This is a genomic window from Fusibacter sp. QWL-12 (genome assembly GCF_058683495.1).
The window spans coordinates 1,554,001-1,611,671 of sequence record NZ_CM178745.1; the positions used below are offsets into that span (position 1 = coordinate 1,554,001).

General features: G+C 37.5%; 47 protein-coding genes, 7 rRNA genes and 2 other annotated features (1 of these 56 running past the window's edge). Of the genes, 10 read left to right on the top strand and 44 right to left on the bottom strand.

Annotated features, from left to right (window positions below; genetic code table 11):
• The gene (locus AC4PID_RS07810) at positions 1 to 846 is read left to right on the top strand and encodes a zinc dependent phospholipase C family protein (protein WP_492135014.1); all 846 of its coding nucleotides are present in this window, start codon (positions 1 to 3) and stop codon (positions 844 to 846) included.
• A gap of 1 nt (position 847) precedes the next feature.
• Positions 848 to 2,233, top strand: a complete 1,386-nt coding sequence (gene pepV / locus AC4PID_RS07815) for a dipeptidase PepV (RefSeq protein WP_492135015.1) — start codon at positions 848 to 850, stop codon at positions 2,231 to 2,233.
• Positions 2,234 to 2,399: 166 nt separating this feature from the next.
• Here the strand turns inward: pepV and galU are convergent, their stop codons facing one another.
• From galU to metG, 13 genes are all read right to left on the bottom strand, one after another.
• Positions 2,400 to 3,260, bottom strand: a complete 861-nt coding sequence (galU, locus tag AC4PID_RS07820) for a UTP--glucose-1-phosphate uridylyltransferase GalU (protein ID WP_492135016.1) — start codon at positions 3,258 to 3,260, stop codon at positions 2,400 to 2,402.
• On the bottom strand, positions 3,257 to 5,644 hold the full coding sequence (locus tag AC4PID_RS07825) for an ATP-dependent DNA helicase (protein ID WP_492135017.1): 2,388 nt from the start codon (positions 5,642 to 5,644) through the stop codon (positions 3,257 to 3,259). Before AC4PID_RS07825 ends, galU begins: the two co-directional genes overlap by 4 nt.
• A gap of 123 nt (positions 5,645 to 5,767) precedes the next feature.
• A complete protein-coding gene (locus AC4PID_RS07830; protein ID WP_492135018.1) occupies positions 5,768 to 6,517 on the bottom strand; it encodes a transglycosylase SLT domain-containing protein in 750 nt (249 codons plus the stop codon).
• 348 nt (positions 6,518 to 6,865) lie between these two features.
• On the bottom strand, positions 6,866 to 7,327 hold the full coding sequence (locus AC4PID_RS07835; protein WP_492135019.1) for a hypothetical protein: 462 nt from the start codon (positions 7,325 to 7,327) through the stop codon (positions 6,866 to 6,868).
• Positions 7,324 to 8,091 carry a hypothetical protein gene (locus tag AC4PID_RS07840; RefSeq protein ID WP_492135020.1) on the bottom strand — a complete coding sequence of 256 codons (768 nt, stop codon included), beginning with the start codon at positions 8,089 to 8,091 and terminating at the stop codon, positions 7,324 to 7,326. The genes AC4PID_RS07835 and AC4PID_RS07840 overlap by 4 nt, the downstream gene beginning before the upstream one ends.
• Positions 8,092 to 8,217: 126 nt before the next feature.
• Positions 8,218 to 9,465 carry a tyrosine--tRNA ligase gene (tyrS, locus tag AC4PID_RS07845; protein ID WP_492135021.1) on the bottom strand — a complete coding sequence of 416 codons (1,248 nt, stop codon included), beginning with the start codon at positions 9,463 to 9,465 and terminating at the stop codon, positions 8,218 to 8,220.
• A 102-nt stretch (positions 9,466 to 9,567) separates the two neighbouring features.
• Positions 9,568 to 9,772: a binding site (T-box leader), on the bottom strand.
• A 72-nt stretch (positions 9,773 to 9,844) separates the two neighbouring features.
• Positions 9,845 to 11,044, bottom strand: coding sequence for an HD-GYP domain-containing protein (locus tag AC4PID_RS07850; RefSeq protein WP_492135022.1), 1,200 nt, complete (start codon positions 11,042 to 11,044; stop codon positions 9,845 to 9,847).
• A 34-nt stretch (positions 11,045 to 11,078) separates the two neighbouring features.
• Positions 11,079 to 11,936, bottom strand: coding sequence for a DegV family protein (locus AC4PID_RS07855; protein ID WP_492135023.1), 858 nt, complete (start codon positions 11,934 to 11,936; stop codon positions 11,079 to 11,081).
• 12 nt (positions 11,937 to 11,948) lie between these two features.
• Positions 11,949 to 12,509, bottom strand: coding sequence for a GNAT family N-acetyltransferase (locus tag AC4PID_RS07860; protein WP_492135024.1), 561 nt, complete (start codon positions 12,507 to 12,509; stop codon positions 11,949 to 11,951).
• Positions 12,490 to 13,380, bottom strand: coding sequence for a 16S rRNA (adenine(1518)-N(6)/adenine(1519)-N(6))-dimethyltransferase RsmA (rsmA, locus tag AC4PID_RS07865; protein ID WP_492135025.1), 891 nt, complete (start codon positions 13,378 to 13,380; stop codon positions 12,490 to 12,492). Before rsmA ends, AC4PID_RS07860 begins: the two co-directional genes overlap by 20 nt.
• Before the next feature lie 6 nt (positions 13,381 to 13,386).
• Entirely contained in the window at positions 13,387 to 13,932 is a 546-nt protein-coding gene (gene rnmV, locus AC4PID_RS07870) for a ribonuclease M5 (RefSeq protein WP_492135026.1), read from the bottom strand.
• Positions 13,933 to 13,957: 25 nt separating this feature from the next.
• Positions 13,958 to 14,728 (bottom strand): TatD family hydrolase, encoded by a 771-nt coding sequence (locus AC4PID_RS07875; RefSeq protein WP_492135027.1) that lies wholly within the window; start codon positions 14,726 to 14,728, stop codon positions 13,958 to 13,960.
• A 271-nt stretch (positions 14,729 to 14,999) separates the two neighbouring features.
• On the bottom strand, positions 15,000 to 16,961 hold the full coding sequence (metG, locus tag AC4PID_RS07880; protein ID WP_492135028.1) for a methionine--tRNA ligase: 1,962 nt from the start codon (positions 16,959 to 16,961) through the stop codon (positions 15,000 to 15,002).
• Positions 16,962 to 17,135: 174 nt separating this feature from the next.
• Positions 17,136 to 17,368 (bottom strand) — a binding site (T-box leader).
• A 143-nt stretch (positions 17,369 to 17,511) separates the two neighbouring features.
• Here metG and AC4PID_RS07885 point away from each other — a divergent pair.
• From AC4PID_RS07885 to AC4PID_RS07895, 3 genes are all read left to right on the top strand, one after another.
• Positions 17,512 to 17,904 (top strand): YxiG family protein, encoded by a 393-nt coding sequence (locus AC4PID_RS07885; protein WP_492135029.1) that lies wholly within the window; start codon positions 17,512 to 17,514, stop codon positions 17,902 to 17,904.
• A gap of 112 nt (positions 17,905 to 18,016) precedes the next feature.
• Entirely contained in the window at positions 18,017 to 18,499 is a 483-nt protein-coding gene (locus AC4PID_RS07890) for a hypothetical protein (protein ID WP_492135030.1), read from the top strand.
• 119 nt (positions 18,500 to 18,618) lie between these two features.
• Entirely contained in the window at positions 18,619 to 18,861 is a 243-nt protein-coding gene (locus AC4PID_RS07895; protein ID WP_492135031.1) for an AbrB/MazE/SpoVT family DNA-binding domain-containing protein, read from the top strand.
• Positions 18,862 to 19,055: 194 nt separating this feature from the next.
• Here AC4PID_RS07895 and rsmI read toward each other — a convergent pair whose 3' ends face one another.
• From rsmI to AC4PID_RS07930, 7 genes are all read right to left on the bottom strand, one after another.
• The gene (gene rsmI / locus AC4PID_RS07900) at positions 19,056 to 19,886 is read right to left on the bottom strand and encodes a 16S rRNA (cytidine(1402)-2'-O)-methyltransferase (protein ID WP_492135032.1); all 831 of its coding nucleotides are present in this window, start codon (positions 19,884 to 19,886) and stop codon (positions 19,056 to 19,058) included.
• Entirely contained in the window at positions 19,883 to 20,671 is a 789-nt protein-coding gene (locus tag AC4PID_RS07905) for a tRNA1(Val) (adenine(37)-N6)-methyltransferase (RefSeq protein ID WP_492135033.1), read from the bottom strand. The genes rsmI and AC4PID_RS07905 overlap by 4 nt, the downstream gene beginning before the upstream one ends.
• A gap of 114 nt (positions 20,672 to 20,785) precedes the next feature.
• On the bottom strand, positions 20,786 to 21,694 hold the full coding sequence (locus tag AC4PID_RS07910) for a PSP1 domain-containing protein (RefSeq protein WP_492135034.1): 909 nt from the start codon (positions 21,692 to 21,694) through the stop codon (positions 20,786 to 20,788).
• Positions 21,695 to 22,546 carry a DNA polymerase III subunit gene (locus AC4PID_RS07915; protein WP_492135035.1) on the bottom strand — a complete coding sequence of 284 codons (852 nt, stop codon included), beginning with the start codon at positions 22,544 to 22,546 and terminating at the stop codon, positions 21,695 to 21,697.
• Positions 22,547 to 22,555: 9 nt separating this feature from the next.
• On the bottom strand, positions 22,556 to 22,879 hold the full coding sequence (locus AC4PID_RS07920) for a cyclic-di-AMP receptor (RefSeq protein ID WP_492135036.1): 324 nt from the start codon (positions 22,877 to 22,879) through the stop codon (positions 22,556 to 22,558).
• 55 nt (positions 22,880 to 22,934) lie between these two features.
• Positions 22,935 to 23,495, bottom strand: coding sequence for a signal peptidase I (gene lepB, locus AC4PID_RS07925; protein WP_492135037.1), 561 nt, complete (start codon positions 23,493 to 23,495; stop codon positions 22,935 to 22,937).
• A gap of 144 nt (positions 23,496 to 23,639) precedes the next feature.
• On the bottom strand, positions 23,640 to 25,163 hold the full coding sequence (locus AC4PID_RS07930) for an aminotransferase class I/II-fold pyridoxal phosphate-dependent enzyme (RefSeq protein ID WP_492135038.1): 1,524 nt from the start codon (positions 25,161 to 25,163) through the stop codon (positions 23,640 to 23,642).
• Between the two features lie 239 nt (positions 25,164 to 25,402).
• Between AC4PID_RS07930 and AC4PID_RS07935 the strand changes: the two genes are divergently transcribed.
• Positions 25,403 to 26,593 (top strand): pyridoxal phosphate-dependent aminotransferase, encoded by a 1,191-nt coding sequence (locus AC4PID_RS07935; protein ID WP_492135039.1) that lies wholly within the window; start codon positions 25,403 to 25,405, stop codon positions 26,591 to 26,593.
• A 181-nt stretch (positions 26,594 to 26,774) separates the two neighbouring features.
• Here the strand turns inward: AC4PID_RS07935 and AC4PID_RS07940 are convergent, their stop codons facing one another.
• Together AC4PID_RS07940 and murI are read right to left on the bottom strand one after the other, a co-directional pair.
• On the bottom strand, positions 26,775 to 27,044 hold the full coding sequence (locus AC4PID_RS07940) for a hypothetical protein (protein WP_492135040.1): 270 nt from the start codon (positions 27,042 to 27,044) through the stop codon (positions 26,775 to 26,777).
• Between the two features lies 1 nt (position 27,045).
• The gene (gene murI / locus AC4PID_RS07945; RefSeq protein ID WP_492135041.1) at positions 27,046 to 27,831 is read right to left on the bottom strand and encodes a glutamate racemase; all 786 of its coding nucleotides are present in this window, start codon (positions 27,829 to 27,831) and stop codon (positions 27,046 to 27,048) included.
• 189 nt (positions 27,832 to 28,020) lie between these two features.
• Between murI and AC4PID_RS07950 the strand changes: the two genes are divergently transcribed.
• The gene (locus AC4PID_RS07950) at positions 28,021 to 28,152 is read left to right on the top strand and encodes a hypothetical protein (protein ID WP_492135042.1); all 132 of its coding nucleotides are present in this window, start codon (positions 28,021 to 28,023) and stop codon (positions 28,150 to 28,152) included.
• 60 nt (positions 28,153 to 28,212) lie between these two features.
• Here the strand turns inward: AC4PID_RS07950 and AC4PID_RS07955 are convergent, their stop codons facing one another.
• The 7 genes from AC4PID_RS07955 to AC4PID_RS07985 form a co-directional block, all read right to left on the bottom strand.
• Entirely contained in the window at positions 28,213 to 29,238 is a 1,026-nt protein-coding gene (locus AC4PID_RS07955) for a PTS sugar transporter subunit IIC (RefSeq protein ID WP_492135043.1), read from the bottom strand.
• 304 nt (positions 29,239 to 29,542) lie between these two features.
• Complete coding sequence (locus AC4PID_RS07960) at positions 29,543 to 30,055, bottom strand: transcription repressor NadR (protein WP_492135044.1); 513 nt, start codon at positions 30,053 to 30,055, stop codon at positions 29,543 to 29,545.
• Between the two features lie 33 nt (positions 30,056 to 30,088).
• Entirely contained in the window at positions 30,089 to 30,778 is a 690-nt protein-coding gene (locus AC4PID_RS07965; protein WP_492135045.1) for a GntR family transcriptional regulator, read from the bottom strand.
• A gap of 159 nt (positions 30,779 to 30,937) precedes the next feature.
• A 5S ribosomal RNA gene (rrf, locus tag AC4PID_RS07970) occupies positions 30,938 to 31,054 on the bottom strand.
• 155 nt (positions 31,055 to 31,209) lie between these two features.
• Positions 31,210 to 34,127, bottom strand: a 23S ribosomal RNA gene (locus tag AC4PID_RS07975).
• A gap of 294 nt (positions 34,128 to 34,421) precedes the next feature.
• A 16S ribosomal RNA gene (locus AC4PID_RS07980) occupies positions 34,422 to 35,953 on the bottom strand.
• The 16S, 23S and 5S rRNA genes sit together here, the layout of an rRNA operon.
• Positions 35,954 to 36,339: 386 nt before the next feature.
• Complete coding sequence (locus AC4PID_RS07985) at positions 36,340 to 37,320, bottom strand: 1-aminocyclopropane-1-carboxylate deaminase/D-cysteine desulfhydrase (protein ID WP_492135046.1); 981 nt, start codon at positions 37,318 to 37,320, stop codon at positions 36,340 to 36,342.
• Positions 37,321 to 37,421: 101 nt separating this feature from the next.
• Here AC4PID_RS07985 and AC4PID_RS07990 point away from each other — a divergent pair, with 101 nt between their 5' ends.
• A complete protein-coding gene (locus AC4PID_RS07990) occupies positions 37,422 to 39,059 on the top strand; it encodes a methyl-accepting chemotaxis protein (RefSeq protein WP_492135047.1) in 1,638 nt (545 codons plus the stop codon).
• 69 nt (positions 39,060 to 39,128) lie between these two features.
• On the opposite strand, the gene AC4PID_RS07995 is transcribed toward AC4PID_RS07990, so the two are convergent.
• From AC4PID_RS07995 to AC4PID_RS08020, 6 genes are all read right to left on the bottom strand, one after another.
• Positions 39,129 to 39,362, bottom strand: coding sequence for a hypothetical protein (locus AC4PID_RS07995; RefSeq protein ID WP_492135048.1), 234 nt, complete (start codon positions 39,360 to 39,362; stop codon positions 39,129 to 39,131).
• Positions 39,363 to 39,485: 123 nt separating this feature from the next.
• Positions 39,486 to 39,602 (bottom strand): 5S ribosomal RNA (gene rrf, locus AC4PID_RS08000).
• 14 nt (positions 39,603 to 39,616) lie between these two features.
• Positions 39,617 to 39,733, bottom strand: a 5S ribosomal RNA gene (gene rrf, locus AC4PID_RS08005).
• A gap of 202 nt (positions 39,734 to 39,935) precedes the next feature.
• A 23S ribosomal RNA gene (locus AC4PID_RS08010) occupies positions 39,936 to 42,853 on the bottom strand.
• 334 nt (positions 42,854 to 43,187) lie between these two features.
• Positions 43,188 to 44,719: ribosomal RNA gene (locus AC4PID_RS08015) — 16S ribosomal RNA — on the bottom strand.
• A gap of 33 nt (positions 44,720 to 44,752) precedes the next feature.
• Entirely contained in the window at positions 44,753 to 44,887 is a 135-nt protein-coding gene (locus AC4PID_RS08020; RefSeq protein ID WP_492132559.1) for a hypothetical protein, read from the bottom strand.
• A 443-nt stretch (positions 44,888 to 45,330) separates the two neighbouring features.
• Here AC4PID_RS08020 and trpS point away from each other — a divergent pair, with 443 nt between their 5' ends.
• Together trpS and AC4PID_RS08030 are read left to right on the top strand one after the other, a co-directional pair.
• Positions 45,331 to 46,317 carry a tryptophan--tRNA ligase gene (trpS, locus tag AC4PID_RS08025; protein WP_492135049.1) on the top strand — a complete coding sequence of 329 codons (987 nt, stop codon included), beginning with the start codon at positions 45,331 to 45,333 and terminating at the stop codon, positions 46,315 to 46,317.
• A gap of 154 nt (positions 46,318 to 46,471) precedes the next feature.
• The gene (locus AC4PID_RS08030; protein WP_492135050.1) at positions 46,472 to 46,930 is read left to right on the top strand and encodes a YdeI/OmpD-associated family protein; all 459 of its coding nucleotides are present in this window, start codon (positions 46,472 to 46,474) and stop codon (positions 46,928 to 46,930) included.
• Between the two features lie 111 nt (positions 46,931 to 47,041).
• On the opposite strand, the gene AC4PID_RS08035 is transcribed toward AC4PID_RS08030, so the two are convergent.
• From AC4PID_RS08035 to dnaN, 9 genes are all read right to left on the bottom strand, one after another.
• Positions 47,042 to 49,843: an EAL domain-containing protein gene (locus AC4PID_RS08035; protein ID WP_492135051.1), complete on the bottom strand. Its 2,802-nt coding sequence runs from the start codon at positions 49,841 to 49,843 to the stop codon at positions 47,042 to 47,044.
• Positions 49,844 to 49,854: 11 nt separating this feature from the next.
• Complete coding sequence (locus AC4PID_RS08040; protein ID WP_492135052.1) at positions 49,855 to 50,658, bottom strand: SigB/SigF/SigG family RNA polymerase sigma factor; 804 nt, start codon at positions 50,656 to 50,658, stop codon at positions 49,855 to 49,857.
• A 29-nt stretch (positions 50,659 to 50,687) separates the two neighbouring features.
• Positions 50,688 to 51,086: an ATP-binding protein gene (locus AC4PID_RS08045; RefSeq protein ID WP_492135053.1), complete on the bottom strand. Its 399-nt coding sequence runs from the start codon at positions 51,084 to 51,086 to the stop codon at positions 50,688 to 50,690.
• A 20-nt stretch (positions 51,087 to 51,106) separates the two neighbouring features.
• Positions 51,107 to 51,424, bottom strand: a complete 318-nt coding sequence (locus AC4PID_RS08050) for an STAS domain-containing protein (RefSeq protein ID WP_492135054.1) — start codon at positions 51,422 to 51,424, stop codon at positions 51,107 to 51,109.
• A 179-nt stretch (positions 51,425 to 51,603) separates the two neighbouring features.
• A complete protein-coding gene (gyrA, locus tag AC4PID_RS08055; RefSeq protein WP_492135370.1) occupies positions 51,604 to 54,123 on the bottom strand; it encodes a DNA gyrase subunit A in 2,520 nt (839 codons plus the stop codon).
• 54 nt (positions 54,124 to 54,177) lie between these two features.
• The gene (gyrB, locus tag AC4PID_RS08060) at positions 54,178 to 56,094 is read right to left on the bottom strand and encodes a DNA topoisomerase (ATP-hydrolyzing) subunit B (protein WP_492135055.1); all 1,917 of its coding nucleotides are present in this window, start codon (positions 56,092 to 56,094) and stop codon (positions 54,178 to 54,180) included.
• Between the two features lie 10 nt (positions 56,095 to 56,104).
• Complete coding sequence (gene recF, locus AC4PID_RS08065) at positions 56,105 to 57,214, bottom strand: DNA replication/repair protein RecF (protein WP_492135056.1); 1,110 nt, start codon at positions 57,212 to 57,214, stop codon at positions 56,105 to 56,107.
• Between the two features lie 6 nt (positions 57,215 to 57,220).
• Positions 57,221 to 57,460 carry an RNA-binding S4 domain-containing protein gene (locus AC4PID_RS08070; RefSeq protein ID WP_492135057.1) on the bottom strand — a complete coding sequence of 80 codons (240 nt, stop codon included), beginning with the start codon at positions 57,458 to 57,460 and terminating at the stop codon, positions 57,221 to 57,223.
• Positions 57,461 to 57,471: 11 nt separating this feature from the next.
• A protein-coding gene (gene dnaN, locus AC4PID_RS08075) for a DNA polymerase III subunit beta (protein WP_492135058.1) crosses the window boundary here: on the bottom strand, positions 57,472 to 57,671 show its end. 907 nt of this gene lie beyond the right edge of the window; 200 of the gene's 1,107 nt are visible here — the last part of the coding sequence; the start codon falls outside the window, past its right edge; it ends in the stop codon at positions 57,472 to 57,474.

Consider the following 57,671-nt stretch of genomic DNA (forward strand, 5'->3'; position numbering starts at 1 on the left):
ATGCCTGATTTTTGGAGCCATCACTTAGCTGCTGATGCCGCACTAAAAACCATTCGAGATAGAGGTCCGGTTTGGGATGATACACATGATAATTTATATTATCTTGGTGCGCAAGGACCCGATTTCTTTTACTACATTAACAAGCTTCATTTCTTAACCAAAACCAACTACAAAGAAGTTGGCAATCTCATACATGATAAAAGAAGAAACACCCTTTTTGAAAATATTTTAAATCTATACAGCAAAACACAAGCACCAGAAGTGATGAGTTATCTTGCAGGCTTTATTACACATTATCTACTCGATGTTACTTGCCATCCCCTGATCTGCCAGTTAGGTCCTGAGGAGGATACCCACAAACGTGTAGAAATGGATTTTGATGCGCTCATCCTTAATAAATATTGGAAGCGCAATCCCAAACATCTAAACCCAAAGCAGTTCATGTGCTCAGACACACAATTAAATATCGGATTTACACCTATATGGGAAAAGCTACTTTGGTCAACTTTTGCCGTCAAAGTACCTGCTGATTCAATGAAATCTGGCCATTTTGAGATGATACGCATCGAATCCTTACTCATAAGCGGTTTTATAGATAGGCTTCCTTTTAAAAGCCAAATTAGCAAATGGATTCATTATGATTTATCCACACTCACTTTACCTGATGTCTCTGATCCAAAACTTTCAATTGAAAGGCAATATGAAACATTTGAGAGTGCCTACATTAGTGGGATCAGCTTAATTACTCAGGCACTTTTCGACCTTGAAAAACTCCGAAAACAAGAAATGAGTATTCCAGAGTTTATGGCGCGTTATATAAAATATGATTTTTTAGGGGAGGCATAACATGTATTCTGACAAACTAGTAGCATCCAAAAATGAAATGGTATCCGCACTACAAGAACTTATCCAAATCAAAAGTGTTAAAGAAGAGCCAAGTGGCGAAAGTCCTTTTGGACTGGGTATTCAAAATGCACTAGATCATATCCTTAAACTTGGAGATGAGATGGGTTTTAAAACAAAGAATGTAGATAACTATGCTGGCTATATTGAGTTCGGTGAAGGTAAAGAACTACTTGGCATCTTGTGTCACCTTGACGTTGTGCCAGAAGGCGAGGATTGGACACATGCGCCCTATGGTGCTGAAATCATCGATGGTAAAATGTATGGTCGTGGAACACTCGATAACAAAGGACCTGCAATTGCATCTCTTTACGCTATGAAAGCACTCAAGGATTCAGGGTTTAAACCAAATAAAAGAATTAGACTGATCTTAGGAACAAATGAAGAAAGCGGCAGCGCTTGTATGGCTTATTACCTAAAACATGAAGAAAAACCTACGGTTGCCTTTAGCCCTGATGCAGACTTCCCGGTTATTCATGGTGAGATGGGCATCGTAGTTTTTGCACTAGAACGAGATTTCGTAGACGCTGATCCCGATGGTGGCATCGAAATTCTATCATTAAAAGGTGGCAATGCACCGAATATGGTTCCCGATTACGCAGAAGCAAAGTTATTGGAAACAAAACCGATACAAGATATTGTTAAAGCATTTAATCAAACGCGCGGCTCTAATATTGAGTATGTTAAGGAAGGCGAATTCACTTACCTTAAATCTCATGGCGTTTCGGCACATGGTTCCACGCCTGAAAAAGGGGTTAACGCTATTTCTCAACTGGTCTGTCTCTTGGATTTAATTGATATTCAAATAGGAGATCAGTCTAATTTTATCCGATTTATGGCAAGCCATATTGGTATGGAAACCGATGGCAAGTCCATGGGTGTGGGCTTTGATGATGCCTACAATCATCTCGTTTTAAACCTTGGAATGATTGATTTAGACCAAAGTCATGGAAAAGCAGTCATTAACATCCGTTACCCAATTACCATGAAAGAGCTCAAAATTAAAACCTCTTTGGACAGTACGGTGAGAGGATCAGGAATTGATATTACAGGTTTTAGGGGTTCAGATCCTCTATTCTTCCCACCTTCACATCCACTGGTAAAGACCTTGATGGATGTTTATAGAGAAAAAACAGGAGATCTTGATGCAAAACCGATTACCATAGGTGGTGGTACGTATGCGCGTGCCATTCCGAATGCGGTCGCATTTGGTGCTCTATTCCCTGGTGCTGATGATACAATGCACCAAAGAGATGAAGCCATTGTCCTTGATGACCTTTATAAAATGAGTGATATATTTGCACTTGCGATTCAACGCCTAGCTGAATAACACACTGTTAGATCGAATCGTTACAAACTAAAATAAGGCGCTTTTCAAGCTATACATTCTAGCCTGAAAAGCGCCTTCATTACTTCATTTGAAAAAGATACCTATTAGTGACACAATAACCGAATTAATAAAAACACCTCATTAAGCGGTCGATAATAAATACTCACTAAAAAAGATTCTTTAAATATGCCTTAAAGTCATCAGAGAGTTCTTCATTTCTAAGCGCATACTCAACCGTAGCGATAAGGTAACCTAGCTTGTCACCGGTATCATATCGTTTGCCTTCAAACTCATAGGCATATATTTCTTTTTGCTCATTGAGCATTTTAAGTGCATCGGTTAACTGTATTTCATTCCCTTTACCTGGTTTGGTCTGTTCAATCATATCGAAAATATCGGGTGTAAGAATATATCGACCCATAATTGCAATATTAGATGGCGCTTCTTCGATGGACGGCTTTTCTACCAAATCCTTCACTTCAAAGAGACGCTCTCCAACCTTTATACCATCGACGATACCGTATTTATTGACTTGGCTCTCATCCACGGATTGTACACCGATAATGGTACTCTCATATTGATCATACATCTCAGCCAATTGCTTGATACACGGTGTTGATGAGTAGACCAAATCATCACCTAGCAAGAGTGCAAAAGGTTCATCACCAACAAAGGTTTTGGCACAAAGAACTGCATGTCCCAGGCCCCTAGCGTCCTTTTGTCTTACATAATGTATGTTTGCCATATTTGAAATGCGTTCTGTTAAATCATATAATTCTTCTTTACCATTTTCTTTTAAGAAAAGTTCCAATTCTGGAGATCGGTCAAAGTAATTTGCTATTTCTTCTTTGTTACGTCCGATGATAATTAAAATGTCTTCAATACCTGCTTCAATTAGCTCCTCTACATTGTAGTGGATTGCAGGACGATCAACTATGGTTAACATTTCTTTTGGCGTCGATTTTGTCGCCGGTAAAAATCTCGTTCCGAATCCAGCTGCCGGTATGACGGCCTTTTTTACTTTCATCTGTGCTCCTCCCAAAAATCGTCAAGTTGTCGCTTAAGAGTGTCAAGATTGGTTGTTTCTTTACCCCATCTTGGCGGTAAAATTCTTTGATAAGTGAGCGATTGAAATCTTTGATCGATTAAAATGATCACACCGGTATCCGTTTCCCCTCTAATGACCCGTCCGGCACTTTGCATGACTTTTCCTATCCCCGGAAACTGATAAGCAAATTCATAGCCTGCATCCATTTCATAATCAAAGAAATTTTTGATTAAGTCATTCTCAAAACTAATCATTGGTAGACCCACGCCTACGACAATTACGCCTATTAGTCGATCTCCCTTTAAGTCGATTCCCTCCGCAAAATGACCACCCAAGACGGCAAATCCAATTAATGATTTATCACTCAGTGTTATGGCATCTGCATCAAAGGTCTGGAGAAAATCCTCTTTGTCTGATTCTGACAAATCTCTGCTCTGTATAATTATATCATACTTATCCTTATATAGACTTTCAAATAACTCCGTCACCTGTCTCAAATAAGCATATGAAGGGAAAAACACTAAATAATTGCCCTTTTTAGCGGACGCCATCGTGTCTATATATTGACACAAACTCATAACAGATGCTTCGCGATCCTTGTACTTAACCGAAACATCTGTAGCAAATAATAGCTTTCGCTTTTCTGTATCAAATGGCGAAGGTAATGAAAGTGCATCTGGCTCTAAATCACCTGTTAGTAGTGTTGAATAATATGCCAGTGGTGTTAATGTTGCAGAGAAAAATACTGTGGCAACCGAGTTATCAATAAATCGCTTTAACTGAGAGGCGGGATTGATATTAAAAAGCTTATACTTTGTTGTACTCTTATCCCCATCAGTGATATAGAACAAATAGCCAGAATCATACAATTCACTGATTCTCATATAGCTGATTATTTCAAAATAAAGATCGAGCACATCTTGATAAAAGGGTGCAAGATGATTTTCAGAAAGCCACTTTTCAATTGTGCCAGAACGTCTTTTTAACTGCTCATAAATATCTTGTTTTTCATCTGCACTGATGTAAAGTCCTCTATCGTCACAAGATTTTCTAACCTCTAATAATGCTTTATTAATGCCCTCTATCGCCTTAGATAAGCCTTTATCCACTTGTCCTAACTGTTTTTTTACACTTAAAAACTTTTCTTTGTGTAACTCAGCTGAATACATCGTTCTAGCCCGATCCACAAGATTGTGTGCTTCATCGACTAGAAAAACATACTTTTCTGTTGGAAACTCAAAAAAACGTCTCAAATAAACCCTTGGATCAAACGCGTAGTTATAGTCACAAATGATTAAATCTGAAAATAAGGCTACGTCTAACGAAAACTCATATGGGCAGACTTTATGCTTTTGTGCATAATAAATGACGGTATCCTTATCAAAGGTCCTCTCATTGCTAACAATATCCCAAAGTGCATCTAAGCTTCTGTCAAAATAACCATCTGCATAGGGGCATTTTTCAGGATAACAGGTTACCTCTTCATTTAAACAAATCTTATCTTTAGCCGTTAAGGTTAACGACTTTAATTTTAATGTTTTTTCTGAGTCCTCGTAAAGTCTGTTTACCGCTTCTTCAGCGACAACCTTGGTAATCGTCTTTGCAGATAGATAAAATATCCGGTCGACAAGACCCTGAGACATCGCCTTTAAACTTGGAAAAAGGGTTGACATCGTCTTACCAATTCCAGTGGGTGCTTCTGCGAATAATGTGCCGCCAGTTTTTATTTTATTATAGATAGAAACTGCTAATTTTCTCTGACCTGGACGATAATTTGCAAATGGAAATACAATGCTTTCCAAACTCGTATTGCGTTCGTGACGCCATCTATTCTTTAAGAACAGCCATTTTTTATATCGATCTACCGTTGTCATAAAAAAAGCTTCTAATTCGTCAACGGTATAAACCTTACGAAGACGTTTCACCTCATTGCTCTCAAAATTGGCATAGGTCAATTGGATGGTCATCTGATCCAGATTTTTATCTCTTCCATAGATCGCGCCATAAATTTTCGCTTGTGCCCAGTGTACAGGAAAGGTATCTATCTCAATCGACTCTAAAAAAATCGATGTCCCCTTTATTTCATCAATCGTCGTTTCACCCTCTATTTCAATTATACCATCAGCTCTTCCAGATACGAGCAAAACTGCTTGAGTCCCCTCTTCCCAAACTTCAATTTGCTTAGAGAGTGTCACTTCAGATCGATAAGCAATGCCTTGGGATTTCTGAATTTTTTGATGCAGTTTAATGCCATCTTGTAATTTTGACTTTCCTTGAAATCTAAGGTCTAATGAGCCTGAGCGATAGACAAACTCTACAAGTTCACGCACTGAAATTTGAAAAGCAGTACCGGAATCTGACATGATATCTCCTAATTTGGCAACAATTGAACGTATGTTCGACTTCTCTATTTTAACAAAAAAACAGAAAAAGAGCCAGTAAAAGCTCTTTTAACTCGATTTCTATGTTTGGTTGTCATGCTAATGTTATTGATTCAGTGCAACATAAAGCGTTTCATTACTCAATACTTTTCTCGAATAAGATGTGCTATAAGTTTTATATGCAGAATAGTACTTTGATAAGTTACCAGCGCCTCGATTGTAGACGGATAAAATTCTCTCGTAATCTGCACCGTAATCGTTCATAAGAACATCCAAAAATTTTATGCCAAGTGCAAGATTATACTCTGGTTCAAAAATACGATTTGGATCATAGGTAAGCCCTAGCTCATCGCCAAATGTTGTCGCTAGATATTTTTCGGTTACAGGTATAATTTGCATGTAACCTCGATCTTGAGACATGCCGACCAAGTCTTTTTCAAAATTACTTTCTACATCAATAATCGAAAGTACCAATGAATACGGGATGTCATAAATATCAGCGTATTTAACTAGTGCGACTGCACTTTCATAATCAAGGGGTGTCGCATCTGAAATTTCTTGTGCTTTTTCTAACTGTGTTAAATCCATCGAATCAAAATCGACAAATTTAGACAACTCTTTGTACTCCTCTACCAAGGGCTGTTGACGTTCAATTGTTTCATTAGCTTTTTCAAGTTCAGTTGATAGACTATCTATCGTTTCTTCTTGTGTATTTATCTTTTGAGTTAATTCCAAATTTGCAGTTTCATAACTTTCTAGTTTTTTATTCGTCTGAACTTGGTTTGTAATAAAGATCCCAACAACCAATAAAAGGATCGTCACCGTACCCAAAATAACGAATGATTTCTTTTTCATGATCTCAACCTTTCTAAAATAATATGAACATAGCAAACGCGCTATGTTCCATCATGACTTTCAAATTATAACCACAGGTTGAGTCAATGTCAATTAAGAAAATGTAACTTATGTTGTTAACCACTAAACAACTATGAGAATTGGCTTTTATTTCCACCTTTGAAACTCTTGTAAATGCCCATTTAGAACATATGGTCACTCGAGTGTATCTAATTGTTTTGTAATTTTTATACAAACGAAGTCCCATTTTTTTACTTTTCAAGCTGTAACCCAATAAAATAGCGAGCTTCAATTGTGTCTGAGGCTCGCTTTTTTTAAGTGTGAATTTTGATTAAAATGCCTTATATTCTATTGATTTTTAAGAAAAGTTACCTCATATAATACAATAAGGTCATATAATGCGGTCCGAGAGGTATTATTAAAAAGGGTTTCCACATCATTAGGACCATAATTTGGATTATAATCGCTAAGAATGGTCTCAATTCTTGTATAAAAGTAACTATCCATTCTTGTTTTCACGATATTTTCAACCGCAATTTTTAAATCGTCCTCAGAAAGCCCCTTGTCTAATTTCGAAATTTCTTCCATTAAAGCTTCATGATGTTCTTCAACATCAAATACACGCATCTCATCTTTAACCAATTCAAGGACAATGGCCATTTCTTCAGATGGCGTTTCCTCATAATACTGTGTTTCAGAAGTTTCTTCAGTGTTAAGGGTCTTGCTTACCACTATTTCCGAACGACTACAGGCTGTAACTGTAAACAGGATAAGAAGTAACATTACTGCCGCTAGTAGTTTTATCCTCATGGTTTAAACCTGCTGTTTTGATATGCTTGCATCTTCATGAGTCTACTGGTGTTAATTTGCGTATTATCTGCTTGCTTATCCTCTGCTTTAATGACTGGTCCTTCTTTCTTTTGAAGCTCATTTATAAGAACACTAATTGTATCAGAAACTTGAGATTGTTTTGCAATTGCATATTTCTTTTTTATTCGCTCGATGTCATTTGATGCAAAAGCCAATATTATATTTGCTTCTTTATAGCTTATTTTTTCTTCTATTAAGTCAATGACTTGATCGACCAAACTATTCGTCTCTTTTTTGCTTACAAAGGATTTTGGCGTTTCATCTGAATCTGATAGAAGATAAGCTGCAAGTTGTCTTCTCCGTTCTGCTTCAGAATCTATTTCGCTTTCTCTACTATTATTGTGAGCATCGAAGACTTCTACATCGCTTTCGTTTGACTTAAAAAAGCCTGGTTGAAACTCCTCTGTTTCTACTTCTACTGTACGTGTAATCTCTATAGCATCTTCATCACGAACGACATTACTATGTCTTCTGATCGCAGGATGCTTATGGTAGTCATTTGAAAGATAGCCTTTAATTCGAAGGGAATCAAATGCCCTTTTCGCTGTTACAGGGGAACACCCCATTGCACTACCCAGCTCATCTGAACTGAGGTGTGCCTCCTCTTCATCAAGGCTCATCAGCACAATTAGACACATTTTTTCATAAATATCCAAATTCTCATTATTGAATATTTCACTTCTTATGGTTTCCCAAATAGACATATACGCCTCCAAACGCTTTTGAGTTAACACTTTACAAAAATATCACTGAGTAGTTACAAACAAATATCAGCAGCCATGAAAATCTAATAAATCTCAACATAAATTGAATATTCTTACAATTATAGTTTAATCGATTAACTGTATTCTGTGAAAGACTTTTTTACCCTTTTTAATCATTAACTGATTATCCGTAAATGAAGATAAATCTATCATCAGATTAGCATCAGTAACGACTGACTCTTGAACGCTCACACCGTTTTGTCCGATTAAGCGTCTGCCCTCACCCTTAGATGGTATTAAACCCAACTCAACCATCAAGTCTAGTAGCTGCACTGATTCAGCAAACTTTTCTTTTGAGAACTCAGTTGTCGGTACATTTTCAAGATTATTTCCGCCACCGAAAAGTGCCTTAGCTGCATCTAATGCTTTTCTTGCTTCTTCTTCACCATGGACGATCTTTGTAAATTCAAATGCTAAAATTTCTTTTGCTTTATTGATTTCTGATCCTTCAAGTGCACTTAATCTAAGTACTTCCTCCATTGGTAAAAACGTTAACAGTCTGAGGCAATTTTCAACATCTGCATCTTCTACATTTCTTAAATATTGGAACAGCTCAAATGGTGATGTCTTATCAGGATCAATCCAGACGGCACCCTTTTCAGTTTTTCCCATCTTCTTACCATCACTTGTTAATAGTAGTTTAAATGTCAAACCAAAGACCTGTTTGCTGTCCATTCTTCTTACAAGGTCTACACCTGCGATTATGTTTGACCATTGATCATTACCACCCAATTGCATTTGGCAATCAAATCTTCTTTCTAATTCTAGAAAATCATAGGATTGCATAATCATGTAGTTGAACTCTAAGAAACTTAGACCTTTTTCTAGTCTTTGCTTGAAACACTCTGCTGTTAACATTCTGTTTACTGAAAACTTGCTTCCAATTTCTCTAATAAAAGGAATATATTCAAGCTTATCTAACCAGTCTGCATTATTGGCAATATACCCTGACTGGCCATCTAGAGTCAGGTATTTCTCCATTTGACGACGTAAGCCTCTTCCGTTTTCTTCAATGTCTTCAGGTGTTAACATTTTTCTCATATCTGTTTTACCCGATGGATCACCTATTTTTGCGGTACCACCACCTACTAAAGCGATTGGCTTATGACCCGCTCTTTGCATGTGCATCATCACCATAATCTGAATAAAGTGACCTAAATGCAAACTATCTGCAGTTGGATCGAATCCAATGTAAAATGTAACGCTTTCTTTTCCAAGTAGTTCTCTTACTTCTTCTTCGTGTGTAACTTGTTCAATAAATCCTCTTTCCATAAGGATATCGAAAACATTTCTTTTGTCCGTATTTTCTTGCATACCTACCACCTCTTGTCATCGTATTCATACTCTTATTTGCATCCAGACACTTTGTCATTGGATTAAAAACACGTTTTTGAAAAACAAAAAGGGTCCTCCCCGTCAAAGGACGAGAGAACCCGTGTTACCACCTTAATTTACAGCATCAAATTACATACTGCCTCTAAACAGTTAACGCCTGTCACGTGACGATTTCTCGTCAAGGCTCACAAGCCATAATTCAAATCCGAACTTGCTAAGCTTTCACCATCCGCTTAGTCTCTAATTTCAATTTCAAAATTCTACTACTCTTGATCATCACCCTTGTTTAATTATTGTAAAGTATAAATAATTTTGATAAGTCTGTCAAGTCTATTATTTTTTAGTTTTGCATCAGTTATTACATCAGTGTCTCGACGAATAACGTACGATCCTTTACCAAATCTACAAACTTATCATTCACTTTCACCGTTGGACGCGTTGGAAAGTTCGTATCCACATAGACAATAACGCCTTCAGATCCATCAGATAAGACGACTTTTTTACCCATAAAATACTCTGAAAGTCGCTTTATGAAAACATAGCAAACTTCTCCGTCAAATAGTTTCCCACTGTACCAAGAGATATAATCCGCAGCCATAAGCGGTGACATCCCCTTTTTGTATGGGCGATCCGTGATCAAAGCATCAAAGACATCGCAAACCATGATGATCTTTGCGAAATCATGAATTTGGCCCTCTTTTAGCCTTAAAGGATAACCAGAACCATCCAGCCTTTCATGATGATGAAGTGCAGCATATTTGATATTTGAAGATACGCCTTTTGTTCTTAATAGAATACTATAACCAAACTGCGCATGCTTTTTAATGAGTTCATACTCTTCCATTGTCACGTTGGTTGGTTTTTTTAGAACGAAATCTGGAATACTTAATTTACCAATATCAAAAAGGAGCCCTGCTTCACCAAGCTCAACCAACTCTTCTTTAGAATATCCCAACCATTTTCCAATCATAGTTGCCAAAATAGAGACCCTAACTGAATGCTGAAAAGTGTAGTCATCATTATCTTTAAGCTGATTTAAACGCATGAGAACATCGTTATTTCGAATCATATCCGGTAATAAATCTTCAACATTCTTTCGAATTCGATCTAAGTTGAGTTCGCCATCTTGCTGAATTTCATCGAAAATAGCGCGTGTATCTTCTATCGTCTTTTCATGCTTAACGTCTATTGGAACATTGCCTTCGCCTGTTAAAACATGAATTTCCATGTTCCTGTTAACCACGCTTCTAATCGTTGGTTCATAAACATGATCATCTATCTCTGCAAGGTCTTGCTTTAGCTTTTCCAAGTCGAAATTCACATCTGTAATTTTTGCTTTACTGATAATCTTTTCTAAATCGAGCTCAGGAGTTGAATAGGGTTCACCCTCATACTCTAAAATATAAATATCTGTAATTTTCATTTTTTCTAGTAGTGCGATGTGTCTTTGTGTTAAATGAGTTCCTCTGCTTAATAATTCTACAATTCCTTCTGCATCAACTATTGGCGCACCTAAAATCATACCTTCAGTTAATTGATTGTAATCAACCCTTTTCATAACATCACCATCTACTTTCTGTTAGAACTTTCAACTAAGATACTTTACTTTTGAAAAATATGGTTATCATTCCTGGACCACAGTGTGCTCCCACTGCACATCCTAATTGGTTTATTATAAACTTACTTGAACCATAAACGGTTTCAAAATGACTTTTTACTTCCAATGCTTCTTCCTCATTTAAGGTATGGGCAATCCCAATGATTTGTCGATCCAATTGACTGCCATGATCTCTAATGTATTCGTATAGCTTTGCTAAAAGTTTTTTCTTTCCCTTTGCCTTGTCAAAAGGAACCAATGCCCCTTCTTGTACATGTAAAATAGGTTTGATATTGAGAATATTACCGATGATAGCTTGTGATCGACTAACGCGACCACCCTTTAGAAGATATTCAAGATCATCCACTGAGAATACATGAACCATATTGCTCTTTGTCTGATCGATATACGACAAGATCGATTCAAGATCCGAACCCTCTTCTGCCATTCTCGCAACTTCAATTGCCAAAATGCCTAACCCAAGTGAGACACACTTGGTATCTACAATGGTCATATTAAAGTTTGGAAATTCTTCTTTTATTGATTCATATGCCAACACTGCGGTTTGATAGGTCCCTGATAATACAGAAGAAAAAGCAAGATAAAGATAATGATCGTCTGATTTTGCGTATTCTCTAAACTTATCAAGAAAATGACCGAGCGGAATCTGTGCCGTCTTTACTTCTGATCCTGACTTCATCGCATTGTACAAAGCGTCTGAATCAATTGTGACCCCATCTAAATGCTCTTTTCCATCTATATAGACCAATATAGGTAGTATTTCCAAGTGTTCGTCAATTGCTATTTGTTTTGGTAAATCTGATGCACTGTCTGTTACAACTCTAATTTTCATTTTTGCCTCCACCTATTCTATGTCTTTGTAACTTTTATTGATTAAGGCATACCTATTATGATCTTCCCATCTGCCATTGATCTTTAGATAAGCCTTCGAACAGCCCTCAAACTCAAAGCCTGCAGCCGAAATCAGACGAAGTGAGGCTGTATTTCTAGGAATTATATTGGCTTCTAGTCTGTGAAGCACTAAAGCATCAAAAGCAAATTTTATGGTTGCATTTACTGCTTCTAATCCAAAGCCTTTACGTGCATGCTTTTCACTGAGTTTATACCCCAGATATGCGGATTTAAAAACGCCTCTGATGATATTTGTAATTGCAACGGTTCCAATCAATTCATTTTCTTGAGTAAATATCCAAAATCGATACATCTCCCCACGATCCATTGCATAATCATCTAATTCTAAGCTTTTTTCTTGAAACGCCTCACTAAAAAAGCCTTCACTTCTGAGTGGCTCCCATAGCTTTAAAAATTCTCTATTCTCTAAATAGTATTTCGTCACCACGCCATAATCTTTTGGGGATAAAGTCTTCAAAATCAATCGATCCGTTCTAAGTGTTATCTGCTCCATTTGTTGCTCCTTTAATCTTTGCAATCGCATTGGCTAAACTAGCAAATTCGTCTATCGTCAACACTTCACCACGCATATTTTCAGGTATTCCAACTTCAGCTAGCGCCAATTTGGTTTGCTCTTTGGTGAGCTTTAAAAAACCAGAAGACAATGCATTCAACAATGTTTTTCTTCTTTTTCCAAATGCATCTTTTATGGTAAGGAAAAACACTTCCTCATCTAATAGCGTCACCGGCGGGTTTTCTCTTACATTAAGTCGAATAACCGTTGAATCAACGTTCGGCATCGGCATAAAAGACCCTCTGGAAACTCTTGTAACGATGCTCGGCTCCGTAAAGTACTGAACCACTACTGATAAAGCACCATAAGCTTTCGTTCCTGGCCCTGCAACGATACGATCAGCAACTTCCTTTTGTATCATAACGATCAAATCGCTTATAGGGATACGCTCTTCGAGAAAGAGCATAATAATTGGTGTCGTAACATAGTATGGTAGATTGGCAATCAACTTTGGTTTTCTATCACCAAACTCTTCTTTAATCAATGCTTTAACATCTGTCTTTAAAACATCTTGATTGACTATCTTAAGGTTATCATGATGTCCAACTGTTTCTCCTAATACAGGTATAAGCGATTTATCAATTTCAATACTCACAACCTTTTCAGCAGATTCGCAAAGAGCATTGGTCAAAACGCCAATACCAGGACCAATTTCAAGAACGACGTCCTCTCCTCCAACCTCTGCACCATCAATAATTCGCTCGATTACATGATCATCGATGATAAAGTTTTGACCTAAGCTTTTACTAAAGTGAAAGCCGTATTTCTCCATAATGTATTTAATCGTTCTTGGTGACGTTAATCTATCCATAATGCCTCACTCTTTAGTAATAATTTCATAAGCGTCAATGAACTCTTGTCTTGTAACGCCATAGTGATTGAGTCGATTTAAAAACTGTTTTGCATTGCAGTAGCCGATGCCAAGCACTTTACCCATCTTATTTCTAAGCACTGCAGAATGTGGATAGCCCTCAAGCTCAAGTGTAATCATATCCTGCTTAGTAAATGATACTTCAGAGATCTCTATTAAAGTTCTAACTTTTGAAAGTGCATCTAAAATACTCTCAGGAGAAGCATTCTCTATCCCGATATCGCCCTTGTACTCAGCATCTTCTCGACTTAAAAACGCATGCTTACAGTTAGGACAACGCTTTGCAATGCGTTCTCTAATTCTTTCACCAGCATGGTCTGGGTCAGTAAAAATAATAATTCCCGTGGTCTTAGCTGCATACTCAATCTGTTTAAAAATCTTTTCATTCAATCCAAAACCACTGGTTGTAATGATATTGCATTTTAATGCTTTTTTGACTGCCGCTTCGTCATCTTTACCCTCAACGACAATCGTCTCTTTAATTTGTTCCATAGACTCTCTTTCTAGCCCATTATGGCTACTCGTTTATATTAAAAAATCTCATTGCATTTTCCTTGGTTATTTGGGCCATTTCTTCTAAATAAACCCCTTTAATATTCGCCATTCTTTGACAGGTGTGGCGAACATACATTGGTTCATTTCTCTTGCCTCTGTACGGTTCTGGTGTTAAATAGGGTGCATCTGTTTCAATCATAAGTCGATCTACAGGGACAGCTTCAACGACCTCAACCGTTTTTCTAGCATTCTTATAGGTCAGAGGCCCTGCTATAGATATATATGCCCCAAGCTTAACGTATTGCAATGCCAGCTCCTTACTACCAGAGTAACAATGCATCAAAACGCCTGTCTCAAACTGACGCTCTTCTTTTAAAATTTTTAGCACATCTTCGTTGGCATCTCTATCGTGAATAACGACAGGTAGATTTAGCTTTTTAGCCAATCTAAGCTGCTCTATAAACCATTTCTTTTGAAGCTCTCTTGGGGATAAATCTCTATAATAATCCAGTCCAATTTCACCGATCGCTTTAACTTTAGGATTTTGAGCAAGCGTTTCAATCTCAGAGAGCATTTCTTCTGTCATCATCTCGACATCATGCGGATGAATACCTACTGCAGCATAGATAAAAGGGTAGAGATTTGCGAGTTCAACTGCCTTTTGACTCGATGGTAAATCTGCGCCAGGATTTAAAACAAAATCTATTTGATTGAGCTGCGTTCTCTTGATCATTAACTCGCGGTCATCATCAAACTGACTCGCGTCTAAGTGGGAATGTGAATCAAAAAACACGTTTACCTCCAATTCATAACCAAATCTTCGATATATAACTTTCAAACACGCTATTAGATACAATTAACCCTCTAAATAGGTGTTTTCATTCAATATTATTAATATTTCTAATACAGTCAACATCTTTAAAAAAAAATTTATCTACTTATTATATTATGCCTTAATCTCATAAAAAAAGAAATACCCCCATATGAATAACGGGGGCGTTTCAACATTAAGTTCTTTTTACTAATTTAAATTCTTTTTCTAATTAAGACACATTACTAACCTCTTAAGATACCGTACTACCATCTTCGATATCAGCAGTTACAAGCGTTAGCTTTTCACCACTAGTCGCTGCGAGAATCATACCTTGTGACAACTCTCCTCTTAGCTTAACTGGTTTTAGGTTAGCCACAACGATGACGTCCATTCCCACTAGCTCTTCAGGCTTGTAATTTTTAGCAATTCCTGAAACGACCTGTCTCTCCTCATTTCCAACTTTTAAAGTTAAAATTAAAAGTTTATTGGCATCTGGATGTGGTTTAGCAGCGATTACTTTTGCCACTCTTAAATCCACTTTAGCGAAGTCGTCTATTGTAATTTCTGGTTTTAAAGGTATAGAAGGTGCCTCAACTGCCTCCGCTTCCTTTGAAGCACCAGCAGCTGCTTCTTTTGCTTGTCTACTTAGTTCTTCTAAAGCTTCAAGTTCAAGCTTAACATCAATTCTTGGGAAAAGTGCTTCGCCCTTTTGTACTTTTGTTCCAACTGGATAGAGTCCAAACTGATAGGTAGTGTCCCATACAGTTAACTCACCCTCTTTGATACCGAGCTGCTCCCAGATTTTTCTTGAAGTATGAATCAAGAAAGGTTGAATTAACGCAGAAATCAATCGGATACTTTCAACGAGGTTATATAATACTGTATCGAGTTTTCCTGCTAACACTTCTTCTTTAGCAAGTGCCCAAGGCATTGTTTCATCAATATATTTATTTGTTCTTCTTACGACCTTCCAAATTTCTTCAAGTGCACCTGAAAAATCAAGATTGTCTAATTTTTTATCTACAAGATTGCTCGCTGAAGTCGCTACAAGCTTTAGATCCGCATCAAAATCAGTTGCATCGCTTGCACTTGGCACGATACCTTCGCGATATTTTTCAACCATTGAAATGGTTCTTGATACAAGGTTGCCTAAATCGTTGGCTAAGTCAGCATTGATTCTGTTAAGAAGAACTTCATTCGTAAAAAGACCATCTTGTCCAAAAGTATACTCTCTCAACAAGAAATACTTAAGTGCATCAACACCATATCTTTCAATTAATACGACAGGATCAACGATATTACCAACGGATTTCGACATTTTACCACCTTCTAATAGAATCCAGCCGTGACCAAATACTTTCTTCGGAAGTGGTAATTCTAAAGCCATTAGGATCGAAAACCAAATAATTGTATGGAATCTAACGATTTCTTTACCCACTAAATGCACATCAGCTGGCCAAAACTTAGCAAAGTTACCCTCCGTCGCTTCTGGATAGCCAAGAGCAGTAATATAGTTGCTGAGTGCATCGATCCAGACATAGATGACGTGGTCGTTATCCATTGGTACTGGAATCCCCCAGTTGAAAGTCGATCTCGACACACACAAGTCTTCAAGACCTGGTTTGATAAAGTTATTGACCATCTCATTGATGCGAGATTTTGGCTCAAGTATTTCTGGATTAGATTCAAAGAGCTCTAAAAGACGATCTTGATATTTTGATAATTTAAAGAAATACGCTTCTTCTTTTGTACTTTGTACCGGTCTACCACAGTCAGGACAATTGCCATCTTTTAATTGAGATTCAGTCCAAAACGACTCACATGGCGTACAGTATAAACCTTCGTACTCTCCTTTATAGATATCACCTTTGTCGTACAAATGCTTAAAGATTTGAGAAACTCTTCTTTCATGTTCCTCATCCGTTGTACGAATAAAGTGATCGTAAGAAATTTCCATGGTCTCCCATAGTTTTTTGATCTCGCCTACAACCTCATCTAAAAAAGCTTTAGGATGAAGACCTTTTCCCTCTGCTACGTTTTGAATCTTTTGGCCATGCTCATCTGTTCCAGTTAAAAACATAACGTCATAACCAGTTACTCTTTTGTATCTCGCAATCGCATCAGCTGCTACAGTCGTATAAGTGTGTCCGATGTGAAGCTTTGAGCTTGGATAATAAATCGGTGTGGTTACGTAATAAGTTCCTTTTGACATAAAATCGCCTACCTTTCAATTTTATAAATTATCATTTTTTATTTGTTTTTTGATTTTTTTTACCATGTATCATTTTTATTATTAATCTTTTCAATTATTTTTCTTTTCTAATAAATAACTTTTCTCATCAACCTACGCCGAAAGACATCAAAAAAAATAAAAAACCTCGACCCCCAAAGGGACGAAGTCAGTTCGTGTTACCACCCTAATTCAAGATTACATCACTATAATCTCCTCATGTTGATCCAACAATCAACTGTACGATAACGTGTACAAATCCGGAAAATGCTAATCATTCACATCTTCGGTTCAAGGGCCATCTTCACCTTCATTTCGACACCTACTTACACCAACCGCAGGCTCTCTCTGCTCGAGCTAAAAGTTACTCTTCCTATCATTACCTTTTATATTTGGGATTTTAACACAGTTGAAGAGAAAGTTCAACCTAAAATATTTGTAACATTTTAAAAAGGTGTTGATTAGCGGCGTATTATATGATATTAATATACTAGTTTTACAGCATGTTGATTTTAAGAAGAAAGAGGTGCACATGTCAAATAGTTTTCATCCTATTTTAGACACTTACTCTAGAGGAACCATAAACGCTATTAACTTTGATATGGATTTTGATAAAATATCTGTTGCCATTAGCAACAAATCAATAGATGATCATATAGAACAAGCTGAAATTGTCTTTGAGGACGTTAAAGCTTTCTACTATATTGATCACGATTTACCATCGGATATGCAGATTAAAGGTGAAAACCTGAACTCGATTTCTTACGACCTATACGGCTTTGGAGAATTCTCTGCAGCACATGCCAAATCAGAGGATGAAGCGTTCGTTTCTATTCCTAATTTTGCAGTAAGTATCAATGATTCATCATTATTTATCGATGCTAACAAAATTGTCATTAACAATCAAGCATTTAAAGTAAGATAAAACAATCTTAGGGCATACCGCAGGGTGTGTCCTTTTGTTTTTTTGATTCCACTGTTTAGAAATACCGATAATTGATGTATAATAATCGTAACATATCAACACAGGAGGGACTATGAATAGCGAATTGGTCATTACCGTCAAGGATCTTTTATTGTTTGTACTATGGGGCGCACTTGTAACCTTGTTCGTTTATTTAATATTGGTCGTAAGACGCGCACTTAAAATTATGAAAAGTGTGAATCTAATCGTCGATGAAAATAGAACAAAAATCGATGCGACTTTAGAAGTTGTACCAGATTTATCAAAACATATCGAAGTGATCACTGGTGAGGTTGCACACGACGTTCAAGCATTTAGAACAACTGTCGACAATGTGGCAAGTACTGCAGAGTCTGTTACGGGCACCATTAATGAGAACAAAGGCTTTGTCAGCGGTCTCTCTTCACTTTTACACACACTTTCAATCGGAAAAGTCCTTTACGATAAATACTTTAGTGGCAAAATGAATGACCTTAAAGAAGCAGCAGACGAAGTAAATGAAGTTATAGAAAACGCTACAAACAAGGAAAATACAGGAGATAGCGTTAGTTCTTAAAGTATAATATTTGGATTTCCTGAATTTCTTTTTTTTGGCACTTCCGTTGACTTTTGGAAAAGATTGGTCTATGATGAGTCTATGGAAATGTCATTAAATGTCTTAGGAGGTATCTTATTATGAAATCGACAGGAATTGTAAGAAAAGTCGATGAGCTAGGTAGAGTGGTTATTCCTATCGAGCTTAGAAGAACACTCACTATCGGTGAAAAGGATGCACTTGAAATTTTCACTGAAGGTGAAACGATTATCCTCAAAAAATACGAGCCAGCTTGTATTTTCTGTGGTCAAGCAAAAGGCGTTAAAAACGTCAAAGGCAAAAACATTTGCCCAGCTTGTGTAGATGAGATTAAAGACTTATAGAATTTTACACTAAAGCAAAAAATCAACAAAATAAATCCCAGATTTCTCTGGGATTTTTTATTTATCTTGGTATATTTTTATTATTTACATTAATATAGTTTTATTGTCTTTGGTTTTATTGTCTTTGGTTTTATTGGGTTTGATCTAATTTAATTTGATTTGATTTATTACGATTTGATTAAATCAAAACTTAACTATAACAGCGCTTTATACACCTCTGACTTTTTCAATCCCCTAAGAACGGCAACCTTTTTCATCGCCTCTTTTTTATCCATTCCGCTCTCCAAAAATGAACTCACATGTGCTTCGATAGACATTTCAGGATCATAGCTCGCCTCGACCACTTCGCCTTCATCACTTCCTGATACGATCAAAACGATTTCACCTCGAATTTCATTCTCAGAATAATACGCAATTAAGGACTCAAACGACCCCCGCTTATATTCCTCATACTTTTTCGTCAGTTCTCTCGCAACGACAACCTCACGTTCACCCAAAATGTCAAACATTAGTTTGAGTGTGTCTTTAAAGCGATGGGGTGACTCATAAAAAATCAGAGTTCTGGTTTCACGTTTAATTCGTTCTAAAATTTGTTTTTTCTGTTTCTTGTCTCTCGATAAAAAACCCTCGAAGGCAAAACGGTCCGTAGGAAGCCCTGAGCCGACAAGTGCAGTGGTAAATGCGGTCACACCTGGTACAACCTCAAATGGAATCTCTTCAGTTATACAAAGTTTTACCAAATCATGACCAGGATCTGAGATCCCTGGCATACCTGCATCTGTAATCAATGCGATTTGGTCCCCATTTTTTATTTTCTCGATGATTTCTTTGCCTGCTTTTTCTTGATTATGCTCGTGATAACTATGCAATGGTTTGGAAATTTCAAAGTGATTTAACAAACGAATAGAGTGTCGCGTATCTTCTGCATAAACCACATCCACTTCTTTTAAAATTCTAAGTGCTCGAAATGTAATATCCTCTAAATTACCTATTGGTGTACCACAAAGATACAGTTTTCCCATCATAATGTTTCCTCACGTTTAAACACATCAATATTTTCAGACTGATAAATCTCATAAATTTCATCTGTGTATGACCCATCATGATTATATACTACCAAAGGGTCAAGAAATTTAAGATCGGGTTGTCCGCCCTTTGAACACATGATTAAAAACAGATTTGGGCGCTTGCCTACATAAGGCTGAATCATGCGAATTTCTTTCGGCTCTAGCTTATACGTTCGACATAGCGTTAATATATCAACCATGCGATTGGGTCTATGAATCATATAAAAGCGACCTCTAAATTGCAACAGCTTAGATGCTGTTTTCACAATGTCCTCAAGCGTACAATATATCTCATGACGTGAAATGGTTTTAAGCTCGCCTTCATTTTTCAATCCACCATCACCTGACAGATACGGTGGGTTAGAAAAAACAACATTTACAGAGCCATTTGGCACATGTAGACTTGCATTGATTAAATTATCATTAATTATGGTTAACCGGTCTTCAAGTCCATTCATTTGAACACTTCTCGTTGCCATCTCTGCTACAGACTCTTGAACCTCAAACGCAACCAATTGATTGAAATTGGCTTTTCCACTTAATAAAATAGGAATGATGCCTGTGCCTGTTCCAAACTCCACCACAAAATCATTCTTCTTGGTTTTAATAAAATTACTCAGAAGAACAGCATCGATCCCAAAGCAAAATCCGTCAGGATTTTGTATGATCTTAAGTCCCTTAAGCTGCAAATCATCTATTCTCTCATGCGGTTTTAAATATGTTTCACTTCCGCGCTCAATCATTTTTATCTCCTACCTGAATCTGTTCATAAAACAAAACGTTTTGGGAAACCCAAAACGTTTAGCTTTAAAGTACTTGTTTATATCGTCTTCAATATTATTTAGATTTCACGTTTTTTAGTCTTCAAGTTTCTTGAGTTCTCTATAATCGATAGGACCATCCACTGGCATTGAAGAATTTGAATGTGCAGCGTTCTTATTCACCTCTACCACTTTGATTTGCTCTTTGTGATATGGAATAATGTCTTCACTCAACTCATTCGGTTTGTCTTTTAGCTGATGGCGTACCTTAACTTGCTCAAGTAAGATGTTCGTATCAACAACGATTGCAAGTCCATCAGGCGTCTTAACCTTATCGCCTCTATTTGGCATACCAACTCTAATCTGTACATACGTATCATACTCATATTTCAAGCAACACATCAAACGACCGCAAAGACCAGAAATCTTAACCGGATTAAGGGATAGGTTCTGATCCTTCGCCATCTTGATGGATACAGGTGCAAAATCACCCAACCAGCTGCCACAGCAAATTTCTCGACCACAGGGACCAAGTCCTTTTACCATTTTAGACTCATCTCTTACACCTATTTGGCGAAGCTCGATTCTCGTTCTAAAAATTGCAGCCAAATCTTTTACAAGCTCTCTAAAGTCAATTCTACCATCCGCAGTAAAGTAGAAGATGACTTTATTATTATCAAAAGTATATTCTACATCAATTAGCTTCATGTCTAGCTCATGTGCTTTAATTTTTTCAAGGCATACTTTCATTGCCTCTTGAGCTTTTGTTTTATTGTTTTGATGATTCTCATCATCTTCAGTTGTGGAAACTCTTAAAACAGGTTTAAGAGGACTCACAATTTGTTCCTCCGGAATCTCTCTTTTACCGATGACACATTCACCATATTCGATACCTCTTGCTGTCTCAACAATGACATGGTCACCTTGATTTACAGGTACTTCTAATGGATCAAAATAATATATCTTACCGGCTTTTTTAAATCTCACACCGACTACAGTGATCATTTACGCCTCCCTTTCAATGCATTTAAGTAACAGTTTATCCACCGTTAAGTCAAAATTCATGTTACTCTTAATTCGATTATCTGTCTCTTCTATAAGTTCTATTAATTCAACATTAAGTTTTCTACTTATATTTTGGCTCGCTTTAAATAAAAGCTCCTTATAATTCAGTATAGTTAAATTTGAGACACTAATCAATTGATAATTGCCTGTTTCTCTAAAAATCATCACATCTCTAAGCATTGATGAGAAAATTGAAAGAAAGTCTGTTATCTCAGCCTTAACTTGCTTCATGTAACTGCCCATAGAAAGGACGGTCCCAGCGTCTTGTTTCATAATAGCATGTAGCAAAGCAATCGTTTGATCTCGTTTCTCATCATCTATCGCTTTTACTGCTTCATTTGCTTTTATCAACTGGCATCGTGAAAGTACCGTGTCTAGCATGCCTTCAGGTTGATGTGTTAAAAATAAGAACAAAGCATACTCTGGCGGTTCCTCTAAAACTTTTAAAATTCTATTTTGAGCACGATCTGTCATCAAATGCGACTGATTGAAAACCACAATTTTGTGATCGCTTTCAAAAGGTCTTATGTAAATAAAATCCTGAAAGTCTTCAACTTGTGCGTTTTTAATTGAAGCACCATCAGGTTCTATCAACATATAATCTGGATGATTGTCACTCATTATCTTTATACAAGACGAACAGGAACCACAACCAGTGTGTTCCTGTCTGCAAAGTACCATTTTAGCAATGTCTTTGGCCAAATCAGAAGATTCTGTCCCAGCAATCAAATAGCTGTGGGACAGATGATTTCGCCCTATAGCTTCTTTAAAAAAATCAATTATCTCTCTCATAGACCTCAACTACAACTTTAAGTAATTTTCGACATCTACGACGAAAATCGTTGCGCCTCCAACTGATATTTCAAGTGGCATTCCCATTACGCTGTTATCACCCATAAGTGAAGTCGTTGTCGTAATTTCTTTGCGTGTTTTACAGGTTTCTTCTATAATTTTAAGCGCACGATCCACACGCTCTTTTGGAATACCAATGATGAGAGTTGTGTTACCTGATTTTAAGAAGCCACCTGTAGATGCTAATTTTGTTACACCAAAATCCTCAGCTGTCAATTTCTTTACTAGTGCATGAGCATCTTCATCATGAACAATTGCAATAATCAGTTTCATAAGCTCCCTCCATTCTAATCATCTCTATATAAATATTATACCACATTTTGAGAATTTAATTCACTGTACCGATTTTGTTAAGTGGCATAAATCTAAATATCACTTTTCCGATGATATCTTCTTCAGAAACAAAGCCAAGGTCTCTACTGTCATAGCTAACACTTCTATTGTCACCCATAACAAAGTATTTACCCTCAGGTACAGTCTCAAGAGGTACCGTTTTGTTGGTTGGCGAATAAATATATGGCTCATCTAATACAACACCGTTCACTTTTACAACTCCATTCACGATCTCAATTGTATCATTTGGACCCGCTATTACACGTTTAATTAAATTTTTACGTTCGCCCTCTTTGTGCATCAGCTTTTGAATGATATTAAGACTATCGTAATCCGCCTTAGATAAAGTCAACTCAGATTTAAAAGAGACAATATCGCCTTGCTGTATTTTCCCTAGTTTAACCATAAATAACATATCTTTTTCAACGAGTGTATCAAACATTGATGTATTATATACGGTCGTCGTTGCAAAAAAGAAATTATATACTAAAAATATTACAAGTGTTATTAAAATTGCCTGTACCCACTCTAGTGCTTCTCTTTTAACTCTACTCATCATTCACCTCTATTATATTTCACGGTTTTGTAAATCGTGATGATTCTTCTTATTTATTTACTCATACTAATTATTTACTCATATCAATTTTGATTCATACCTTAGATTTAATCTTCTCTGTATGTGTTATTAACATGCTTCTCACTATACTTCAACTAGACATTTTACTTGCCTTACTTCATGAGGAAATAGTGCTAATGTCGCTTCAATAATCCTTTCACCTGGAACCAATATTGGTATGCCAGGGGGGTATGGAACAATATATTCTTTTGCTATTCTACCGATACACGATGCCACATCGACATTCTCTGATCTTAAGTATATCACATCACTGGCATTATACACTTTCGTTTGTCCATTTTTAATAGCCTCATAGATAAGATCATAGTGACGACAATCATTTTCAGAATCCGCTAGTATCTCTTCTCCTGATTCTGGTTCTGTTGCATCCACTTCAAGTATAGAAACCGCCATCTCCTGATCAATCTCAGCTAAAGCATCAAATAGTCTAATAAAATCGGATTCAATATTGGCAATACTCGCCATCATTAGTATCAATCGTTCTGAATCGTATTCAGATTGAATCTGATATCTATTTCTAATCAAATTTGATAGCGTATTCATAGACCTTGTGGCTTTTGTATTATTTGACGCTTTTATCGTAATGGCAAACTTTGTTGGATCACCATTTTTAAAAGTAAAAATTTTAAGATGCTCGAAAGCCTCGCACTTATTATAAAAAGCCTCTAACCATCCTAATGTGTTTTGCATTAGATGAAAGCCCTCTTTTTCAACCTCGAAGAGCATTTGATCCATGGCGTACATGAGCAAATAAGACGGACTGCTACTTTGAAGTGCACCTAAATACCAATTCACTCGTTCCATTTGTTCATCCGTCAATATGTGATTTTTTCCAACATGTAATACAGCCGTCTGCGTCAGTGACGGCATCGTTTTATGAAAGCTTTGAATCACTAAATCCGCGCCTAATTCAAGAGCTGACTTAGGCCCTTTTTGATTTAAAATTAAATGTGGTCCATGAGCTTCATCGACGATAACCAGTACTTTTTTATCATGACATAAATCAATAATCGATTTTATATCATAGCATAAGCCTTCGTACGTAGGATAAGTCAAGACACAGGCTTTAATTTCTGGATGACTTGTTAAAGCCTCCGTAACTGTATTCATTTTCAAATCAACAGGGATGCCAAGCGCGTCATCCACCAAAGGAAAAAGATAGATAGGATCTAATCGATGCATTTCAATCGCATTGTATATCGATTTATGTGCATTACGATTCACCAAAATTTGATCCCCTGGTACTGTTACACCCATTATTGCACTTAATAGTCCCACCGTGCTACCATTAATCAGCATTTTAGAACTAAAAGCGTTATAAAATTGAGCAATTGCTAACTCTGTCTCTTTTATACAGCCCTCAGCACCATGGAGATGATCTGCACCAGGAATCTCAGTTATATCATAAGACAAGAGTTTCTCTGCAGTCGAACCCAAAATATCGATTTGCCCATTCTTATGCCCTGGCATGTGAAAGGATACAAGTTTCTCATTACTAATCTGCTCAAGTGCTTTTGACAAACGCATGTCAGCCCTACTTTCTTGCGATCTGTTTGTTTTTTCTATATTGATCAAATTGTTTAACATTCTTTTTTCGATCGCGGTAAAAATGAAGATCTCTAATTAAATCAGCTACTGAAATCGACACAATTATCACAAAAAAAAGAATGATCAATCCGATAAAAAACCATTCAATAAAAGACATTTAATACCTCATGATTGAGTTTTTCAAATTACTTGTTATAATAATTCTAACACAATCGTTCATAGGTTTCATTAATCAAATGTAAATTTTAACTTAAAGTACACGAAAGATAGGTGAATCAATGTTATCAAAGAAAGTTCGCACCATAACACCCTCATATACCATTAGTATCAGCGCAAAAGTAAAAGCCCTAAAAGAAAAGGGGACCGATATTATCGATCTTAGTATCGGCGAGCCTGACTTTTTCACTCCTGAAAAGGGAAAACAAGCTGCCGTTGAAGCTATAGATGCAAATAAAACCAAATATGACCTAGTTCCTGGTTTGGTTTCATTAAGAGAAGCCATAGCAGACAAACTCAGCCGTGAAAATCAGGTCACTTATTTGCCGACTGATATTGTCGTTTCTTCTGGTGCAAAGAATGCCATCACCAATGCATTGTTAGCTGTTTTAGATCCAGGTGACGAAGTCATTATTCCTGCTCCCTATTGGACCAGCTATCCTGAAATGGTTAAACTGTGTCATGGTGTTCCCGTCATTATTCAAACAAAACTCGAAAATGAATTCAAGGTTACAGCAGACGAACTCGCCTCATCCATTTCAGATAAAACAAAGATTGTTTTAATCAATAACCCATCAAATCCAACTGGTGCCATCTATTCAAAAGAAGAGCTTGAGCCAATTGTCAATTTTTGTATTAATAATAATTTGGTTATTCTTGCCGACGAAATATACGAAAGTATTCATTTTACAGAAACGTTTACTTCGATTCCTTCACTATCTGAAGCCGCAAAACAGCATACGATTTTGGTAAATGGTTTCTCAAAATCAGCTGCAATGACTGGCTGGCGTCTAGGATACACTGCTTCAAATCCTGAAATTGCCAAAGCAATTTCAATGCTACAAGGGCATTTAATCTCGCATCCAAGTACAATCGCTCAATGGGCTGGCTATGGTGCTTTGACGCAAGGCTCAAAGGATATGGCAGACATGGTAGCCACCTATAAACGTAGACGAGATGCACTCGTTCCTATATTAGAAGCAATACCTAATATCAACTATATATACCCACAAGGTGCATTTTATTTGTTTATTGATTTAAGTCATTTCCAATCAGCAGCTTTTGAAAAATCCTCAGGTTCATTCTCAGTCGATTTCTGTGATTTATTGCTTGAAAAATATGGTGTTGCAATGGTTCCTGGAATTGCTTTTGGCAATGATTCTTTTATAAGAATTTCATATGCGACAAAGCTTGAACTTGTCGTTGAGGGGCTAAAGCGACTTTCCGCTATGTTAACAGAATTAGAGTATTAGGCAAACTTAAATCATTTTTCAATCTTGATTCATTTTTTAATTTTGATTCATTTATCTCTTCAACCATTTATATCAAGAAGTATTATAAAGTGCTCTATCCAATATGACATAAAGTCAATGTCAGTTTATAAGTCAGCAAAAAGCCTGTATTCTTAGAATACAGGCTTTCATTTTATTTAATTTATTCAGATTCAACTTGCAATAAATTCTCCTCCTCAAAAAGGTCATACTTTTTAAGGATATTAAAGACTTTATTATCTATCTTTGTTAGCTCTAACTTTAACTTTTTCATGGGTATTTTCATTTCTTTTGATATTGCTTTCGGATCAAGTCGCATGCAATCAATTCCATATCTAAGTTTAAAAATAGATTCGGTTTTTTCATCAAAAACTGCTTCATCTAAAACTCTTTTAAGATTTTCATCGACCAGTTCGATTAAATAAAGATGCATTTTAACCTCTTTTCAAGATCGAAAGTAAATTTAAAGACTTGTTGACATATTCTTCTGACTTTGTATTAATAACTTCGATACGACTCTTATCATTTTCATGATAGATATCTTCATCTAATAAAAGCTCCATACTTTCTAATGTGTTCTTAAGCTGTAAAGCAGTTCCCATATTGCCATCGAAAATTTCAATCTTGCCCTTGTAGTATTTTTCAATTTCTTCTTTAAGAAAAATAAAATGTGTACATCCAAGCACCAAATTTTGAGCATTTGGAATATGCGTATCTAGAAATTGATCAACACATGCTTTGACGTAATCCTCATCGTCCATATGGTTTTCAACACATTCAACCCATTCTGGAGCAGGCACTTTTGCAATTCTATAACCTTCTTCTAGCTTATCCACCAAATTAACAAACTTACTTTCTTTCAATGTCATTTCCGTCGCTAACACGACAACTTGACCTTCAGTTTGTTTTAAAGCCGGTTTAATAGCTGGTTCCATTCCGATTATTGGTATATCATATAAGTCACGCAATCTAGATACTGCAGCGCTTGTTGCCGTATTACATGCAATTACAATTGCTTTCACATCTTTTGCGATTAAGTCATCACATATCTTTTTAGAAAGTTCAAATACTTCATCTTTAGTTTTAGTACCATAAGGCGCATTCAGTGAATCCCCAATGTAAATAAAACCTTCTTTTTTAAGTAATGACTCAACAGTGTTTAAAACTGAAAGCCCACCTAAACCTGAATCAAAAATACCTATCTTACTATACTTATTCAAATTATGCACCACCATCTTTCTGTGTATACTCTATTATAGCATAGCTCTCTTAACTTGAACATGAACAGATAGTTGGTGCAAATCCCAAATATTTTGTTATAATTAATATGTTCAATCGATTACCTGTGGATAAGGAGGTAAATTCATTGAGTTATACACGTATTGATTGTAGAAAGTGTCAACATTTTTATGTTACCTGGGATCCCAATGCACCTAATGGTTGTAGAAAATTTGCCTTTAAAACAAGGCTACTCCCATCAGATGTGGTTTATCAGTCTTCAGGTGAAGCTTGCAAAGGATTTTTACCAAAAGGAAGCGTAAAAAAATAAAGTGTTATACCAATAATAGGTATAACACTTTTTTACTTATCCACATTAATCCCTAGTTACTTGATAACTTAAGATCTCCTGGTTTAATCCAATTTTTCTTTCTCATCCACTCACTTACAAGTAAAGAGATGAGTGCAGGTAATAAGAAATGCATAATTGCTACCATAATAAAAAAGGTTGAAGTTGAGACCTTGCTTCCCATTTCTGCATAAGCACCAAATTGACCAACCAAACCGCTGGTTCCCATACCGGCGCCAACTGAGTTACTTTCCATTTTAAGTAAGGTTGTACTTATCGGACCAAGTACAGCACTCGCTACAATTGGCGGAATCCATATCTTAGGATTCTTAATGATATTTGGTACTTGCAGCATCGATGTTCCAAGTCCTTGAGCAATTGCGCCTCCAAACCCATTTTCGCGATATGAAATTACTGCAAATCCAATCATGTTACAGCAACAGCCAACTAATGATGCACCACCAGCGATACCTGTTAGTCCAAGAGAAATTGCAAGTGCTGCACTACTAATTGGTAAAGTTAAAATAATGCCCATTAAAACAGATACGATAATTCCCATTGGAATTGGTTGTAATTCAGTTGCAGTATTAATAACACTACCGATCGCTTTCATTAACTCTGACATGACAGGGCTAATTGTAATTCCCACTAAGCCACCAACTATAATCGTCGCTGCTGGTACTAGTACTATATCAACTTTTGTTTTTCCAGCGATTAATTTTGAAAACTCTGCGGCAATAAGTCCTGCAACAAATGCCCCCATCGGTTCACCAATTACGATCGCCATTTGTCCCGTTTCTAAAAACTTAATACTGCCTGCTCCAATTGCACCTGCGACCAAAGATGCGAAAATACCGAGCGGAGATGCTTTCACGCTATGAGCTACTGCTGCACCAATCGCTGGACCCATCATTACTTGAGCGAATTTCCCAAAGTTTGCTAATGTTGTGATTCCAGCTAGTTCACCTATTTGTTTTAAAATAAGCCCAATAATCAACGAAGAAAACAGACCTAGAGCCATACCATTTAAGGTTTTCGTTAAATAATTTCTAACTTTCATATCTACCATCCTTGCTGTGTATTCAAGTGTCTTGTCATGTGAACGTTAAATAAAAACCGAAGCTTTCAAAGTTTCATTTTGACAGCATTCGATTTAAATTAACTTACATAACTTTACGATAAAAAAAGGAGTATAAACTCCTTTATATGATTTCTATACTATTTTATATCATTCAGAGCTTGAAATCTACTATTATTTAATATACGCGTTTCAAGTATAATTACACATTAATGTAGTAGATTCTTAACAATTCGATGTCTTTTCAGTGTCCTACTGTAAGTCTTATTATTGTCTTATTCAAAGGCTAATCAATGAAATCTTTTTCGTTTAATTCCTTTAAAATTAACTGATATATTTTTTCACTTGGTACTTCAATCGTATGGATATGGTCACCATGAGTCAAAATTGAAAGCGGCTTAGCTGCTGTATTTTGAATCTTTGATACAAAATGATCAACATCAGCTTGTGTTTCTATGTTTAGTACACCAACAATTTCACCATAAATTGGATGCTCTACAATTACATCGATTACTTTACCACCATACTCGACAATAATGCGTAGTTCCTCTTCCATTCTATGAAAACCATCGTGCTTAGAGACAATCGTTCTTAGTAGTCTACTGTTTTGAACTTGTTTTTTTAAAGTGTAGCCACTTGATGTTGCTATTACAGGAACACCAGAAGCTCTTATTATTGCAATGTCTTGAACAATAACCTGACGTGTAACATCGAATATCTCAGCTAGTTCAGAGCCTATTATAGGCGTATCACTTCTTTCAAGTTTCTCTATCAGTAAACGTCTTCTCTCCTCTGACATAATCCCTCCGCATTAATCAAATAACACTGATTCCTATTCCTCTTTTGCTAATTTCTTTTCTTCTTCTTGAACGATCGTCTTTATGTTGTGGTTAGAATTTGCTATATGATTGACCAATGCTCTTCTTGTTCCCTCAACATCGTGATTTTTTAAAGCATCAACAATTTGTCTGTGCTCTTCTAGCGCGTTTTGAATTCTACCTTCAGACTTAAGAGAACTATTTCTTGCTGTTTTTATAAATAACTGAAAATCATTTAAGACGCCTTCAAGGTATCTGCTTTTTGTTGTCTGATATAGTGTTTCATGGAATTTAGTATTGAGCTCAAATATTTTTTCTACATCGCCTTTCTGAGAATAAAATTCCATTAAGTCAAAAATTTCTTCAAGCTCTTTTACTTCATGATCCAATATTCTTTCAGCAGCCCATTGGCCAACTAAACCTTCTATACAAAGTCTTATAGTCAATATGTCATCGATATCTTTTTTACTGATACCTTTTACTACAACACCACGATTTGGAATATTTTCAACTAGACCGTCTAATTCTAATTGCTTTAACGCCTCTCTTACTGGCGTTCTACTTACACCAAGTTCATCAGCTAGTTTAATTTCTACTAACTTGTCGCCGGTTGCATATCTACCATTTAAGATGTCCTCACGAATTTTCTCGAAAATAAGCGATGTTAAAGATTTGTTTTCTTTTTTCTGATCAAAAAGATCCATAGTTTCCTCCGAGTTTTTCATTGAAGACTGAATTCATGAGATATGAGAACAGCCTGTCAACTATTATTCTATCGGTTATATAGGGGTGTGTCAAACAAAATAAAGGTTACAATTTTCCAATATATAGAAAAAAACTCAGTCAAAAGACTGAGTTTTTCTAACTAGCAACGTTCTACTCTCCCAAGCAGCTGCCCGCTAAGTACCATCGACGCTGGAGGACTTTACTTCTGTGTTCGGTATGGGAACAGGTGTTGCCCCTCCGCCATCGTCACTAGATATGAATTTGCTTTGCAAATTCAGCCGTGGGTCTGTTTACGAAGTAAATAGACTAGGCTTTCTATCAAAACATCATAAAATGATGGTTTCAACAGTTTAAGGCATATACCCTAAAAACTACATACAGATCATTCATTAAAAGTTTTAGTAAAAATTTGGTCAAGACCTCGACCTATTAGTACCTGTCAGCTGAATGCATTACTGCACTTACACCTCAGGCCTATTACCACATTATCTTCATGGGGTCTTACTCCATTTCTGGATGGGAAATCTCATCTTAAGGGGGGCTTCGCGCTTAGATGCCTTCAGCGCTTATCCCGTCCAAACTTAGCTACTCAGCTGTGCCTTTGGCAAGACAACTGATCCACCAGAGGTTTGTCCATCCCGGTCCTCTCGTACTAAGGACAGCTCCTCTCAAATTTCCTACGCCCACAGCAGATAGGGACCGAACTGTCTCACGACGTTCTGAACCCAGCTCGCGTGCCTCTTTAATGGGCGAACAGCCCAACCCTTGGGACCTACTTCAGCCCCAGGATGAGACGAGCCGACATCGAGGTGCCAAACCTCCCCGTCGATGTGGACTCTTGGGGGAGATAAGCCTGTTATCCCCGGGGTAGCTTTTATCCGTTGAGCGATGGCCCTTCCATGCGGTGCCACCGGATCACTAAGCTCTACTTTCGTACCTGCTCGAAATGTCTCTCTCGCAGTCAAGCTCCCTTTTGCCTTTACACTCTTCGCGCGATTTCCAACCGCGCTGAGGGAACCTTTAGGCGCCTCCGTTACTCTTTAGGAGGCGACCGCCCCAGTCAAACTGCCCACCTGACATTGTCCTGAATCAGGGTAACTGATTACAGTTAGAATAACGTTATATCAAGAGTGGTATCCCAACGGTGACTCCATTAAGACTGGCGTCCTAACTTCTAAGTCTCCCACCTATCCTGTACATGATATACCATTATCCAGTGCCAAGCTACAGTAAAGCTCCACGGGGTCTTTCCGTCTAGCTGCGGGTAACCGGCATCTTTACCGGTACTACAATTTCACCGAGTCTATTGTTGAGACAGCGTCCAAATCGTTACGCCTTTCGTGCGGGTCGGAACTTACCCGACAAGGAATTTCGCTACCTTAGGACCGTTATAGTTACGGCCGCCGTTTACTGGGGCTTCGGTTCTATGCTTCGATTGCTCTAACACTTCCCCTTAACCTTCCAGCACCGGGCAGGCGTCAGCCCCTATACATCATCTTTCGATTTAGCAGAGACCTGTGTTTTTGGTAAACAGTCGCTTGGACCTATCCTCTGCGGCCACCACTAGCTCTGAACCTGTGATGGCACCCCTTCTCCCGAAGTTACGGGGTCATTTTGCCGAGTTCCTTAACAATAGTTTTCTCGCTCGCCTTAGTATTCTCTACTCTCCTACCTGTGTCGGTTTACGGTACAGGCACCTGCTCCCTCGATAGAAACTTTTCTCGACAGTGTGATATCTGCTACTTCGCTACTATTTTCACTCCCCATCACAGCTCACCCTTACAAGAGGCGGATTTGCCTACCTCTCAGACTCGCTGCTTGGACGCACTCAACCAATCGTGCGCTTAGCATAACCTCCTGTGTCATTCCCTCTCTCAAACGGTTCTCGGTGGTACAGGAATCTTTACCTGTTGTCCATCGCCTACGACTTTCGTCCTCGGCTTAGGTCCTGACTTACCCTGAGCGGACGAACCTTCCTCAGGAAACCTTAGGTTTTCGGCGGACGGGATTCTCACCCGTCTCTCGTTACTCATGCCAACATTCTCTCTTCTATACAGTCCACACGTCCTTACGATCGTGCTTCACCCCGTATACAATGCTCCTCTACCAATTAGATTACTCTAATTCCATAGCTTCGGTAGTAAGTTTGAGCCCCGGTAATCTTCGGCGCAGGATCACTCGACTAGTGAGCTATTACGCACTCTTTAAATGTATGGCTGCTTCTAAGCCAACATCCTAGTTGTCTGGGCAATCCCACATCCTTTTCCACTTAACTTACATTTTGGGACCTTAGCTGATGGTCTGGGCTGTTTCCCTTTTGACTATGAATCTTATCACACATAGTCTGACTCCTGAGTATAAGATATCGGTATTCGGAGTTTGATAGTCTTCGGTAGCCGGTGAAAGCCCCTAGGACATTCAGTGCTCTACCCCCGTATCTCTTTACCTCAAGGCTAGCCCTAAAGCTATTTCGAGGAGAACCAGCTATCTCCGGGTTCGATTGGAATTTCTCCGCTATCCACATGTCATCCCAACCTTTTTCAACAGATATGGGTTCGGGCCTCCAAGAGGTTTTACCCTCGCTTCACCCTGCACATGGATAGGTCACCCGGTTTCGGGTCTACGCCATACAACTCATTCGCCCTTTTCAGACTCGCTTTCGCTGCGGCTCCGTGCCTGAAGCACTTAACCTTGCTGCATAACGTAACTCGTTGGCCCGTTCTACAAAAAGTACATGGTCGTTCTTTAACGAACTTCCATTGCTTGTAAACATAGGGTTTCAGGTTCTTTTCACTCCCCTCTCGGGGTTCTTTTCACCTTTCCCTCACGGTACTATTCACTATCGGTCACTAGGTAGTATTTAGCCTTGGCAGATGGTCCTGCCTGCTTCCCACAAAGTTTCACGTGCTCCGTGGTACTCCGGATCAGTCTCGCTATACTTCTCTTTTCGCTTACGTGGCTCTCACACTCTTCGGCCTGCTTTCCCAAGCAGTTCTGCTAAGATACATTTTCACTTTATCGACTGTCCACACCCCTTCGTCCGAAGACTTAGGTTTGGGCTATTTCCCGTTCGCTCGCCACTACTTAGGAAATCACTTTTGTTTTCTCTTCCTTCAGGTACTTAGATGTTTCAGTTCCCTGAGTTCCCTTCCTATAACCTATGAATTCAGTTATGGATGACTGGACATTACTCCAGCCGGGTTGCCCCATTCGGATATCTACGGATCTACACTTGCTTGCAGCTCCCCGTAGCTTTTCGCAGCTTACCACGTCCTTCTTCGGCTCCTAGTGCCAAGGCATCCGCCCTATGCTCTTATTATCTTGACCATTTGATATTATTTTACTAATATCGGGTTTTTTACTTCTTTCGATTTAGACTCTCATCTAAATCTACACTTTTTAATGTCTTCTCTATATGCAGTTTTCAAGGTACACACGAAAAACAGGATGTTTTTCGACCGACGTGAGGAAATCCAAAGAATTTTCTTAGGAGGGTATCTGTCTAAGATTAATATCTTAATCATCTACACTCTATCGAGTCGTTTCAGTTCCTATTCTTCTTTCAAGGTTCTTTTGCAAGACCCTCAAAATTGAACAGCGCAAATGTCTATTTCTCCTTAGAAAGGAGGTGATCCAGCCGCACCTTCCGATACGGCTACCTTGTTACGACTTCACCCCAGTCATTGGTTTCACCTTCGACAGCTCCCTCCTTGCGGTTAGGCCACTGGCTTCGGGCGCCCCCAACTTCCATGGTGTGACGGGCGGTGTGTACAAGACCCGGGAACGCATTCACCGCGACATTCTGATTCGCGATTACTAGCAACTCCAACTTCATGTGGGCGAGTTTCAGCCCACAATCCGAACTGGGATCGGCTTTTTAGGATTCGCTCCATCTTACGACTTCGCTGCCCGTTGTACCGACCATTGTAGCACGTGTGTAGCCCAGATCATAAGGGGCATGATGATTTGACGTCATCCCCACCTTCCTCCGTGTTATCCACGGCAGTCTGTCTAGAGGGTCCAGCATTACCTGATGACAACTAAACATAAGGGTTGCGCTCGTTGCGGGACTTAACCCAACATCTCACGACACGAGCTGACGACAACCATGCACCACCTGTCTCCTCTGTCCCGAAAGACATAGCCGGCTAAGGCTACTTCAGAGGGATGTCAAGACCTGGTAAGGTTCTTCGCGTTGCTTCGAATTAAACCACATGCTCCGCTGCTTGTGCGGGTCCCCGTCAATTCCTTTGAGTTTCACACTTGCGTGCGTACTCCCCAGGCGGAATACTTAATGCGTTTGCTGCGGCACCGAGTTTTGACGCCCGACACCTAGTATTCATCGTTTACGGCGTGGACTACCAGGGTATCTAATCCTGTTCGCTACCCACGCTTTCGTGCCTCAGCGTCAGTTACAGTCCAGTAAGTCGCCTTCGCCACTGGTGTTCCTCCTAATATCTACGAATTTCACCTCTACACTAGGAATTCCACTTACCTCTCCTGCACTCAAGCCTATCAGTTCCAAAGGCTTACATTGGTTGAGCCAATGCCTTTCACCCCTGGCTTGATAAGCCGCCTACGCACCCTTTACGCCCAGTGATTCCGGATAACGCTTGCCCCCTACGTATTACCGCGGCTGCTGGCACGTAGTTAGCCGGGGCTTCCTCCTATGGTACCGTCATTTGTTTCTTCCCATAGGACAGAGTTTTACAACCCGAAGGCCTTCATCACTCACGCGGCGTTGCTGCATCAGGCTTGCGCCCATTGTGCAATATTCCCCACTGCTGCCTCCCGTAGGAGTCTGGACCGTGTCTCAGTTCCAGTGTGGCCGATCACCCTCTCAGGTCGGCTACTGATCGTCGCCTTGGTAAGCCGTTACCTTACCAACTAGCTAATCAGACGCGGGCCCATCTCATACCGATAAATCTTTGTCGGCTACATCATGCGATGCTACCGACTTATAAGGTATTAATCACCGTTTCCAGTGGCTATCCCTTTGTATGAGGCAGGTTGCCCACGCGTTACTCACCCGTCCGCCGCTTTCATAAGTTTCGCTTTGACCGAAGTCTCCACTCCACTTAATCACGCTCGACTTGCATGTGTTAGGCACGCCGCCAGCGTTCATCCTGAGCCAGGATCAAACTCTTAAAATTAATTTTAAGTTTTGCCTGTTATCTCAAAACGAGCTAACTTGCTTTTTGCTTCTCAATTTCTTGCGAAGCGTTTCCGTTTTTTTATCACTTCTTTTGTTGCTACTAGAGCCTCAAAAGGTTGACGAGAATTTTTCAATTCTTTTTGGTTTTTTTCATTTGCGCTATTCAATTTTCAAGGTCCTGATTTTTTTCAAAGCCAGCATTTTCAATGTTTTTAAGACTTGTTAACGCCGACAACTTTTACAGTATACCAGTCTACAAAGACCTTGTCAACGAAAAATCGAAAAGTTTTTTTGTTTTTTTCGAGACTACTACATATAGTATGTTCTTTTAATGATAAACACTACTAATACAAGTATTAGTAGTGCTAAGTTTTCTGTATACAGTTACTTAAACAAACTTTCAAACGGTTCTAATCCAAATTGACCACCGGTATGAATAAAAAGAATTTTATCTTTAGAAGTGAACTTTCCTGATTTTATATCAGATAAAAGACCATGAAAAGCTTTGCCCGTATACACAGGATCTAAAATAATTCCTTCCAATAATGCAACTTCTTTAATTGTATCAATCACCTCAGGGTATGGAATCGCATATCCAGGACCCTGATAGTCATCTGAAATATCAAGTTTTAAATCTAGGTTTTTATGACAGTTGACTAGATCTAATGTTTCTTTGATTATTTGATTGCATTTATCATAGAAATATTTTGAGGATCCTCCAACGCTGTAACCGTAAACTGGGACATTAATTGAATGACAGGCACTTCCTATCACAAGTCCAGAGTATGTTCCTCCAGATCCAACCGTACATATGATGGAAGATAAATCAATTTTATCTTTAATAGTTTGTGCAATTATTTCATTATATGCATTGATGTATCCAAGATTACCTATTCCGTTTGAAGCGCCAATTGGTATCCAGTATGCTTTCTTTCCAAGTCTTGAATATTGGTTGATCACGCTTTCCGCATAGGCCTCAATATTCGCAAACTCAGTAGGATCAAGATATTCAATTTTACTATTTACTATTTTATCAAGTAGTAAGTTTCCAGTGGCAGTAGATGGTTCATTTCCCCTAAGTAACAAATGGGGTTCTAATCCAAGTTTTCGGCATGCTATTGCAGTGGCCCTTGCGTGATTGGATTGAATCGCACCAGCGGTGATAATAACTTCACTATTTTTGTCCATAGCATCCTTTAATACATATTCTAGTTTTCTTACCTTGTTGCCTGACAACACCATTCCTGTTAAATCATCACGCTTGATAAAGATTTCAACACCATATTTTTCTGATATTTTCTCTAATTTATTAATAGGAGTTTCTTGGTAGATTAACTTTACTTTTTCTCTTAACTTATAGTTCATAGTATCCCTCCCCTCCTAATAATTATAATCCAAAATATCAATTTGTTGCTTATTATTTCTTATATTTGGTATTCTATTAAAGATATAGAAAGGAGTAGACTATGATTATGAAAACATTTTCAGGAAAAATTACACTTATACTTTTTACCTTTTCAATTATTATTATTCTTATATTATCAACGATATCTTTTGTTATGATTAAAAATTCAGTTATGAATCAAATGATGGAAGACGGCAAGACACTAATAAAAACCATACGATATGAGATTGAAAGTAATGATATTAGTAATTTAAACGAAATTCAATCCATATTTAAAGCAGTAAAAGATAGAAGTGAGGGAAGTATATCATACATATCTCTTTCTGATTCTTCAGGACAGTTAGTCGTTACAGATGAACAAGTTGTTGTTGATGCGATTTCTTCCTCTAGTCAAACTGAAGAAACAACAACACAAAGTGCGTCATCAGCTGAACCTGTTCTTATACAAGTAAGTAAAGATATTTTTAATGTAACAGAGCCATTATCTGACAATCAATATTTACTTAACATTGGTATTTCACTTACACATCTTCAAAATGAATTAAGTCGTGCGCTTACAACTATTGCTCTGATTGGTGGTTCTATGACATTAGTTGTCATCCTCCTAGGATATATTATTACAAAGAGCATGATGAAGGTTCTTAGTACAACAATCTCGAGTATTGAAACATTCGCAACGGGTAATTTAAATACAAATTTCATTGAAACACGAAAAGACGAATTTGGTAAACTTGGACAGTCATTAAATAACCTATCAGAACAATTTAGAAATACGATGTCCGAAACATTAACTGTAGTCAACCAACTAAATGTGGCTTCAGAAAATATTACAAATACTAAAATTAGTTTGAATGCATCTACTACAAAAGTTCGTTCCAATACTGATGAAATTCAGTCAGTTATTGAAATTCAAAGTGATTCAATTAATGAAATGACATCTGTGGTAACTCAATTAAACACACTTTTATATGAAATGAGTAAAAAATCTGCTCAAATTGATCTTAATAACAATGATATCTACGATTCTACCCTATCTGGTTTGAATAAAATGAAGACTTTGAATCACTCTATGGTGGATGTTTCAGAAACTATGATTGAAAGTTCTCATCAAGTAGACAAATTAAACGATAACTTTAGTGAAATTTCAGATATAACCAATGTCATTAATGCAGTTGCTCAGCAAACAAACCTTTTAGCTTTGAATGCTGCAATAGAGGCAGCGAGAGCTGGTGAATCTGGCAGGGGATTTGCTGTAGTTGCTGATGAAATTAAGAAATTAGCTGAACAAGTTATAAACGCAGCGGATCAAATTAGTACAATCATCTCTAATACTACTCATGTTGTTGCTGAAGTAACGCGTCAAAATTCGTTGATTGAAAATAAACTAACCAATCAAGAAAAAGAAGTTAATGCAGTTAATCTAGCTTTTGACCAAATTAGAAATAGAACTTCATCCTCTATTGACACCATTAAATCATTCTTGTCTGAAATAGAATCAATTTTGGAGAGCAATAAAGTCATGCAAACTGAAATGTCTGCAATTGGTAATGTTTCTGATAATGTTATGTCTTTAGAAAAAACTATTGTTGATTCATTAGATCGACAAATTCTTTGTATCACTAACTTAGAAGATATTATAAAGGATATAGTTGATTTAAATCAAAGAATGTATGAAACTACCTCTTATTTTAAAATCTAGTTGAGTTATTTAAATTAACTGAATTAAAACAAAAAACACCAATCATTGATTGGTGTTTTTTTACTTTTATTATGAAAGTAACTTTTTTAATATCAAAATTGTTTTCTTGTAGAGTTCGTCGTATTCGCAACCACAATTTCCGCACTCAACATCTGCTATTTCTATTGCTTTTAATAAATCGATGGTTTCTTGCTCTGTCGGAATCTTAACGCTCATCCACTTTTCTGATGGCAATGCAATCAAATCCCATCCTGAATTTTTAAATTTGGTAAGCATGTTCATCAACTCTATTCTTTCATCCATTTGATAATACCTCCACACTTAATAAAGATATTCTATTCTCTTTTTAATTTAGAGTCAAACACACCTATCATTCGTTGTCAAAAAAATAAAAAAGAACTCAAAATGAGTTCTTTAATTTCAAGCATCTGGCAACGTTCTACTCTCCCAAGCAGCTGCCCGCTAAGTACCATCGACGCTGAAGGACTTTACTTCTGTGTTCGGTATGGGAACAGGTGTTACCCCTTCGCCATCATCACCAAATTGCTTGAATTTGAAACTAGCAACGTTCTACTCTCCCAAGCAGCTGCCCGCTAAGTACCATCGACGCTGGAGGACTTTACTTCTGTGTTCGGTATGGGAACAGGTGTTGCCCCTCCGCCATCGTCACTAGATATGAATTTGCTTTGCAAATTCAGCCGTGGGTCTGTTTACAAAGTAAATAGACTAGGCTTTCTATTAAAACATCATAAAATGATGGTTTCAAACAGTTTAAGGTATATACCCTAAAAACTACATACAGATTGATTATTAAAAGTGTTACCCTCCTAAATGGACTGCGTCCATTCACGTTCGGGATTTTTACGAAGTAAAATCTTGGTCAAGACCTCGACCTATTAGTACCTGTCAGCTGAATGCATTACTGCACTTACACCTCAGGCCTATTACCACATTATCTTCATGGGGTCTTACTCCATTTCTGGATGGGAAATCTCATCTTAAGGGGGGCTTCGCGCTTAGATGCCTTCAGCGCTTATCCCGTCCAAACTTAGCTACTCAGCTGTGCCTTTGGCAAGACAACTGATCCACCAGAGGTTTGTCCATCCCGGTCCTCTCGTACTAAGGACAGCTCCTCTCAAATTTCCTACGCCCACAGCAGATAGGGACCGAACTGTCTCACGACGTTCTGAACCCAGCTCGCGTGCCTCTTTAATGGGCGAACAGCCCAACCCTTGGGACCTACTTCAGCCCCAGGATGAGACGAGCCGACATCGAGGTGCCAAACCTCCCCGTCGATGTGGACTCTTGGGGGAGATAAGCCTGTTATCCCCGGGGTAGCTTTTATCCGTTGAGCGATGGCCCTTCCATGCGGTGCCACCGGATCACTAAGCTCTACTTTCGTACCTGCTCGAAATGTCTCTCTCGCAGTCAAGCTCCCTTTTGCCTTTACACTCTTCGCGCGATTTCCAACCGCGCTGAGGGAACCTTTAGGCGCCTCCGTTACTCTTTAGGAGGCGACCGCCCCAGTCAAACTGCCCACCTGACATTGTCCTGAATCAGGGTAACTGATTACAGTTAGAATAACGTTATATCAAGAGTGGTATCCCAACGGTGACTCCATTAAGACTGGCGTCCTAACTTCTAAGTCTCCCACCTATCCTGTACATGATATACCATTATCCAGTGCCAAGCTACAGTAAAGCTCCACGGGGTCTTTCCGTCTAGCTGCGGGTAACCGGCATCTTTACCGGTACTACAATTTCACCGAGTCTATTGTTGAGACAGCGTCCAAATCGTTACGCCTTTCGTGCGGGTCGGAACTTACCCGACAAGGAATTTCGCTACCTTAGGACCGTTATAGTTACGGCCGCCGTTTACTGGGGCTTCGGTTCTATGCTTCGATTGCTCTAACACTTCCCCTTAACCTTCCAGCACCGGGCAGGCGTCAGCCCCTATACATCATCTTTCGATTTAGCAGAGACCTGTGTTTTTGGTAAACAGTCGCTTGGACCTATCCTCTGCGGCCACCACTAGCTCTGAACCTGTGATGGCACCCCTTCTCCCGAAGTTACGGGGTCATTTTGCCGAGTTCCTTAACAATAGTTTTCTCGCTCGCCTTAGTATTCTCTACTCTCCTACCTGTGTCGGTTTACGGTACAGGCACCTGCTCCCTCGATAGAAACTTTTCTCGACAGTGTGATATCTGCTACTTCGCTACTATTTTCACTCCCCATCACAGCTCACCCTTACAAGAGGCGGATTTGCCTACCTCTCAGACTCGCTGCTTGGACGCACTCAACCAATCGTGCGCTTAGCATAACCTCCTGTGTCATTCCCTCTCTCAAACGGTTCTCGGTGGTACAGGAATCTTTACCTGTTGTCCATCGCCTACGACTTTCGTCCTCGGCTTAGGTCCTGACTTACCCTGAGCGGACGAACCTTCCTCAGGAAACCTTAGGTTTTCGGCGGACGGGATTCTCACCCGTCTCTCGTTACTCATGCCAACATTCTCTCTTCTATACAGTCCACACGTCCTTACGATCGTGCTTCACCCCGTATACAATGCTCCTCTACCAATTAGATTACTCTAATTCCATAGCTTCGGTAGTAAGTTTGAGCCCCGGTAATCTTCGGCGCAGGATCACTCGACTAGTGAGCTATTACGCACTCTTTAAATGTATGGCTGCTTCTAAGCCAACATCCTAGTTGTCTGGGCAATCCCACATCCTTTTCCACTTAACTTACATTTTGGGACCTTAGCTGATGGTCTGGGCTGTTTCCCTTTTGACTATGAATCTTATCACACATAGTCTGACTCCTGAGTATAAGATATCGGTATTCGGAGTTTGATAGTCTTCGGTAGCCGGTGAAAGCCCCTAGGACATTCAGTGCTCTACCCCCGTATCTCTTTACCTCAAGGCTAGCCCTAAAGCTATTTCGAGGAGAACCAGCTATCTCCGGGTTCGATTGGAATTTCTCCGCTATCCACATGTCATCCCAACCTTTTTCAACAGATATGGGTTCGGGCCTCCAAGAGGTTTTACCCTCGCTTCACCCTGCACATGGATAGGTCACCCGGTTTCGGGTCTACGCCATACAACTCATTCGCCCTTTTCAGACTCGCTTTCGCTGCGGCTCCGTGCCTGAAGCACTTAACCTTGCTGCATAACGTAACTCGTTGGCCCGTTCTACAAAAAGTACATGGTCGTTCTTTAACGAACTTCCATTGCTTGTAAACATAGGGTTTCAGGTTCTTTTCACTCCCCTCTCGGGGTTCTTTTCACCTTTCCCTCACGGTACTATTCACTATCGGTCACTAGGTAGTATTTAGCCTTGGCAGATGGTCCTGCCTGCTTCCCACAAAGTTTCACGTGCTCCGTGGTACTCCGGATCAGTCTCGCTATACTTCTCTTTTCGCTTACGTGGCTCTCACACTCTTCGGCCTGCTTTCCCAAGCAGTTCTGCTAAGATACATTTTCACTTTATCGACTGTCCACACCCCTTCGTCCGAAGACTTAGGTTTGGGCTATTTCCCGTTCGCTCGCCACTACTTAGGAAATCACTTTTGTTTTCTCTTCCTTCAGGTACTTAGATGTTTCAGTTCCCTGAGTTCCCTTCCTATAACCTATGAATTCAGTTATGGATGACTGGACATTACTCCAGCCGGGTTGCCCCATTCGGATATCTACGGATCTACACTTGCTTGCAGCTCCCCGTAGCTTTTCGCAGCTTACCACGTCCTTCTTCGGCTCCTAGTGCCAAGGCATCCGCCCTATGCTCTTATTATCTTGACCATTTGATATTATTTTACTAATATCGGGTTTTTTACTTCTTTCGATTTAGACTCTCATCTAAATCTACACTTTTTAATGTCTTCTCTATATGCAGTTTTCAAGGTACACACGAAAAACAGGATGTTTTTCGACCGACGTAGCCTGGTCGCAACTTACGTTGCTGCTCGGCAATGCAACCTAGGAAATCCAAAGGATTTTCTTAGGAGGGTATCTGTCTAAGATTAATATCTTAATCATCTACACTCTATCGAGTCGTTTCAGTTCCTATTCTTCTTTCAAGGTTCTTTTGCAAGACCCTCAAAATTGAACAGCGCAAATGTCTATTTCTCCTTAGAAAGGAGGTGATCCAGCCGCACCTTCCGATACGGCTACCTTGTTACGACTTCACCCCAGTCATTGGTTTCACCTTCGACAGCTCCCTCCTTGCGGTTAGGCCACTGGCTTCGGGCGCCCCCAACTTCCATGGTGTGACGGGCGGTGTGTACAAGACCCGGGAACGCATTCACCGCGACATTCTGATTCGCGATTACTAGCAACTCCAACTTCATGTGGGCGAGTTTCAGCCCACAATCCGAACTGGGATCGGCTTTTTAGGATTCGCTCCATCTTACGACTTCGCTGCCCGTTGTACCGACCATTGTAGCACGTGTGTAGCCCAGATCATAAGGGGCATGATGATTTGACGTCATCCCCACCTTCCTCCGTGTTATCCACGGCAGTCTGTCTAGAGGGTCCAGCATTACCTGATGACAACTAAACATAAGGGTTGCGCTCGTTGCGGGACTTAACCCAACATCTCACGACACGAGCTGACGACAACCATGCACCACCTGTCTCCTCTGTCCCGAAAGACATAGCCGGCTAAGGCTACTTCAGAGGGATGTCAAGACCTGGTAAGGTTCTTCGCGTTGCTTCGAATTAAACCACATGCTCCGCTGCTTGTGCGGGTCCCCGTCAATTCCTTTGAGTTTCACACTTGCGTGCGTACTCCCCAGGCGGAATACTTAATGCGTTTGCTGCGGCACCGAGTTTTGACGCCCGACACCTAGTATTCATCGTTTACGGCGTGGACTACCAGGGTATCTAATCCTGTTCGCTACCCACGCTTTCGTGCCTCAGCGTCAGTTACAGTCCAGTAAGTCGCCTTCGCCACTGGTGTTCCTCCTAATATCTACGAATTTCACCTCTACACTAGGAATTCCACTTACCTCTCCTGCACTCAAGCCTATCAGTTCCAAAGGCTTACATTGGTTGAGCCAATGCCTTTCACCCCTGGCTTGATAAGCCGCCTACGCACCCTTTACGCCCAGTGATTCCGGATAACGCTTGCCCCCTACGTATTACCGCGGCTGCTGGCACGTAGTTAGCCGGGGCTTCCTCCTATGGTACCGTCATTTGTTTCTTCCCATAGGACAGAGTTTTACAACCCGAAGGCCTTCATCACTCACGCGGCGTTGCTGCATCAGGCTTGCGCCCATTGTGCAATATTCCCCACTGCTGCCTCCCGTAGGAGTCTGGACCGTGTCTCAGTTCCAGTGTGGCCGATCACCCTCTCAGGTCGGCTACTGATCGTCGCCTTGGTAAGCCGTTACCTTACCAACTAGCTAATCAGACGCGGGCCCATCTCATACCGATAAATCTTTGTCGGCTACATCATGCGATGCTACCGACTTATAAGGTATTAATCACCGTTTCCAGTGGCTATCCCTTTGTATGAGGCAGGTTGCCCACGCGTTACTCACCCGTCCGCCGCTTTCATAAGTTTCGCTTTGACCGAAGTCTCCACTCCACTTAATCACGCTCGACTTGCATGTGTTAGGCACGCCGCCAGCGTTCATCCTGAGCCAGGATCAAACTCTTAAAATTAATTTTAAGTTTTGCCTGTTATCTCAAAACGAGCTAACTTGCTTTTTGCTTCTCAATTTCTTGCGAAGCGTTTCCGTTTTTTATCACTTCTTTTGTTGCTACTAGAGCCTCAAAAGGTTGACGAGAATTTTTCAATTCTTTTTGGTTTTTTTCATTTGCGCTATTCAATTTTCAAGGTCCTGGTTTTGATTCAGGCCTTTCGGCTTTCATCTTTATAAATGCTTTCACATGTCATCGCTATTACTAACTCAACGTGACAGCTTTTATACTTTATCAAATCTCACAAGCTTTGTCAACACTTATTTTTAACTTTTCGTTTTTTAATGTTGCCATCGCTTAGCGACTTGATTATCTTACACCATAAGCATCACTTACGTCAACCCAATTTAACATCTTTTTAAGTTAACAAATTGTAACAACAGAACTAATTGATTGTTTTTATTTATATATGAAGTAAACTATTATATAATATCAATAGACCTAAGCTGGTGAGATAGTATTTATATTATCTTATATAAAGTATCTTGTTACTTATTAAATAATGATTAACCAGCATTAATAACATAAAAATCAGTTGATTTTATAGATTTATATTTTAATCGGAGGCTATTATGAAACGCGTTTTTTCAGGAGTACAACCTACTGGTCAAATTCATCTTGGCAATTACATTACTATGAAGAACTTTGTTAAGCAGCAAGAAGATAAAGATTGTATTTATTGTGTCGTCAATATGCATTCTATAACTCTACCTCAAGACCCTGCTATTTTAAGAGATCGCACTGTAGAACTTGCGGCTCTATATCTGGCAATAGGTATCGATCCCAAAAAGGTAACTTTGTTTGTACAATCACAAGTACCTGCTCATGCAGAGCTCGCTTGGATTTTAAACTGCTTTTCATATATGGGTGAACTAAATCGTATGACTCAATTTAAAGATAAGTCAGCTGGAAAAGACGTCGTGACAACAGGTTTATTTACGTATCCTGTATTAATGGCGGCTGATATCCTATTATATGACACACATTATGTTCCAGTAGGCAATGATCAAAAACAACATTTAGAGTTGACGAGGGATATTGCTATCAGATTTAATAATAAATTTGGTGACACCTTTATTGTACCTGAGCCAATGATTGCCAAAGTTGAAGATGGTGCTAGAATAATGGCTTTTGACGATCCTAGTCAAAAGATGAGTAAAAGCAATCCGAATGAATTTTCTAAAATCACATTATTGGATACACCTTCAAAAGTTAAAAAATCTATTATGAGAGCAACTACTGATAGTGATATGACTATCCGATATGATTTAACAAATAAGCCAGGAGTAAGTAATCTATTGACCATCTACTCACAATTTTCAGGAATGTCTATTACTGAAATTGAAAGTAAATATGAGAATGAAGGTTATGGCACTTTGAAAAAAGATTTAGTCGAAGTTGTCAATCTTGAACTTTCAAAAATTCAATCAGAGTATAATAGAATTCTTGAAAGTGGTGAAGTTTTAGATGTTTTAAAAGCTGGTAGAGAAAGAGCACAAGAATTGTCTACGGTTGTTTTAGATCGTGTAAAAAATAAAATTGGTTTTTTAACCTTCTAAATCCAAAGTGATTCCTTCCAATATTCTTTATTTTTACCTATATTGGTCTACTCTGCTATTTGATTCATATTATTAAATCCGCTTTTTGCGGATTTTTTATTTTACTCTTTTTATTCGGGTATAATATCCACAAATATTGTTATGAGGTGAAACTATGATACATGAATTTGATGCTGTTATTACAAAGGTTAACGGAAAGAACGCTTCTTATATAACACCACCTTTTGATATACAAGAGGTATATGGCAGTAAACGCGTTAAAGTAAAAGCCACCTTTGATGGCATACCTTATAGAGGTTCTATTGTAATAATGGGTGGTACTACTATGTTAGGTATCACACAGGAATTAAGAAGCCAACTAAATAAGTCTTATGGTGATACCATCCATGTGACGCTTGAAAAGGATGAAGAAGAGAGAGTCGTAGAATTATCAGATGATATTATGAATCAACTCAACTCACATCCAAAAGCCAAAGCCTTTTATGATAGGTTGTCTTATTCACATAAAAGACAATATGTTTTGTGGGTTGAATCATCGAAAAAGGAAGAAACGCGTCTGACTAGGATAGAGAAAATGATACTTATGCTTGAAGACGAAAAGCGATATTCATAATAATTAGCTGGCTTATAAATAAAAACCTCCACATAGGGAGGTTTTTTATATTGAAACTATCACTTAAATACATGGTTTTTGAATCCATTTCTTCCATTTGGTATCGATATCTTAGTCCAAACATAATTTATTTAAATTTTCTATCAAACTTAAAATTTGTGTTTCTGGAACTGGTTTACTAAAATAAAAGCCTTGTACATAATCTGCTTTCATTTTCTGAGATTTGTTTAAATACTCTAGATCCTCAATTCCCTCAGCTACAACTTCAATATTAATCTTATGTGCAAAATCGACTACTGATTCAAGTAAATTATATACATGCTCACTTGAAATGGATTCCTTCATGATCGCCTTATCAATTTTTATTCCTGTTAGTGGTAGGCGTATAAGATTTTTAAAAGTTGAATAGCCTGTACCAAAATCGTCAAGTGCAATTCCAAATCCTTGACTTCTTAGCTGGACCAGTTTATCTATCGCTGCTTCATTTGACTCTAATGTAATACTTTCTGTTATCTCAAGTTTTATACGATGATGTTCTATTTTATATTGATCAACAATTCGAGTAACTTTTTCGACGATATTATCCTCTAACAGCTGAATTACAGAAATATTAACGGACATATCAATCGTTTGATTGTAAACAGTATCTATTTTCTTCATAAATTGACACGTTTTTTCTAAAACGATTAAACCAATCTCATTGATAAGCCTAGTTTTTTCAGCGATAGGGATGAACTTATCTGGCATTACAAAACCAAGTTCTTTCGATTGCCATCTGACAAGTGCTTCAAAGCCTTTAACATTCTTATTATTGATGCTCATTATAGGTTGATAATAGACTTCGAATTCTTCTTCTTCTATTGCTTTTCTTAGATGATGTTCATAATTCATTTCAGTAATTGCACTACTCTTTATCTCTTCATTAAAGAAGTAAAAACTCTTTTTAACGATTTTTCTAGCGTGGAACATTGCAATATCTGCATTCTGTATTATTTGTTCAAATGAACTCCCATCTTTAGGAAAAATTGTAACGCCCATACTCGAGTTAATCTTAAGTACAGTTGTACCATTGATAAAAGGCGTTTCAACTATATCGCAGATTTCTTTAATAATACTAATTATTTTATGATAATCTGTAACATTCTTAATTAAGAATACAAACTCATTACCACTAAATCTTGCTAAGTTGCCGTCTATATGATCTGAGTATGATTTTAATCGATTTGCTACTTGTTTTAATATTTCATCACCAAATGTATGGCCATATAGGTCATTAATATACTTAAAGTTATTGATATCGATTAATAATAAAGTTCCTTCTTTGCTACTTTCTATAAAAGCGCGATGAGTTTCTTCAAAGTATGCTCTATTATTTAGTTTTGTTAAAGAATCCGTATAAGCCATATTTTGAATATGAATCTCATATTTTTTTCTAGCTGTTATGTCTTGATGTGAACCAGACATACTTACAAACTCATTGTTTTCATATTTTGAAATGCCAACTGCTTCAATCCATACATAATCGCCATTCTTATTTAGTACGCGATATTCAATTCTATAACTTTCAATTTGTTTGGTTATATAATTTTTTATCGTATCATAAACTCTTTTACGATCCTCTTCATGAATTAAATTGATCCACTCTTCAAGTTCAGATGAATTTAAATTGATATCAAAATTATTGTACCAACTCGGTGTGAGATATGAAATGATGTAATCCTTATTCATATCCCATAAACCTTCTTCAGATGCATCAAAAATAGAGCGATAGCGTTGTTCGCTTTTTTCTATAAATATTTTATTCTCATAGAGAAGATCATATTGTTCCTGAAGGGTTTCTTCAGATGCGTATAATTCTTCATATAATGCTTGCATTTCAATATTTTTCTCATTAATACTTTGTATCATTGAATTAAATCCATCAACGAGTGTACGCATTTCGCTATCATTTGATTCAATGTCACATTGAATATTCATGTCACCATCAGTTACTTTTTCCATTGCTTTTGATAATGCGATGACAGGTTTAACAATTTGATTGCCATACTTGATGGTTATTTTTTCAGCTATATAGATTATAATTAGAGTTACAAATGTAATCAAAATAAATATCCATAGCATTGAGCGTAAAATTTCATTGATGCTAATTTGACCGACTAAGATTAAATCTTTATCTTTAACTTTTACAGAATAATAAATGTTCTTCATATCATGTGATATTTGACCATCCTTGAACTCTGAAAATTTAACATTAGCTCCCGATAACTCATCCCAATTTTTTGCCAACAAGTTTTGATTTTTAGTTGCAATAATAGTCCCCGATGAATTTAGAATGCTAATATAGCCATTGGTTCCAATTTTTTCATTCTCAACAATGTTGGTGATTTCAGACAATAAAATATCCACGCCTATAATCATTTGATCATTAATTTTCTTAGAAGCTGTGATAGCATACTCTCCAGTTCCATGGTCTACATATGGATCTGTCCAAACGATACTACCTTCATTTTCCTCAGCATTAATGTACCAAGTTCTTAAGCGTGGATCATAATCCGGAGCAACATACCGCGCCGGATAAAGTGAAAATTCACCGTTAGAATAGCCAACATACATCGTGCTAGCATCTTTAACATTTGTAATGAATATATTGAGTGTCTGTGTCATATCAATGGTTTTGTCTTCATTTTGTACAAATATCTCTAAAGCATTGAGACTATTTTCCGCATCAGAAAAAGTATTCTCCAACAAAATATTTGTTAATTTAATAACACTAAATGCATTGTCTGTATATTTTTCATTTATTTGATAATAAGTGAACAAATAAAATAACAAGCTACTTATTATTGCAAATGAAATAATTGTTCTTTTCAACAACTGCTTTAGTTTATCTTGAATACCATTAACACTAATCATCGAATCACCAATTATATTTCATTTAATTTCATCAATTCTTTTCTAAATTTTTTAATAATCTTCTTTTCCATACGTGAAACTGTCATTTGGGAGACATTAAGTTCATCAGCCACTTGTATTTGAGTTTTATTTTCAAAGAAACGATCATTAACAATTTTAATTTCAACTTCATTTAATTTTTTTAGGCACATGTTGATAAAATCTCTATTTTCTATGATATCAAAGTATTTATCATCTCTGCCAATAATATCTTGAAGTTGAATATCTTTGTCATCACCTGATGCATCATATGTTAAATCTAAAGACTTAGGCGTATAAACTTGAGAAGCTTCCATCGCTTCAATAACCTCTTCTTCAGTAACATTAAGATACTCAGCAATATCGCTCACTTTTGGAATTCTTTGCAGATCTTGCTGCAATTTGGCTTTAGCTTGATTAATTTTCTTAGATAATTCTTGAATTCTTCTTGGTACTCTTACTGACCAACCCTTATCTCTAAAGTACTTTTTAATCTCTCCAATAATAGTTGGCGTCGCAAAGCTGGAAAATTCAAATCCTCTATCTACATCATATCTTTCAATCGCATAAATCAATCCAAGAGAAGCAACTTGATATATATCCTCGTATTCTATGCCTTTGTTAATGTACTTTTTAGCAAGAATTTCGGTTATATACATATGACGCTTGATCAGTTCATTTCTTATGGCAATGTCCCTATCATTTTTATATAAGTTGAAAAGTTCCTTTGTACTTAGTTTCATTTTTTCTTCACTTAAAGGATTATCAACATAACTGATTACTTGCTTTTTCTTCATGAACTCAGCCCCTAACCGTAAAAGAACATTTATTCAACGATTTTACTCATTTTTATTTTTGTTCCAGTACCTTCATTTGTTTCGATTTCTACTTCATCCATTAGCGATTTGATTATAAAAAGTCCAAGACCGTTTTCTTGAAGTTCTTCTGCGTCTGGCTTACGATATTTTTCAATGTCAAATCCATTTCCAAAATCCACTACTTCAATTATCAAATTATCCAATTCTTTAACAAATTCTAAATTGTAAGTTTTATCTGTTCCTGAATGCAAAATTGCATTGTTACAAGCTTCACCTACTGCAAGTTTAATGTCTTCAATTGACTCGATATCAAATCCCATTTGGTTAGCGACAAAAGATGCCGTTAATCGCGCTATACTCACATATTCAGGCTTGCTAGGTAGCGAAATATTTATAGATTCCCTCATTTACTTTTCCACCTTTACAATTAATTACGTATAGAAAAAATTCGATCTAAACCAGTTAAGGTAAATATTTTTTGAATGCTTGGTTTAAGATTTTCAAAATAGACTGCATTTTCATTCACTTTTACATTTTTATAGAAGCTTATCAATACACCTAGTCCAGTACTATCAATGTACTCAAGATTTTCACACTTAAATAAAAAGTCTGATTTTCTCTTTTCATTTAATTGAATTAACTCATCTTTTAAGGTGGATTTTGAATTGATGTCAACTTCACCAATCAACTCGATTTCCCAAATACTTTCATTTTCGTTATAGTTGGTATTCAATCTTAATGACATTACGTGCTCCCCCTTTTAATAGGTTTATGCAATTTATGTACAAATGCTTAATCTACATTATACACTAAATTGAAATATTTATGTTAAATCTGGAAATGAGATTGACCCCATTTCCAGATTTTTTTTAACCACATATTATGTGTGGTAAATGATTTTACGTCTCGTCATATTAAATTCAGTTATTCTTCAACAGTTACAACTTCAGTTAATTCATTCTGATCTTCAACTTGTTCATCAGAACTCTCTTCATTTTCTCCAACTTTAGCGATTGAGACCAGTTTTGTATCATCGTCTACTCTCATAACTCTAACACCTGAAGTAATTCTACCAGTTACAGAAACTTCGTTAACCTTAATTCTAATCAATACACCACTATCATTAATAATCATTAGTTCATCTGAATCTTCTACAACCATTGCACCAATTAGATTTCCAGTCTTACTGTTTAGGTTATAAGTAATAATACCTTTACCACCACGTGACTGAACTCTGTATTCTGTTAATGGCGTTCTTTTGCCATAACCAAACTCAGAAACAACTAATAACTTAGCATCATCTTTAACCACTTGCATTTCAATAACATAATCATTGCCAGTTAAATTAATCGCTCTTACACCTGTTGCAGTACGCCCCATACCTCTAACATCATCTTCATGAAATCTAATAGATTTACCTTTAGTTGTAATAATGATGAGTTCATCATTTCCAAATGTACGTTTTACAGAAATCAATTGATCATTTTCTTTGAGGTTAATTGCAATTAAGCCTGTTTTTCTTGAAGTATCAAACTGATCGATTGTCGTCTTTTTGATAACACCATGTTTGGTACATAATGTGAGGTAACCTTCTTCAAAGTTCTTAACCGGCATTAACGCTGTAACTCTTTCTTCAGGTTCAAGTGGTAGTAAATTAACCATCGCTGTCCCTTTAGATAATCTAGATCCATCTGGAATCATATATGCTTTCAGCTTATAGACCTTACCAAAATTAGTGAAGAACAATAGATAATCATGTGTAGAGGTTGTAAAAATATCTTTAACAAAGTCCTCTTCTCGTGTTGATAAGCCAGTTTTACCTCTACCACCTCTTTTTTGTGAAACATACTCACCTGTAGAGACGCGTTTGATATAACCCGCGTGTGTCAGTGTAATAATGACTTCATCTTCTTCAATCAAATCTTCATAATCAATTTCATCCGGGTTGATACTGATTTGAGTTCTTCTCTCATCATTGTATTGTTTCTTAATTCTGAGTAAATCTTCTTTGATGATATTGAGTAATAAGTGTTCGTTTTCAAGTAATTCATTAAGATAATCGATCAATTTCAACAACTCATTGTATTCATTTTCGATTTTTTCTCTTTCTAAACCTTGAAGTCTTCTTAATCTCATGTCGACGATTGCTTTAGCTTGAACTTCAGAAAGATTGAATCTTTCCATTAATTTTTGTTCAGCATCGTTATATGAACTTCTGATAATTTTAATAATTTCATCAATATTGTCAATTGCAATGCGTAAACCCTCTAAAATATGAGCTCTATCTCTCGCTTTTTTAAGATCAAAAATAACGCGTCTTCTTTCGACAATTTTTTGATGTTCAAGATAAGCTTCAAGCATTTGTCTGATATTCATAACTTTTGGTTCACCATGATGAAGTGCTAACATGATGATCCCAACCGATACTTGAAGTTGACTATTTTTATAGAGCTGATTTAACATGATATTCGCATTGACATCTTTTCTAAGCTCAATGACAATTCTAATACCATTTCTATTACTTTCATCTCTAAGATCAGTGATGCCATCTACTCTTTTGGCTTTTACGAGCTCGGCAATCCCTTCAACTAGCTTTGATTTATTAACTTGATATGGTATTTCTGTAACGATAATTCTCGATTTACCATTTTTCATTTCTTCAATTTCAGTTCTTGATCTAACAATTACTTTTCCTCGGCCTGTTTTATAGGCACGTTTAATCCCTTCAACGCCCATAATCTCAGCGCCAGTTGGGAAATCAGGTCCTTTGATACATTCCATAAGATCGTAAACGTCAGCCTCTGGATCATCGATAAGTTTAATAACGCCATCGATAACTTCGCCAAGATTATGAGGTGGAATTGAAGTCGCCATACCAACTGCAATACCGTTAGAACCATTAATTAGTAGATTAGGAAATCTACTTGGTAAAACAACCGGTTCACTTTCAGTTTCATCAAAGTTTGGACTGAAATCTACGGTTTCTTTATCAATGTCTCTTAATAACTCGCTAGAAATTCTCGCCATTCTTGCTTCTGTATAACGCATAGCAGCTGCGCCATCACCATCGATAGATCCGAAGTTACCATGGCCATCGATAAGCATATATCTCATGGAAAAATCTTGTGCAAAACGAACGAGCGCACCATAGATAGAAGAGTCGCCGTGAGGATGGTACTTACCCATAACTTCACCGACGATACGCGCCGATTTACGATGTTGTTTATCGTGTGTAAAATTCAGTTCACTCATCGCATATAAAATTCTTCTATGAACTGGTTTTAATCCATCTCTTACATCAGGAAGCGCACGAGAAACAATAACACTCATCGCATAGTCCATATAAGATTTTTTCATTTCTTCCATGACATCTACTAGAAGAATTGTCTCGTTAGAATTTAACGTTTCATTGATGATTTCATCAGATGAATCGTCCTCATTCATCTCAATTATTTCATCATCAAACTCTTTTGATTCATCACTCAAAGCACTATCCTCCTAGCTAATATCTATATTTTGTACGTATTTTGCATTGAGTTCAATAAACTCTCTTCTAGGTTCAACTTTATCACCCATTAGCGTTGAGAAAATTAAATCCGCTTCAATTGCATCGTCAACTGTAACATTCATAATGGTTCTAACAGATGGATCCATAGTTGTACTCCAGAGCTGCTCAGCATTCATCTCACCAAGGCCTTTGTATCTTTGAATGGATACACCTTGTCTTCCAATATCATTTAAAAGATTATTAAGTTCTTTATCTGAGTAGAGATAATAAACACTTCTCCCTTTTTTAACTTTATAAAGTGGTGGTATTGCGATATAGACGTGACCATGCTCTATAAGTGGTCTCATAAATCTAAAGAAGAAGGTTAGTAATAGTGTTCTAATGTGAGCACCATCTACGTCAGCATCGGTCATAATGAATATTTTATCGTATCTTAATTTTGAAACGTCAAACTCATCCCCAATACCACATCCAAATGCCGTAATAAGCGCTCTAATTTCACTTGAACTAAAAATTCTTGCAAAATTCGCTTTTTCAACATTCATTATTTTACCTCTTAGTGGTAAAATTGCTTGAATATTTCTATCTCTTCCTAACTTAGCAGAACCACCAGCAGAATCCCCTTCGACAATGTATATTTCACACTTTGAAGGATCTCTTTCAGTACAATCTGCAAGCTTACCTGGTAGTGTTAAACCGTCAAGAGCGCCTTTTCTTCGCGTCAACTCTCTAGCTTTACGTGCTGCTTCTCTTGCCTTTGCAGAGGTTAAACATTTGTCAATAATAGTCTTAGCGCCATTTGGATTTTCTTCAAGATAGCGATCTAGCATTTCTGTTGCAGCTGTCTCAACAATACCTCTCATTTCACTATTTCCAAGCTTGGTTTTTGTTTGTCCCTCAAATTGAGGTTCTTCTAGTTTGACTGAAACGATTGCAGTCATCCCTTCTCTAACATCTTCACCTGTTAGATTCTCATCTTTTTCTTTGATGATACCTTTTTTTCGACCATAATCATTAATCATTCTCGTTAATGCAGATCTAAAACCAACTAAATGTGTACCACCCTCATGTGTATTGATATTATTGGCAAAAGCAAAAATATTTTCTGAATAACTGTCTGTGTATTGAAATGCTATTTCAACAGTACTGCTTTCATTAATTTGTTCAATATAAACAACATCCTCATGAATTGCTGAGCGATTGACATTTAAATACTCAACGAATTCTTTAATACCACCTTCATAAAAAAAGCGAGTACTTTTTTTGCTTTCAATCCTATTATCACTAATAATAATCTCTATACCTTTGTTTAAGAATGCTAATTCTCTTATACGAGATTCAAGTATTGCAAAATCATATTCCAGAGTTTCAAATATCAAATGATCTGCTTTGAATGTCGTCTTAGTACCCGTAATTTGATCATTTTCGAGTTCACCAATCACATGAAGTTTTTCAACCGTAAACCCACGTTCAAATCCAATTTTATGGATTTTACCATCTCTTTTTACTTCTACTTCAAATATCTCTGAAAGTGCATTTACTACAGAAGCACCAACGCCATGCAAGCCACCTGAAACTTTGTAACCGCCACCGCCAAATTTACCACCAGCATGGAGCACTGTATGGATAACTTCAACTGCTGGAATACCCATTTTTTGATGCATATCAATTGGCATCCCTCTACCATCATCTTCAACAACAATGATATTACCTGGTTCAATATTAACGGTAATTTTCTTACAGTATCCAGCCAATGCCTCATCGATACTATTATCGACGATTTCATAGACCAAATGATGAAGTCCCTTGGAACTTGTTGAGCCAATGTACATCCCTGGCCGTTTTCTTACAGCTTCAAGACCTTCTAAAACTTGTATCTGATCGGCATTATAAGCTTGATTTGACATCTATAACCTCCTAATGGTCTAAAATACCACCATTTTTTATTTTAGTAATTTTTGATGCACTTATATATTCATCTAATAGATTTTTAACATCTGTTGTTGTTATAATCGTTTGAACATTTTTAAGTGTGTAAATGAGATCTTTCTGTCTGCTTAAATCAAGCTCACTCATTACATCATCTAAAAGCAGGATTGGATACTCACCAACATCCTGCTTTATAATTTCTATTTCTGAAAGTTTTAAAGAGAGTGCAGCTGTCCTTTGTTGACCCTGAGAACCAAATGATTTAATGCTAATACCATTAATTAAAATATCTAAATCATCTCTATGGGGCCCAACAGAAGTAAATCCTCTTTTAACATCCACATCAATCTGTTTGCTTAACTTGAAAATTAAGTCACTCTTTATTGTATCATAATTTTCTAAATTCTTCACTGACGTATTATATGACACACTTAAAGTTTCTTTTCCATCAGTGACACTTGCATGTATTTCTTTACTAATTCGGTCTAAATCATCAATAAATTTTTTTCTTCTCAAGATAATCTTTGCACCTTTGTCTGCAAGTTGCTCATCCCATATGTCTAAAGTATCTTTTAGATCAGCCTTAAAGACTATCTTTTTTAATAATTCATTTCTCTGATTGAGAATTTTATTGTATTCAATAATATCAGCACAATACAGCGTACTTATATGCGAAAGCTCCCTGTTTATAAACTTGCGTCTTTCAACAGGGCTATCTTTAATCAATTTTAAATCATCAGGATAAAATAAAATTAGATTAATGGTTCCAATCAGTTCTGAAATTCGAGTAATATTGACACCATTTATCAAAAATTCTTTTTTTGATTGTTCATTAATTCGGTATTCTATTGATTCTTGTCGACCATTATCGTGTTCAATTTCAATTTTAACATGCGCAATTTTCTTATCAAACTTAACCAAATCACTATCTTTTATTGTTCTGAATGATTTTCCAAAACCAGATACGTAAACGGCTTCTAATAAGTTTGTCTTGCCCTGAGCATTATCACCTATTATGATGTTTAAGTTTCGATCAAAATTTAACCTTAGTTGGTCGTAATTTCTATAATCTTTTATAATGATGGATTTGATAAACAATATGCATCAACCTTTTTTGATTACTTTAATAATTTCATGAATTGAACCTTCATCAAAATCTACATTCACTTCTACTTTATCATCGTGTACAACTTTCTTACCTCTTTGTGTACAAATCGTACCATTTAACTTTACATAGCCTTCTGTAATGATTACTTTCGCAAGTCCACCAGAATCTACTACATCAGCAAACTTTAACAATTGATCCAACTTAATAAACTCAGTTTCAATAAAAACTTTTTTCATATTTGCCTCCCCTATTTTGAAATACGACAAGGCAATACAAGATAAGTATAATTATCGTTGTCTTGTGGTCTTACGATACATGGACTAACATTATTTACAAATTCAAGTTTTATGGCTTCACTATCGATAATTTTTAAAGCATCCATTAGATACTTTGGATTAAACCCAATTTCAAGATCGTGTCCTTCTAATTTGATATGAACTTTTTCCA

Excerpts from the sequence above, each read along its gene's own strand:
- AC4PID_RS07810 (WP_492135014.1), top strand. The coding sequence starts at position 1 with ATGCCTGATTTTTGGAGCCATCACTTAGCTGCTGATGCCGCACTAAAA.
- pepV (WP_492135015.1), top strand. The coding sequence starts at position 848 with ATGTATTCTGACAAACTAGTAGCATCCAAAAATGAAATGGTATCCGCA.
- galU (WP_492135016.1), bottom strand. The coding sequence starts at position 3,260 with ATGAAAGTAAAAAAGGCCGTCATACCGGCAGCTGGATTCGGAACGAGA.
- AC4PID_RS07825 (WP_492135017.1), bottom strand. The coding sequence starts at position 5,644 with ATGTCAGATTCCGGTACTGCTTTTCAAATTTCAGTGCGTGAACTTGTA.
- AC4PID_RS07830 (WP_492135018.1), bottom strand. The coding sequence starts at position 6,517 with ATGAAAAAGAAATCATTCGTTATTTTGGGTACGGTGACGATCCTTTTA.
- AC4PID_RS07835 (WP_492135019.1), bottom strand. The coding sequence starts at position 7,327 with ATGAGGATAAAACTACTAGCGGCAGTAATGTTACTTCTTATCCTGTTT.
- AC4PID_RS07840 (WP_492135020.1), bottom strand. The coding sequence starts at position 8,091 with ATGTCTATTTGGGAAACCATAAGAAGTGAAATATTCAATAATGAGAAT.
- tyrS (WP_492135021.1), bottom strand. The coding sequence starts at position 9,465 with ATGCAAGAAAATACGGACAAAAGAAATGTTTTCGATATCCTTATGGAA.
- AC4PID_RS07850 (WP_492135022.1), bottom strand. The coding sequence starts at position 11,044 with ATGAAAAGGGTTGATTACAATCAATTAACTGAAGGTATGATTTTAGGT.
- AC4PID_RS07855 (WP_492135023.1), bottom strand. The coding sequence starts at position 11,936 with ATGAAAATTAGAGTTGTAACAGACAGTGCATCAGATTTACCAAAACAA.
- AC4PID_RS07860 (WP_492135024.1), bottom strand. The coding sequence starts at position 12,509 with ATGGAGCAGATAACACTTAGAACGGATCGATTGATTTTGAAGACTTTA.
- rsmA (WP_492135025.1), bottom strand. The coding sequence starts at position 13,380 with ATGGATAGATTAACGTCACCAAGAACGATTAAATACATTATGGAGAAA.
- rnmV (WP_492135026.1), bottom strand. The coding sequence starts at position 13,932 with ATGGAACAAATTAAAGAGACGATTGTCGTTGAGGGTAAAGATGACGAA.
- metG (WP_492135028.1), bottom strand. The coding sequence starts at position 16,961 with ATGTCAAAAGGAACTTATTACGTAACCACACCGATTTATTATCCAAGC.
- AC4PID_RS07885 (WP_492135029.1), top strand. The coding sequence starts at position 17,512 with ATGTCAAATAGTTTTCATCCTATTTTAGACACTTACTCTAGAGGAACC.
- AC4PID_RS07890 (WP_492135030.1), top strand. The coding sequence starts at position 18,017 with ATGAATAGCGAATTGGTCATTACCGTCAAGGATCTTTTATTGTTTGTA.
- AC4PID_RS07895 (WP_492135031.1), top strand. The coding sequence starts at position 18,619 with ATGAAATCGACAGGAATTGTAAGAAAAGTCGATGAGCTAGGTAGAGTG.
- rsmI (WP_492135032.1), bottom strand. The coding sequence starts at position 19,886 with ATGATGGGAAAACTGTATCTTTGTGGTACACCAATAGGTAATTTAGAG.
- AC4PID_RS07905 (WP_492135033.1), bottom strand. The coding sequence starts at position 20,671 with ATGATTGAGCGCGGAAGTGAAACATATTTAAAACCGCATGAGAGAATA.
- AC4PID_RS07910 (WP_492135034.1), bottom strand. The coding sequence starts at position 21,694 with ATGATCACTGTAGTCGGTGTGAGATTTAAAAAAGCCGGTAAGATATAT.
- AC4PID_RS07915 (WP_492135035.1), bottom strand. The coding sequence starts at position 22,546 with ATGAGAGAGATAATTGATTTTTTTAAAGAAGCTATAGGGCGAAATCAT.
- AC4PID_RS07920 (WP_492135036.1), bottom strand. The coding sequence starts at position 22,879 with ATGAAACTGATTATTGCAATTGTTCATGATGAAGATGCTCATGCACTA.
- lepB (WP_492135037.1), bottom strand. The coding sequence starts at position 23,495 with ATGAGTAGAGTTAAAAGAGAAGCACTAGAGTGGGTACAGGCAATTTTA.
- AC4PID_RS07930 (WP_492135038.1), bottom strand. The coding sequence starts at position 25,163 with ATGTTAAACAATTTGATCAATATAGAAAAAACAAACAGATCGCAAGAA.
- AC4PID_RS07935 (WP_492135039.1), top strand. The coding sequence starts at position 25,403 with ATGTTATCAAAGAAAGTTCGCACCATAACACCCTCATATACCATTAGT.
- AC4PID_RS07940 (WP_492135040.1), bottom strand. The coding sequence starts at position 27,044 with ATGCATCTTTATTTAATCGAACTGGTCGATGAAAATCTTAAAAGAGTT.
- AC4PID_RS07950 (WP_492135042.1), top strand. The coding sequence starts at position 28,021 with ATGTTACCTGGGATCCCAATGCACCTAATGGTTGTAGAAAATTTGCCT.
- AC4PID_RS07955 (WP_492135043.1), bottom strand. The coding sequence starts at position 29,238 with ATGAAAGTTAGAAATTATTTAACGAAAACCTTAAATGGTATGGCTCTA.
- AC4PID_RS07960 (WP_492135044.1), bottom strand. The coding sequence starts at position 30,055 with ATGTCAGAGGAGAGAAGACGTTTACTGATAGAGAAACTTGAAAGAAGT.
- AC4PID_RS07965 (WP_492135045.1), bottom strand. The coding sequence starts at position 30,778 with ATGGATCTTTTTGATCAGAAAAAAGAAAACAAATCTTTAACATCGCTT.
- AC4PID_RS07985 (WP_492135046.1), bottom strand. The coding sequence starts at position 37,320 with ATGAACTATAAGTTAAGAGAAAAAGTAAAGTTAATCTACCAAGAAACT.
- AC4PID_RS07990 (WP_492135047.1), top strand. The coding sequence starts at position 37,422 with ATGATTATGAAAACATTTTCAGGAAAAATTACACTTATACTTTTTACC.
- AC4PID_RS07995 (WP_492135048.1), bottom strand. The coding sequence starts at position 39,362 with ATGGATGAAAGAATAGAGTTGATGAACATGCTTACCAAATTTAAAAAT.
- trpS (WP_492135049.1), top strand. The coding sequence starts at position 45,331 with ATGAAACGCGTTTTTTCAGGAGTACAACCTACTGGTCAAATTCATCTT.
- AC4PID_RS08030 (WP_492135050.1), top strand. The coding sequence starts at position 46,472 with ATGATACATGAATTTGATGCTGTTATTACAAAGGTTAACGGAAAGAAC.
- AC4PID_RS08035 (WP_492135051.1), bottom strand. The coding sequence starts at position 49,843 with ATGATTAGTGTTAATGGTATTCAAGATAAACTAAAGCAGTTGTTGAAA.
- AC4PID_RS08040 (WP_492135052.1), bottom strand. The coding sequence starts at position 50,658 with ATGAAGAAAAAGCAAGTAATCAGTTATGTTGATAATCCTTTAAGTGAA.
- AC4PID_RS08045 (WP_492135053.1), bottom strand. The coding sequence starts at position 51,086 with ATGAGGGAATCTATAAATATTTCGCTACCTAGCAAGCCTGAATATGTG.
- AC4PID_RS08050 (WP_492135054.1), bottom strand. The coding sequence starts at position 51,424 with ATGTCATTAAGATTGAATACCAACTATAACGAAAATGAAAGTATTTGG.
- gyrA (WP_492135370.1), bottom strand. The coding sequence starts at position 54,123 with ATGAATGAGGACGATTCATCTGATGAAATCATCAATGAAACGTTAAAT.
- gyrB (WP_492135055.1), bottom strand. The coding sequence starts at position 56,094 with ATGTCAAATCAAGCTTATAATGCCGATCAGATACAAGTTTTAGAAGGT.
- AC4PID_RS08070 (WP_492135057.1), bottom strand. The coding sequence starts at position 57,460 with ATGAAAAAAGTTTTTATTGAAACTGAGTTTATTAAGTTGGATCAATTG.